Origin of the sequence: Sodalis sp. RH16, assembly GCF_047324245.1 — a bacterium.
Taxonomy (GTDB): domain Bacteria; phylum Pseudomonadota; class Gammaproteobacteria; order Enterobacterales; family Enterobacteriaceae; genus Acerihabitans; species Acerihabitans ligni.
The window spans coordinates 4,828,083-4,885,049 of the sequence record NZ_CP178737.1 but is presented as its reverse complement, the minus strand read 5'-3'; the positions used below and the strand labels follow the sequence as shown (position 1 = coordinate 4,885,049).

Sequence of the window (56,967 nt, the reverse complement as noted above, 5' to 3'; positions counted from 1 at the left end):
AGGCGGATTATAGGGCGGCCGCGGTGGCGGATAGCATCCGGGATTAGGCGGATTATAGGGCGGCCGCGGGGGCGGACAGCATCCGGGATTAGGCGGATTATAGGGCGGCCGCGGGGGCGGATAGCATCCGGGATTCGGCGGATTATAGGGCGGCCGCGGGGGCGAATAGCATCCGGGAGTCGGCGGATTATAGGGCGGCCGCGGAGGCGGGCAGTATCCGGGCTTCGGCGGGTTATAGGGCGGCCGCGGGGGCGGGCAGCATCCGGGATTCGGCGGGTTATAGGGCGGCCGCGGCTGTGGGCGGGGCCAGCAATAGGGTGGTTGAGAAGGGATAGGTAATGTTGCCACAACCTGAAGAGGGTCCGACAGGGGGCTAAATAGGCCATCGTAGCCAGTGGCCACAACATAGAAATAATAGGTCACATTCGGCAATAAACCCGATACATTGGCATAGGTTGCATTCTGATAGGCGGCTGTGACAATGCGAGGGTAACCGGCGCCTGCCGGAGCCGATACAAAAACTGAATAACTGTAAACGGGCGCGCCATACTGACCGGCTGTCCACTGTACCTGCACGAAATTTTGACCACGTTCAATAATACGAAAATTTTCTGGCTTAGCCGGCGGGTTTGCGAATGGCCGACCATTACAGGGGTAATCTTTATTTGTCATTATAAAATTCCTCTAAATTTAAAGCATAAGAGCTTGAAAAAATTTGTCTTCATGAGAAATTAAATCGAAAATGCCCCACTGATTCCGTTGATATCCAAAAAATATTTTTAGTATTTCATTCATCCAGAATCTATATCGTTTTTACGGTTAACATATTACACTGCTGGTATAGTATTAATTGGCCTAAATGGCATATTAGAAAGATATCATTTGCCCATGAGCCGTCAATTGCTTAAAATAGCAGATAAATCATCTTTTCTTGTCAAACACTTAGAATGCCATGTTGTTTTCCAATTATTGCCGATAGGATTGTTATATGCATAGGGGTAATATCGCATAAAAATTCCTCTCGTGAAGTCATCTACGTGAAAACGTGTTCGATTATAAAATATTCCGTTGGTGTGTATAATAAAAATAATCACTGCCATGAATTTTCGTGAACATTCATATCTACTTGCCATAATAGAATAATGAATATTCCTAGTATTATAATTTTCATCAGGATCATCAAGTGCATAATATAGCATGCACTGAGCCTATAATTGTCAATTGCATAATTTGATAAGCGATTTTTATCAGCCCTAGCGTACCCCGCCCGGCACCATACGGGTGACATGCTGGCGTGGATAATGCCGCAAAACGCCGCTTTGCGCCAATTCGGCTATTAGCCGGCCCGGGTCATGCCGCTGGGGATCCAGCAGCAGTCCCACCACCGTGCCGCTGTGGGCAACGTCCAGGCCGAACAGGTCATGACGCTCCACCGCGCGCAGCAGGTCATCAAACGCCGGTTTGGGCAGCAGCAGTTGGCTGGCAATGGCGCTCAGGGTAGCGGCTTCCCCTAGTTTTCGGCGGGACCCGCTGCGATAGGCGGTTTGGAAGAGTTGCCAGGCGCGATCCAATCGTTCGGCTTGTCTGCGCAGCTGTCCCGTGCCGATGTGATGATGGAAGGCGGCGGTGGTGAGGGTATCGGCACTCTCCAGAATCACTATGTCCAGCACGGGCAACCATGGGTGGGCAATATGGCAGCTGCCATGGCGATGATCGAATAGCGTCAGCGCCCGGAATACCGTACTGTCGGTGGGCTCCAGACGCAGGCAGAGATCCGCCAGTTGGCATTCATCCAGCGATCGGTGCAAAAAGCGGGCGGTGGCGATGGCGGTGGCGGCAATATCCGCCGTACTGCTGGCCAGCCCCTTGGCGATGGGGATGGTGGAGCGGCAGTCTATACGCAGTGGAGGAATATCGCCTGTTTGATAGCCGAAATAGTCGATGACCTGCTGCAGCATACGCCGGCTCAGGGGGCGTTCGTCCGCCGCCGGCTCTCCTTCGCTGACCTCCACTTCGCTGTACCAATCGATGGGGCAGGAAATCAGCTTCTCGCCGCCGGCGATCCAGCCCTGGATAAGCTCGCCGCATGAGGCCGGACAGCGGGCGTCAGCCATGGGGAATTCCCTCGCGGACGGGCGGATAAGGGGCGTAGCCATGAGAAATTTCCCCGCGGACGGGCGGGTAATGGTCATCAGCCATGGGAGAAAATCCGTGTCATGGCGTCCAGCAGGCGGCGGTTTTCCTCATGGCCGCGGACAGCCAGCCGATAATAGTCGGCGGTGAGTCCGGGATAATTGCCACAGCTGCGTATCAGCAGACGATAGTCCAGCAGGGCGGTCTGCAGATCAAACCCCTGGCGCAGACAGCGCAGGAAGATATAGTTTGCGGCCGGCCGCCAGATTCTTATCTCGGGCAGCGATTGCAGTCCCGCCTGCAGGTAGGACTGCTCTTCCCGCAGCCATTGCCGGGTGCGCTGCTGATACTCCCGGTCGTCCAGCACCATCTCTCCCGCCAGGGCGGCAAAAGCATTGATGGTCCACGGCGGGCGGCGGCTGCGTAATTGTTGCATCCCTTGGCTATTGCCGCTCACCAGATAACCGAGCCGCAGGCCGGGAATGGCGTAAAATTTGGTAAGGGAGCGCAATACGAAGATATTGGGCCAATGACCCAGTTCCGGGATCATGCCGACAGCGTCGGGAATAAAATCCATAAACGCTTCATCAATTACCAGCAAAATATTCTGTTCCTGACAGCGCCGGGCGATTGCCAGCAGCAGATCGGGTTCGATTAACTGGCCGGTGGGATTATTGGGCGTGCACAGGAACAGGGCGTGAATACCCGGCCGCAGGGCCGACAGTAAACGGTGATCGGGACGAAAATCGTCTTGCTCCGCCAGCGGATAGTCCACGATGCGGCACTCCATCCACTGCAGGGCGCGGCGGTATTCGGCAAAGCCCGGCGTCAGCAGCAGTACGGTTTTCTGTCGCAGCAGGCAAGCGAGATCAAAGATAAGCTCCGTGGCGCCGTTGCCCGCCAGTATCCAGGATTCGGGACAGCCATGATGCCGTGCGAGCCGCTGGTGCAAGCGGCGGTATAAAGGGTCTGGGTAGCGCTCCGCCAGCGCCAGCTGTGCCGCCAAGGCCTCGCGCAGGCGCGCCGGCATACCGAGGGGATTGATATTGGCGCTGAAATCGGTGAGAGAATTTGCATCGATGCCCAGTTTTAACGCCGTTTCCAGCACGTTTCCGCCGTGCTGACCGGGATCCGCCATAGTAGAACACTCCTTACATCATTTGCAGCAGCGCCAGCGAGGCCACCTCGCCGATAACGATCAGCGACGGCGCCCCCAATCCGGCCAGGCGGGATTGCTCCGGGAGCGTCGCCAGGGTGGCCAGCACCATGCGCTGTTCGGGATGGCTGGCGTTCATCACCACCGCCGCCGGGGTGTCGGCTGCCCGTCCGTGATCCATCAACTGCCGGCAAATATCCGCCAGTCGCGACATGCCCATCAAAATAACCAGCGTGCCCTCCAGCTGCGCCAGCAGCCGCCAGTTATGGGGATCTTTTCCATCGCGCAGATGGCCGGTTATCACATGGAAAGACGAGGCGAAATCACGGTGGGTAACCGGGATACCGGCCCGGGCCAGGCCGCCGATGGCCGAGGTAATGCCCGGCACCACGTCGCAGGCAATGCCGGCGCGGGCCAAGGCTTCGGCTTCTTCGCCGCCGCGCCCGAAGACAAAGGGGTCGCCGCCTTTCAGGCGCACCACCTTGCGACCCAGTCCGGCCTGTTCTATCAAAATGGCATTAATCTGTTCCTGGGGGATCGGGTGGTGATCGGCTCGCTTGCCCACGTCTATCAACACGCAGTGAGGGGCGGTCTCCTTAAGCAGCACGGGGTTCACCAGGCGATCGTATACCACCGCGTCCGCCTGGCGCAGACACTGCATCCCCATCACCGTCATCAGTCCCGGATCGCCCGGACCGGCGCCCACCAGCCAAACCTTACCCGACATGCCGCACCTCTTGATTTGCACCGTCTATTATTGCACTGATTATTCACAAAGACCGACCCGCAGAACGTCGCGGGCGATCATCAACTCTTCATGGGTGGGGATTACCGCTACGGTTACCGGCGCCCCGTCCTGCTGAATAAACGTCTCATGGCGCTGATTTTTATCCTCGTTCAACCGGATGCCGAAGAATCCGAGATTACGGCATACCCGCCGGCGAATCTCGGCGGAATTTTCGCCAATCCCGGCGGTGAAAATGACCGCGTCAAGTCCGCCCATGTGCGCGGCATACCCGCCGATAGCGCTGCGGACCCGATCGGTAAACATGGTTAGCGCCAGTTCGGCGCGGTGATGACCGGCCGTAACGGCGTTTACAATATCACGACAGTCATTTGAAATTCCCGATATCCCAAGCAATCCGGACTGGTTATTCATGATCTCAAGCAATTGTTGTGCAGATTTATTTTCCCGTTCGGCGATAAACGGCAAAATCGACGGATCGATATCGCCGCAGCGGGTGCCCATCATCAGCCCGGCCAGGGGCGTAAATCCCATGGTGGTGGCCACCGAAAGCCCGTTTTGAATAGCGCACAGACTGGCGCCGTTGCCCAGGTGGCAGGAAATCATCCGTAACTGCCGGCTGTCCCGGCCCATCAGGCGGGCGCAGGTTTCGCCGACGTATTTATGACTGGTGCCGTGAAAACCGTAGCGGCGGATACCGTAATCCGCATAATAGCGGTAGGGGAGCGGGTAGAGATAGCCGGCTTCGCCAAGGGTCTGATGAAACGAGGTGTCGAACACCCCCACCGTTACCGCCTGCGGCAGCCGCCGGGAAAATGCTCTGATGCCGCGGGCATTGATGGGATTATGGCTGGGGGCCAAATCACCGAGTTTTTCAATTTCCGCCAGCGACGACGGGTCGATCAGCGCTGAATCCTTGAAATATTCGCCGCCGTGGGCGACGCGGTGGCCGACGCCGCTGATGGTTGCCAGGGAGGTGACGATGCCGTGCTTCACCAGCGCATCCAGCAAATAATCCGCCGCCTGCTGATGATTGCTGATGGGCAGGGTGACCCGGTATTTATTGCCGTCGGCTTGCAGGGTAAATAACGCGCTGCCGGTGCCCAACCGTTCAAACAGCCCTTTAGCCAGGGTGATTTCATCCGGCATGGAAAATAATTCAAATTTAAGCGAGGAACTGCCGGAATTAACCGCCAAAATAAGGTGTGTCATCTGTTGCTCCGAAATATTATTTCAGATACGTCAGCAGCGGCGTTAAACCTTTCCGCCCCGTGGCCGATACGCAGAAAAGCGGATCTGCGCCGGCCTGCTTTAATTGATAAATAATAAATTCCCGCTGTTTTTCACTTACCGGAATATCCATCTTGGTGATGATGCCGATAACCGGTTTATTAAACAGGGTGGCAAACATGGGTGAGAAATAACCATTTTCACTGTCAAGGTTTTGCACCAGCCCCACCACGTCGGCTTCATAGGCGCTGGAGAGCAGCGCATTATAGAAATGGCGGTGCTCGATATATTCTCCGGGGCTGTCGATGGCGTCATCCAAATAGACCATTGACTGGGTTTTCCGGTACACCAGCGGCTCGCCGCGTAAACACTGCAATAAGGTGGTTTTCCCCGACCGGCTCGGTCCCAGCAGCAGCAAACGTTTCATTCCTCAGGTCCGGGTCAGTGGGCAGGGCGTGAATTTCATTACGTCCCCCAGGGTATATATCACCTGCTTAAGGGCATACTCCACTGACGAGACATCGCCGCAAATAATCACCGCGCCGGTAAACCTATCGATAAAGCCGATTTTTACCGCACCGGACTTGGTGGCGATATCGCTGGCAATAATCGACCCTTCGCTGGGTGTGATGGTAAGAATACCGATGGCATCGTCATCTTCATTCAGGCCGAGCTTTTTATAAATATCTTTATTGGGATTGGCGATTAAATGCGCCAGCGTGATTTGTTTGCCGGGGACATATTCCTGAATCACGCGTTCGGTTTTACCATCGGTATTCATGTTGGCCTGCTTTTGAGCTAAACAACGGCGTCTATTATCGCCTCGATATCCCCGTCCGCTACCGGACGCGGATTGGTGGCAAGGGTAGCGTCATGTAATGCCGCGCTTACCATCGCCGGCCTGGCGAGGCGTATTTTTTCACTCCCCAGGGATAAGGCGCTTAACGACGGGGCTATGCCGATTTCGCGTTTCATCTGGGCAATATGATTGAGTAACTGCTGCAAGGCGGCCCGGTCGTCGCTTTGCCAGGGCGCCAGCGCGCATAACCGGGACAGGCGGGCATATTTTTTCGCCGCCCGGATATCCCGGCTGTTAAAGCGGATCACCTCGGTTAACAGCAATGCATTGGCCAAGCCGTGCGCCACGTGCAGCTGGCCGCCGAACTGGTGGGCGATGGCATGGGTCATGCCCAGCCCGGCTTGGCTGAACGCCATGCCGGCCAACGTAGCGGCGTTGTGCATCCTTTCCCGTGATGGCAGGCAATCTCCCTTGCGGCAGGCGGCGGGCAAAAAGTGAAACACCAGTTGGGCGGCCTTTTCCGCCAGCGCATCGCTGAAATCGCTGGCGCCGGTGGAGACATAGGCTTCGATGGCGTGGGTCAGGACGTCCATGCCGGTATTGGCGGTCACTGACTGAGGCACCGATACCGTCAATTGGGGGTCTAGCAGGGCGATATCGGGATAAATCCCCTCGTCGAACAGCGGATATTTTACCCCCAGCGCCGGATCGCTTATCACGCTGGCGCTGCTGACGTCAGAGCCGGTGCCGCTGGTGGTGGGAATCGCGATAAAAGTTTCAATGGTGATGCCCAGCTTGCGGCCGAAAAAGACCATGGCTTTGGCGGCGTCAATGGCGGAGCCGCCGCCGAAGCCTATCACCACCTGCGGTTTGATGGCTTGCAGCAGGCTGATTCCCGCCACCACCGTGGTGATGGGGGGATCGGGCATGATATCGCTGAACAGGCTGACCCGATCGGCGTCCAGATGCGCCGTCAGGCGCGTTATGGCGTCGCTCCGGGCCAGGAACGCGTCGCACACCACCCAGACGTCCTTGCCGCGATACCGCTCCAGCTGGTCCAGGCTGTCGGTGCCGCTGTAGACCCGCGTCGGGATCCAAAAACGTTTCATGGCTTTACCTTTTTTGCTCAACGTATGGCCCTCAACGGATTGAAAACGCGTTGGTGAGGACGCAGCGGCGGTGGCGGGCGAAATTGCGCGCCGACGTGGTGCCTTCGCCGGTGGGCGTGGCGATGGTGAAGGTAGTGAAACCTTCGGCGCCGACGCCAATCCCGGCATAGGAGGGACCGTTTTTGACAAATATCGAGGTTTGCAGCAGCCGTGCCGCTTTATTCAGGCGCGAGACGTTTTGCGAATGCATGGTGGCGGTATGGTGCAGGCCGCCTTCAACCTTCAGCGCCAATTGCAGTCCGGCGTCGAAATCCCGTACCCGAACCACCGGCAGGATCGGCATCAGCTGCTCCACCATTACCAGCGGGTCATCGGCGGGCACTTCCGCCAGCAGCAGGCGCGGCGCTTTATCCGGCACCGGCAGCCCGGCCATTTTCAATAATGCCGCGGGGCTTTTTCCCACCGCCGCTTTATTGGCGTGATCGTCGATGATGGCCAGCCGGCGCAGCTTATCGATGTTTTCGCCGCCGGTTATCAGCATGGCGCCGCATTTTTGCATTTCCGCCAGCAGCGCATTGGCCACGCTTTCCACCACAAGCAGGCTTTTTTCAGCGGTGCAGGGCAGGTTGTAATCAAACGACGCGCCGCTGACGATATCCTGGGCGGCTTTATCGATAACCGCGGTTTCGTCCACCAGGCTCGGCGGATTGCCGGCGCCGGCGCCGATAGTCTTTTTGCCGCTGTGCAGCGCCATATTGACGATGCCGGGACCGCCGGTAACGGCCAGCAGGGCGATGTCGGGGTGTTTCATCATGTGCTGCGTCGACTCGAAGCCCGGTTCGCGCAGGCAGGTCACCAGGTTATGAATACCGCAGGCGGTGAACATAATGGCTTCAATTTGTTCAATGAGCCATAACGATACATTTTTGGCGCCGGGGTGCGGGCTGAAAAAAACGGTGTTGCCGGCCGCCAGCATGCTGATACAGTTATTGATGATGGTTTCGGTGGGGTTGGTGCTGGGGGCTACCGCGCCAATGACGCCGAACGGCGAATATTCGAACAGCACCATGCCTTCATCGCCGGTAAACGCGGTGGTCACCAGGTCCTCAACGCCGGGGGTGTTTTCCAGCGCTGCGCGGTTTTTCAGCAGTTTATCCTCCACCTTGCCCATGCCGGTCTCCTCGGCGCCGCGTTCCGCCAGCGCTTGCAGATGGGGCGCCAGTTCGCGGCGCAGGGCGGCTATCACCGCGCTGCGGGTTTTCAGCGGACATTGCTGATAGGTGAGAAAAGCGGCACGGGCGGCGCCTACCGCCTGATCCACATCATCGAACAGCGCCGAGGTAGTATTATCCCGCCGGGCGGGTTCGAGCTTTTCGCTCAGGATGGTCCGGATCAGCGTTTCCAGTTCATTGCTATTCATTACTCTTTCCCCACATGACATTGCGTGATGGCCCGTTGGGCGATTTGCCGGTCCTGGTCGACGGTTCCGCCGCTGATGCCCAGCCCGCCCACCAGCCGGCCGGCGCGATAGAGCGGATAGCCGCCGCCGAAGGTGACAATCTTGCCGCCCATCGAGGCTTCTAGTTGATAAAGCGCGGCCCCCGGCTGTACCGCCGGAGCGAGATTGTGGGTGGCGGTTTTCAGCGCCACGGCGCTAAAGGCCTTTTTCGGCGCCAGCTCCAGCGAGGCCAGCAGCGCATCGGGCATACGATAGGTCATAACCTGATTGCCGTGGGGATCGACGATGGATATCACCACCGGCACCGCCAGCTCCCGCGCCGCGTCCAGGACCGCCCGCATCAGGCCGTGCACCAGGGCGAAATCAGGACCATCCGATGTGCTCAGAGGAGCAGACGGCGGCAGCGGACTGCTTTGCTCAGTGAGATAGCGGCTTTTCGTGCCGGATTGCGATGTGTCGTGGGGCCGGGCATTCGGCCCGGCGATAACGTCGCTTTCCAGAAAGGTCCCCGGTTTGTCGAGACGCCATGGACTTTCTCCATCGGCAATGGTTTGTTCAACGCCGGCCGCCGCCAGATAGCGCCGCATCACTTCGCCGATGACCGCCTCGTTTTTCCCGTTTTGATCTTCGCTGCGCGCCAGGGCGTAGAGGCAATCCGACAGCCGGTTAAGGTAGCGCAGCACTTCAGGGCGGATTGTCGCCTCGTCCGCCAACCGCGCCACCAGCCGCTCCGCCCGCCGCGCCACGGTGCGGGCCAAATGAAGCTGGCTGCCCGCCGGCGTATCGCCGGGCAAGACAAAACCGCTCACCGGCGGCAGCGCCGTCATGCAGCGATCGATAGTGTGTTCCAGCCGCTCGATGTGCTCGGCGCCGATACGCTGCACCACGGCGTTCCGTTGCTCCGGCTGGGCGTCCGCCAGTTCGGCCCCCAGCCAGAACAGCTGATGCTGTATCTCCAGCACCCGTTGCCGGTTGAGCGGATCCTCCATCTGCCGGGCGGCCACGCTCAGGCAGGCGTTAAGCTCGTCCACCGTGCCGTAGGCCTCAACGCGCGGATGATATTTTTTCAGCCGCTGCCCGCCGATAAGGGATGTGGTGCCGTTATCGCCGGTTTTGGTATAAATGCTCATGCCAGCTCCTTATACCTCGTTAAGGAACAAAACTGTCGATGATGCCGACAATGGCCAAATCGATGGCCTGGTTCGGTTCGGCAAAAACCCACCGCGCCGAGGCGCCGCGCGCCACCAGCACGATCTCGCCTTCCCCGGCGCCGACGGAATCCACCGCCACTTCCTGTTGGTAGATGCCGGCGGGAGAGGAACCGTCTGCGTTGACCGGTTCGATCACCATCAATTTCTTGCCCAGCAGCGAAGGGGATTTCTGGGTCGAGACTACCGAGCCGATAACGCGTGCCAATTGCATGTTTACTCCTGCCTGTAAAGTTGTAGACCTCGTTTAGCTGCCTCGTCCCTGGCCAGCGCGGTAAGCAGCACGGCGCGGGCCAGCACCAGATAACCCGGCGACAGGGCTGCGATATCGGCGTAGCCGGCCACCCGGCGGGCCAGTAAATGCACCGCCATGCCGTCAGCGGTGCAATAACGCAGCGGCAGGCGCGCCAATCCGCTTACCGGCAGCCGGCCGAATTCTGCCGGATCGAGCTCCAGGGTTACGATTAAACCGCAACGCCAGGCCTGGCGCAGCACGTCCATGGCCGCGTCCTCTTCCGTGCCGGCGGCCAGCCGGCGCAAAAAAGCCGCTGTGGTGTGCGTGACGCGCAGACGGGCATGGCCCAGGGGGGCGTCATCCGACCACTCCCGCGCCAGCGACGCCAAGGTGAGCACCAGTTCGGCGTGCCGACGCAGCTGCAAACGGGCTATCACCCGCGCCACGCATTCCGCTATCCATTGCTCCCGCGCCGGCCCGGCATCCGTGCCCGGCGTAGCATCCTGCCGCTGCATCAGTTCGGCGGCCATGCTCAGCGCCCCACCAGCACCGCCGATGCGCCGGCGGCACCGGCATCCGCCGCGTTCGCCTCGTCGGTGTCGATATGCATTTCCAAGCGCATATGCTCGCCCACCCGAATCGCCACATCGTCGAATATCAGCCCGCGGCCGGTTCCACGCAGCGCAACCCGCACCTGATCACCTTGTTTGACGCCGAACAGCAGCGCATCCAGGGGCGACATATGGATATGCCGTTGCGCCACGATGACGCCATGGGGCAATGCCATTTCGCCGCTGGCGCTCACCAGCCGGATGCCGGGGGTATCCTGTAAGTCGCCGGACAACCGCAGCGGAGCATCAAGGCCCAGCAAACGGGCATCGGTGCGGGAAATTTCCACCTGCGACCTGCCGCGCAGCGGGCCGAGAATACGCACATTTTTTAGCTGGCCTTTGGGGCCCACCAGGTCAACCACCTGTTCGGAGGCGAACTGGCCCGGCTGATACAAATCCTTTTTAAAAATCAGGGGCCGGCCTGGAAATAAATGCTCGTAATCCTCAAGGGATAAATGCAAATGCCGGTTCGAGATGCCCAGCGGTATGGGCCGCCGTTGCATATCGAGCAGTACGTTTTCCACCAGAGACCGCAGTTCCAGGGTTTCCATCACAGGTCGCCTCTTTGCGCATGGTGAAGCGCATAGTGAAGACATGCCCCGCGGGGTTCGCCTTTACGCCGCGTACACGCCGGGTCATGACATAGATTACAGCCGGCCGCCGGCGCGGGAACGGCCGCCGACTCGCTGTGGGCCGGCGCCGGCCCTGGCGGCGACGGTTCGGTATCGACGGTCTCCTGTTCCGAAACCGCGGATGCGCCCTTGGGCGCTATCCAGCTCGCCAGCGCGGCGGCGGGGCGGGCAATCACCCGGTCCGCCACCCAGCCGTGCTCAAGGCGGGCCAGCGCCGCGCCGTCCGTAATGGCCGCCTTGACCGAGGCCACGTCGCCGGTCACGCTCACCAGCATCCAGCCGGAGCCGTTGGTTCTCTCGATGCCGGTTATCTTGACGTCGGCCGCTTTGACCATGCGGTCCGCCGCCTTGACCGCCAGCGCCAGGCCGGCGACTTCAAGTAAACCCAGGGAGGTTTTCATACCGCCGCCTCCGGCTTATTCACCCGATACCGGAGCGGATTTCGGCAGGAAACCCTCCACGTCCGAATGGGGCCGGGGAATAACGTGGGTGGAAATAACGTTGCCCACGCCCTCCGCCGCCGCCGCGCCCGCATCCACCGCCGCCTTGACCGCGCCGACATCGCCGCGCACCATGACCGTGACCAGGCCCGATCCGATCTTCTCATAGCCCACCAGTTGAACATTGGCCGATTTGACCATGGCATCCGCCGCCACAATGGCGCCCACCAGACCTTTGGTTTCGATTAGTCCCAACGCGTTATTCATCACTTCTCTCCTGTTTAGGGCGACGCAAAAAAGGCGTGTTGCCCGGTATTATTTGAACGGTAGACCTTTTACCAGCCGCGCCGCATTGCAGCCCAGCCGGCGGATTTCCTCCGCCGGGCGGCTTGGATACCGCGTCAGCACAAACAGCGGCTGGTGGGCGGGCAAATGGGGATCGTGCACCGCGATATCTTCCGTGCCCACTGCGATGCCCACCGACAGCGGTGAAACCGATGCGGCCAGATGGGCCCGATCCGCAATCGGCATAGCCTGCTGGTCCATGTCGTTGATGACGAAAGGAATACCTTCTTCCTCTATGCCCAGCAGTAGTTGCCGCCACCCCGGCCGTTTTGCCGCCGTATCGGCCAGCAGCAAAATGGCCGGCCGGGTCATTTCAGTCAGGCTCATGACGCGCCTTCCCGGTTCCAGGACAGTACCAAACCGGTGGCGACGGCATTGCGCGGTCCTTCCGTGCCGCGAACATTGCCGCGACCCGCCACCAGGGCGTAGCGGGCCAGGGCATCGGTTATCAGCTGCGGGATCTCGAAATCCAGCGACGACCCGCCCACCAGCACCACAAAGGGAATATCGCGGATATTACCGGTGGGGCTGACCTGGGCCAGCGCCCGCAGGGCATTGGTGACAAACACCCGCTCCTTGGCGGCGCGGCGCACCAGCCGGACCTTTTCCAGCGCCATATCGCCGGGCAGGGGCACCAACCCGTCCTCCTTGACCACCACCACCCGGGCGAACACCGCCGGGGGCAGGGCGGTATCGAAGAACTGCACGCTGCCGTCCTCATGGCGGATATGAAACAGGCTCTCCACTTTGGCCAGGGGGTATTTTTTGATGTCCTCCGCCAGTTGGCGCTGTTCCAGCCCCAGCTCCGAATCGATTAGCAGCGTTACCATGTCTCCGGCCCCCGCCAGATGGGTAGCGACGATGCGGCGGTCGCCATTGATAATCGAGGCATCGGTAGAGCCGGCGCCTAAATCAAGAATAGCCAGGGGCGGCCGGGTGCCCGGGGTGGTCAGCGCGCCGAGGATGGCCGCTTCCGCCTCCGCGCCGCCGAGGGCGACGCGTACTCCGGTTTGGCTTTGCAGCGCACGGGCGATATCTTCCATTTGCAGGCGATCCGATTTCACCATCGCGGCGATGCCCACCGCCTGTTCCATAAAAAACTCCCCCGCCAGACCGCCCTTGACGTTCACCGGCACAAAGGTATCCACCGCCAGCAGGTCCTGGATAGCTATCGCCGCCGGCTCTTTATTGGTCAGTTCCGCCATGGTCTGGCGCACCTGCTCCAGCATGCCGCCGATATGGGTGCCGGATTCGCCGCCGGCATTGTCGAGCCTGCCGAGGGCGGACACCGCGCTCATTATTTTTTCCGCCCCCTGGTGAACGTCGATGCGGATTATGCGGTTACCGGCATACAGCTCCAGGTGCCCGGCCGGAATGGTGCGCGCCTTGACATCGCCCTTGGGGGTTTTCACCACCACCGCCGAGCGGGTACCGATTAACGAGCGGGCCACCGGTACGATGGCGCGGGTTTCGTCGGCGGTGAGATTAAAGACGGTAGCGATGCCATAAGGATTGGAAAGCTGGGTAATCACCTTGCCCTGGGCCGCCACTTCCACCGCCGCCGGCATGCCCAGCGGGACCCTGTCGATATGCAGCACTTCGTCCACGATGGGCAGGGGTTTATCCAGCCGGTTGCTCACCAGTACGCCGTCATCCCGTTGCAGTATCGCCGCGGTAATCCGGAAACCGGCCTTTACCGCCGCGTTGATCATGGCGGCGATATCGGCGAAATCCAGCTCGGCCGGTGCGACAACGATATAGGGCTGGTCCGGGGTACGGGACAGCAGTTCGCCGAAGCCAATGGTAATGCCGGCGCCGAGGCCCAGCCCGCCGGGGGTTTTCGGGTTATGGCCGATCATGGTGGATTCGGTTATCACGGTTTCGGTGATGGTTTCCATCGCCACATCGCCGATTACCGGCGTCGCTTCGTTCAGCCTGATGGTGCTCACATCCCCCAGGGCTATGCCGGCCTGCGCCACCACGCTGTTCAGCGCTTGCAAAATGCCCGACAGGTTGCGTTTGGTGCCTTTGATCCCGGTGGTCTGGGTCAATGAACTGGCGATAAAGCGCGGCTCCCCGCCGGGGGAGACTTCAGCCAGCGCCGCCTCGGTGGACGAGTTGCCGATATCCACACCTACGATATAAACCATGAGTCGCTCCGCCCGCCGGTCATCCTGTCGTTAAAAATCTGTAGTTGGAGATCTGTAGTGGGTGATCTGTGGTTAATCGTCGCCTTTCAGCTTTTTGCGCTGGACATAAAGTTCGGCGGCTTCACGCACGAAACCGGCGCAGATGGCGGCGTTATAGCGGCTCTCCAGCTCATCGGCGATAGCCAGCAGTTCTTCTTTACTGGAACGGAAAGGGCGCAAAGCATTGTAGATTTCCAGCACCAGCTCATCCGGCACCGCGGTAAGCTCGGCGGCGCGTTCAAAGTTCATTGCCAGCAAACCACGGCCGGCGGCGCGGGCGATATCCGCCTGGATGCGGAGTATTTCCGGCGTAATGCGCACGTCCTGGGCCGTGACCTTCCCGCTCAGCACGCCTTCAAGGGTCAAATCGTCCAGGGTTTTGCCGCTGGCGGTTTTTACCCACTCCGGATGTTTATTCGCCAGCGGATAGTCCGCCACGCCGGCGCGAACGCGGCCCGCCGTGGTGGGGACCGCCGCCTCGGGCGCCGTATCCTGGCTGTTCATGCGCGCCAGCACGTCGCGCACCAGGGTTTCAATTGCTTGTGCATTCATCGTCGTTACCTTTATTCGCTCCCGCCGGGAGCGGTCCACGTTGAGACAGGTGACATGGCGGCGTTCAGAGCGCGACGCGCAGTTCCTGCGGCTGTTTACCCGTCACTACATATTTGGTTTCTTTGATATGCAGCACCGCCGACTTGGCCTGGTATTTGGGTCGGGCCATCTGATCGTTGAGGGTCGGCACCGGATCAGGCGATTCGCCTTTGGCATAGCGGGCGGCGTTTTTACCGATCAGGCGATAGGTTTCCAGCGTCAGCAGCGGCGCCTGGGGAAACAGCTCCAGATTCGACAGCGGCGGCAGGCCGCGCTGATGGATAACCGTGGTGCCTTTGGACTGAATGCCCACCGAGATACCGGAGCCGCTGAGCCGATTGCCTTCCACCGCCACAAAGGCCACGTCGGAGGATTTAAAACAGCGGATGATCCGGGCGCGGATCCCTTCTTCCTCAATGCCGGCAATCAGCTCCCGCAGAATCCGCTGGTGCGGCACGCCGGTGATATTGGTGGTTTGCGACAGGCCGAACGCCGGTCCGACGGCGATGACCACTTCATCCTTGCGGGCGCCGGGTTTGGCGTCGCCGATGACGGTTAAAAAGCCGTTGGGCTGTTTATCGCCGGGAATGTTGTCGCCGGGAATGCCGTTAGCGGAGATACCGTTGCCTGCGGCGCCTCTGGAGGCGCCGGCAGCAGGGCCGTTTCCGGCGGCGGGCGAGGGCGCAAAGGAGATAGGGTTGTCCCCGGTCTGCATCTGGTTTAATACGTCGCCGATGATCTGCCGCAACAGCGTTTCGTTAATTTCCATTATGGCCGCCTTTTAGCCCAATTCGTTGGGATCGAGCGCATTGGGAATGTTTTTGATCTCTTCCCACCGCGCGCCTTCCAAACGGTATCCGGTGGCCGGACCCGCATAATCGTTGATATCGTTCACCGCCGACCGCACCTGGCCCTTGCCGATGATGATGGCCGAAGTGTGTAAATAGTCGCCGGCGATCTTGGCCTTTTGCATATCCAGCACGCTTTGCGCCACATCGGGGAAACCGTTCTCCGCCAGGGCTTTCACCACTTCCAGGCTGGTGCGGTTCTTTTCGATGATTTCCTGGGCGAACTTGATGTCTTCCACCTTATTGCGCGGCGGCATATCTTTTGAGCCGTGGGCATAGGTGGCGGCGGTGACTTCCTCATCGGTAATGGGCGGCAGGCCCATACCGGCAAATACCGCCTGCAGCGCCCGCGCCGCTTTATTGCGGATGGCCACCGTCTCGTCTTCCCGCACCGGCCGCAGGCCGCCGTCCACCTTCAAGTCCCGCTGGAGGATGTTGTAGTCATCGAAATCCTCCGCGTCTTCATTGGAACCGGCGAACATATTGTCGTAGTTCGGCACGGCGGAATAACCGGAGGAGATAAAGTCGGTTCCCGGCAGGAACTGCATCAGCAGACGGGCGGTACGGCGCAGGTCGGAATGGGTAAAGGTCTGGTCGTTGCTGGACGCGCATTCCAAATCAAGAGAAGAACAAATCAGGTTCTCCGCCAACACCGCCCTTATGCCGGAGGGCACCGCGGACGGAATACCGATACAGCTGACCGAACCGTTTTGCAGCCCCTGCACGCCGGCGGCGCGGGTGATGAAAATACAGCGCGCCTCCAGATACAGCATGGATTTGCCCTCGGCGTAGCCCATTTGCACTTCCGAGCCGGAGCCGGAGGTAAAGCGCATTTTCAAACCGCGGGAGGCATAAGAAGAGGCCAGGAAGCCTTTTGACCACGGCGTATCGTCGCCGTCGGTGAATACCGGTTCGGTACCGTAGACGGAAATGGTTTCCGCATAACAGGTATGGCCCAGCATGCCCAGCTTCAGTTCGGTGGCTTCTTCCAGCGAGCATTGCGTCAATACGCCGGGACGGCCCACTTGCGAGCCTACCAGCAGCGCGATGGCGTTAAACGGCGCGTAGCGCGCCACCGCCACGGTGGTTTCCTGTTCATCGAAACCGCGGAACGCGCCTTCAGCGGCATCAGCGGCGATTTGCACCGGGTTATCCTGAATATTGGTCACGTGGGCTTGTTGCGACGGAGTACGGCGAGCGCGCATTTTCTGCATCGACATCATCATTTCCACCACGTTCATTTGCGACATCACTTCGACGATTTTTGCCGGCGTCATGGCGGTGGTGAGCGGAATGATATCCCCACGCGATATATTCGGGTCGCACAGCATCTTGGCCAGTTTCACCGAGTCCATCGCCATGACTTCTTCGGCGCGGGGCAGGTTGATGCCGTAGTTGGCGATAAAATGATCAATCAGATCAAACTGCTCGCGAGGCTTACCGTCCAGTTCGGTGATTTTGCCGTTGACTATCTTGATGGACGGCTTGGGATCGTTGGGGCTTTCCATGGCTATAAAGCCTTCTTCCACCCACTCTTTGACGAATCCGTCCTGGTTAACCGGCCGTTTCGCCAATGCTTCAAATCGCTTGGATTTCATGCCATCCCCCCTAAGGAATCAGATATAAGACGGGCGATCGTTTTGCGGCGCGGCGCCCAGCGTACCGAGCAGCGTTTTGCCGATTTCACGGGCGGAGATCACCGCCTGACGGACCGCGCCGGAATCGCCGGATACCACCAGAATGACTTCGTTGCTAAAACTGGTGCCCTTGGCGGGGGAACTGTAGGCCACCACATCCACATTGGCGGATTTCACCGCCGTATCGGCCATCACCACGCCGATGGCGGCGGGCGCGCCGACAATCACGCCGCAGGCTTTGCCCAGGGGCGCGCCGAAGGCCTTTTCCAGCGCATAGCTGGCGCGGGCGCTGTATTGCAGTTCGATATGGCCGGCGTCATTGGCGTAAACGTCGCCAAACGTCCGATCCAGCTCCTTAAGCGCCACTTCCACCGCCCGCTTGACATCGGAGACATCTTCACCGCCAAAGATAATCAAAGAGCCGTGGCCGGCGCCGCCTTTGGTATCGCGCGCCAGCTCAATGCTGACCACTTCGGTGTTGGTGGCTTTCACTGCCTCATCCGCCGCCATGATCTGCGGACCGGCGCCGGTACGTGCGCCAAGAATGCCGATGGAGCGGTAATGTTTTTCCTGCTTCATCGCCGACAGCACCTCGCTGTCGACATTGGCAATCACCAGGCCAATGGTATCGCCGATGGCCGTACCCACAAATTCAGTCAGGTTACAGGTTTTCTCCGACATATCCGGACCTTTATCCAAGGGTGTGTGAGAAGGAGACGCCGTGGCGCCTTCACCGATTTTTTCCATCACCTTAGCCAAAATCTCCTCAATGGCTTTATCGGTGTTCATTCACGTATTCCTTTCGGCAAAAACTTCTCCACATCCCCGTGGGGGCGCGGAATAACATGGGTCGCCACCACTTCGCCGACGTTGGCCGCGGCCATGGCGCCGGCGTCGGTGGCGGCTTTCACCGCCCCTACGTCGCCGCGTACAATCACCGTAACCAGACCGGAGCCGATTTTTTCATAACCGACCAACACGACATTGGCCGACTTCACCATCGTATCGGCCGCTTCGATGGCGGCGGTGAGACCTTTGGTTTCAACCATACCCAGGGCTTCTTGTTGCATTTTGTTACCTCGACCAATCGTTGATATGCGTTGGGTGTCCGGCTGGAAATATACCCAAACGCCGTGAAAATTAATGGCCGTCCTGCATTGTAAATAGCGAAAATGATTGGCGCGGCTATAGCAAAAATTAGGTTTGATTATTTAATAAAGCGAGCTGTGACCGGTCAGGGGGGAATGAACAGCCATAGCAAATATCCGTAATTGAAGTTTCAGTATTCAATTAACCGACTTGAAAAGTAAGAAAAGTTATGATCTGAGCTGATAATGCTCATTCCACAGAAAATGAATAATAACGAAAAAGTGTTATCTGATTTAAAACGACAAACCCAGCATTGACGGTATCTGTAGTCCGATGGGCGCTTAAAATTGATTATGGTTTTACTATTTATTACCTGCGGCGTTCTCCCGGCGCGGCGGGAAACGGCGTTTAGCCTTATGTGCTATCGAACCCCCGTTTTGATAATTGTGTACCGGAGCACATTATCAAATGGGTAAAAAATGATTGAATCTAAGGTAGCTTTGAAGAAGAAAGGGGGGAATATGAATTCCGGTAGTTTCATGGATTCAGATTTGATAAATAAAATCGCGCAGGATTTCGCTAATGCCACCAATCTGGCGGTTGTGGTGGTGAATATTCACGGCGAGGAAGTCTCGGATTTATATCACTTCACCCCTTTTTGTCAATTAATGCGCCAGGATCCGGAGATGAGCCGGCGCTGCCGTATGAGCGACAGGTGCGGCGGACTGGAAGCGTCAAAATCCAATCAGCCCTGCATTTACCGCTGCCACGCCGGCCTGACCGACTTCTCCATTCCGCTGCTTATCAGCGGACATTTGGTTGGGTTTGTCTTATGCGGACAGGTCCGGGTGCATGACACCGTAACCCTGCCTTCGGTGCAGGACTGTACCAGCAGGGCTTGGCAAAAAGATTATCAATTAACTGAAAGCTATGAAAAAATTCCGGTGGTGGATTTCGATCGCCTCATCTCATCCGCCGATTTGCTGAAAATGATTGTGGATAACTACCTGAAACAGCAGTTGGAAGTGGTGGTATTCAAGGAGCACGGCGACGGGCCGCTAGAACGCCGGACGGCGGTTCCCAGCCAGCACGAGAGCAAGATGAAAAAAGCGTTGCGCTGCATCGACAATCATTACTTCGAGGATCTGCGGCTGGAAGACGTGGCGGCGATGGTCTACCTCAGTCCCTATTATTTCAGCAAACTGTTCAAGAAATACCAGGGGGTCGGCTTCAACGCTTATGTTAATCAATTGCGTATGCAAAGCGCCCGGCAGATGCTTGAACAAAGCGATTGGCCCATCGCCACTATTGCCCGCAATCTCGGATTTTCTCAGGCAAGCTACTTTTGCAAGTTATTTCGCCAAACCTACCGTATTACTCCTCAGGCCTATCGTGAACAGCGCTTTTCGCCGCCGGAAAATAAAGATATCGTTGCTTTATTTAATTAATTTTATCCCTTTAAATTGACGTAACAAAAAAATGTTATCGCCATCCGATAAATTCCAAATAAATCCGCCGCCGCGAACATTTTTTTTGATCCGAAAGGGGGTATATTCACCTTTGAATACTTTACATTAGTCATCAACGGCCGATTGCCCGGCTTCACCAGGGCCGCCGGCCGCTGTGGAAAAGTACATTTTGCATTCAGGTGAAACGTGCCGCAAGGCCGTTAGGGAAGGAGGTGAAAATCCTCCGCAGCCCCCGCTGCTGTGATGCCGACGACTCCGTGATAACCACTGATCTCAGCCGATTGGGAAGGTTCGGAGAAGGATGACGCCAAGCCAGAAAACCTGCCTGATTGCCTATAGCCTTTATAGGCTCGGTAACAACTCCTTCGGCGGGAAGCGGGTTGTCCCAACAATGCCGTCGGGACAGTGAGTCTCCCGCAGCCTTTGTTTGCGACAATCCCCAGCGGCGCCTCTGGGGAGTAACGGGATGAAGATGAAAGCGATACTCATCGGCGGCGCGCAAAGCGGGACAGGCAAGACCTTGCTCACCCTGGGACTGCTGCGCGCCCTGGCGCGGCGAGGTTTGCGGGTGCAGCCCTTCAAATGCGGGCCGGATTATATCGATACCGGCTGGCATCAGGCGGTAAGCGGTATTCCCTCGCACAATCTCGATGCCTATATGCTTGAATCGTCAACGCTGAACGGTCTGTTCAACCGTCATATGTCCGGTGCCGATATCGGTATCATTGAAGGCGTCATGGGTCTTTACGACGGGCTGGGCAGCGATGGGGATCGGTGCAGCAGCGCATCCCTGGCCAAGCAGCTGCGGGTGCCGGTGATACTGGTTATCGACGGCAAAGCGGTTTCCACCTCGGCGGCGGCAGTCGTCTTGGGGTTCAAGCAGTTTGACCCGGCGGTGAATATCGCCGGCGTCATTATCAATCGCGTTTCCTCGGAAAATCATTTCAACCTCATCAAAACCGCCATCCTGCGCTACTGCAATGTGCCGGTATTGGGTTACCTGCCGCCATTGCCTGACTGGAATTTACCCTCCCGCCATCTGGGGCTGATTCCGGCGCGGGAGTCCGAACGCGGGCAAACCCAATGGGAGCAGTTGGCTGACGGCGTTGAGCAACATATCGATCTGGATAGATTGCTGGCATTGGCCGAGTGCCGCCCCGATGGAGGCCGGCTGCCCGCGCTGCCGGGCCATGAGCGTTATTCCAGGCTGACCCTGGCCCTGGCGGACGACGAGGCGTTTAATTTTTATTATCCCGACAACCTGCGGATGCTGCAGGATATCGGCGTACGAATTATCCGTTTCAGTCCGCTGCACGATCGGGTATTGCCTCCCTGCCAAATGATCTACCTCGGCGGCGGTTTCCCGGAAATGTTCCCGACCCAGCTGGCGGATAATCGGCCCATGCGCCAGGCGCTGCTGCGCGCCGGACAGAACGGCGCCGCCATCTATGCCGAATGCGGCGGCCTGATGTATCTGGGGGCGGCGCTGATAGTACAGGACGGCACCAGCTATCCCATGGTGGGACTGCTGCAGGGCTTTAGCCGCATGACCCAGGGGCTTAAACGCTTCGGTTATTGTGAAGGCCGGTCGTTAAGCGACAATCTGCTGGCGGGCCGGGGTGAAACCCTGCGCGGGCACGAGTTCCACCACTCCGAATACATCACCGATGAAACGCCGCTGTTTCGCATGAGCAAAACCGCCGCCAACGGGGACGTCCACCAGTGGGCGGGCGGGTACGGCGGCGGCAACATTTTCGCCAGCTATCTCCACGTGCACTTCTACCAGCGGCCCGCCATGGTGAAACGCTGGCTTGATCTGGGATGCGCGCAATTATGACGACTGCTGCGATATTGCCTGTTCAACAGGCGGTCATATCCATGAGCGATGCCGGTATGCTTTTGGTGCGGGGAGACGCGGCATGTTGACGCTCAGCGCCTATATTGTCGGTTATTTTCTCGATCTGTGGCTGGGGGACCCTCCCCATTGGCCCCATCCGGTACGCTGGATGGGCAACGCCATCAGCGGAATGCAGCGGCTGATCCGCCGCTGTTGCCCCGGCGAATCCATGCTCTATGCGGGCGGCGGCATACTGTGGCTGACGGTGGTGGGGGGAACCTGGCTGATAGCGGACCTGGTGTTGCGATTACTGTCGTTCAATCCCTGGCTGCAGTGGCTGGCGGAGGCCTGGTTAACCTATACCCTGCTGGCCACCCGCTGTCTGCGCGATGCCGCCATGGCGGTGTATCACGCCCTGCGGGCGGATACCCTGGAAGAGAGCCGCCGGCAGCTCTCCTATATCGTCGGGCGCGATACGCAGCATTTATCCCGGCCGCAAATCATGCGGGCGGTGGTGGAAACCGTGGCGGAAAACAGCGTCGACGGCGTTATCGCGCCGCTGTTTTGGCTGTTTATCGGCGGCGTGCCGCTGGCCATGGCCTATAAGGCGGTAAATACCCTGGATTCCATGGTGGGTTACCGCACGCCGAAATACCGGGCCATCGGTTATGTCTCGGCAAAACTGGACGACCTGGCCAACTGGCTGCCGGCGCGGCTGGGCTGGATAGTACTGGCGCTGTCGGCGGGGGCGCTGCGCCTGGACGGGCGCCGGGCCTGGCGCATCGGCTGGCGCGACCGCTATCAGCATAAAAGTCCCAACTGCGCCTGGTCGGAAGCCACGGTGGCGGGGGCGCTGGGGGTGCGTTTGGGCGGACCCAACCGCTATTTCAATGAGTGGGTGGAAAAACCCTGGATCGGCGAGGAAACCCGTGAAATCGATCTGGAAGATATCACCGCCGCCATTCGCCTGATGTACCTGGCTTCCGCCATAACGCTGGTCTTGCTGTGCCTGCTGCGTATTGTCGCGGCACATTATCTGCAACCGAATCTGTGACAACGCCCGGAGCGATGAAAAGAATGCCTTATATCAAGCAACCGCAGCAAATCGAACAGACCAGTTTCGATATTATCCGGGACATTATTGCCCGCGAGCGGCCTGAATTTCATTTCTCCGACCCATGGCAAGAGAAGATCATCCTGCGCGCCATTCATACCAGCGCGGATTTCGACTGGCTGGATATCCTGCATTTTTCCGCCGATGCACCCGCTGGCATCGCCAGCGCCCTGGCGGCCGGATGTACGCTGTATACCGATACCACCATGGCGCTGTCTGGCATCAATAAGCATGAACTGACCCGCCTGGGCTGCCGGTTCCACTGTTTTATCGGCGACGAGCTGGTGGCGGCACAGGCGCGCCGGCAGGGCATCACCCGTTCCATGGCGGCGGTGGACCGGGCCGTCGGCGAACCGGGTAAAAGCCTGTTTGTGTTCGGCAACGCGCCGACGGCGCTGTTTCGTTTGCTGGAGCACCAGGCCGCGGGCACCGGCGCCCGGCCGGAAGCGGTGATCGGCGTGCCGGTGGGTTTTGTCGGCGCCGCCGAGTCCAAACAGGCGCTGGCGGAAAGCGGCCTCACCTGTATCGCCGCCCTGGGACGCAAAGGCGGCAGCAATATCGCCGCCGCCATCGTCAACGCCATTTTGTATCAGCTGCGGGAGGCCTGATGGACGAGGTGATTTGGCATAACGGCAAGGCCTATCGCAAGGGCTATACCACCGGTTCGTGCGCCACCGCCGCGGCGAAGGTGGCCGCGCTGATGCTGCTGCGCCAGCAAATCATCGACAACGTCTCCATCGTCACTCCGTCCGGCGCCACGCTGCACCTGAACGTGGAGCGGCCGCTGATAAGCCCGGCACAGGCCACCGCGGCCATTCGCAAGGACGGCGGCGATGATGTGGACGCCACCGACGGCATGCTGATTTTCGCCCGGGTCAGCCTGCGCGGCGACCCGGCCATCGTCATTGACGGCGGCGCCGGCGTCGGCCGAGTCACCCGCAACGGTATCGGGCTGGACATCGGCCAGGCCGCCATCAATAAAACTCCCCGGCAAACCATCGAGGCGGCGGTGCGCGAGGTGATAGGTCCCGGGCGCGGCGCCGACGTGGAAATTTTCGCCCCCGAAGGGGAAGAGCGGGCGCGAAAAACCTACAACGGCCGGCTGGGCATCCTGGGAGGGATTTCCATTATCGGCACCACCGGCATCGTCACGCCGATGTCCGAGGAGAGCTGGAAAAGTTCGCTGTCGCTGGAGCTGGGCATGAAGCGGGCCGAAGGGCGCGAACGGGTGATCCTGGTGCCGGGCAATCACGGCGAGCGTTTTGTGCGCGAGCAATTGGGACTGGATCCAGGTGACGTTGTCACCATGAGCAATTTTGTCGGTTATATGCTCAAAGAGACCGAGCGGCTGGGCTTCCGGCAGGTATTGATGGTGGGGCATTTCGGTAAGCTTATAAAAGTGGCGGCGGGAATTTTCCATACGCACAGCCATATCGCCGACGGGCGGATGGAAACCCTGGTAGCCTGGCTGGCCCTGTGCGACGCTCCCCATGAACTGATGCACCGGGTGGCGGCCTGCCTTACCACCGAGGAGGCGATGGCGCTGATAAACGATGCCGGCTGGCAGCGGGTCTATCCGGCCATTGCCCGGCGGGTGGCGGAGCGTATGACCGAGCTGCTGCGTTTCTCCCCCCGGCCGCCGCGCTGCGATGCGCTGCTGTTCTCTTTCGATCAGCAGGTGCTGGGCAGCAGCCGGCCGGTGGCGGAATTAACGGAGGCGTTTCGATGAACGATGCCCGCCTGAGCGTGGTGGGACTGGGGCCTGGGGATGTGGGTTATCTTACGCCCCGGGCCAGAGGGCTGATTGAACGCTGCGACGTGCTTATCGGCAGCCCGCGCCAGTTGGCCTGCTTCCCGGAAGTACGCCAGGAGAAACGGTTGCTGGACGCCTCCCTCCCGGCCCTGGCCGCCTGGCTGGCCGCCCACCGGGAGCAGCGGGTGGTGGTGCTGGCGTCCGGCGACCCGATGTTATACGGCATCGGCGATTACCTGAGCCGCCATGCGGACGGGCCGCTGCTGGTGGTGCCCGGCATCAGCGCGGTGCAATACCTGTTCTCGCGCCTGGGGCTGTCCATGAACGATATTTATCTTACCAGCAGCCACGGCCGCGAACCGGACTTCGATTTTATACTGCGGCACGGCAAAGTGGCCATGATGACCGACCGGCATATCGGACCCTATGAAATCGCCCGCCAGATCCTGTCGCGCGGCCTGCGCCGTACCCTGGCGGTGGGAGAAAATCTCTCCTATGCCGACGAGCGTATCCATATTCTGTCTCCCCAACGCGTGGCGCGGGAATATGACATGAATGTGGTGGCGATCCTCGATGAACACTACCTTACCGCCGGCCATGGCGCGTTGCGAAGCGGAGCGGACAAATGGACAGGTTTCCCTGATGAAAGATGAAGACTTTATTCGCGGCGCCGTGCCGATGACCAAACGCGAAGTGCGTCAGATAGCGCTGGAGCGGCTGGATCTGGCGCAAGCGCAGGTGATGGTGGACGTGGGGGCCGGCACCGGCAGCGTGGCCGTTGAAGCCGCCTGCCGCTACCCGGCGCTGAAGGTCGCGGCCATAGAGCGCAACGCCGAGGCCCTGGACCTGATCCGCCGCAATTGCGACAAATTCCGTCTTGGCCGGGTGCAGGTCGTCGAGGGCGTGGCGCCGCTGCCGTTGCCGCTTCCTTTTGCCGGACAGACCGACGCCGTTTTTGTCGGCGGCAGCGGCGGCAATCTTCAACAGATTATCCTCTGGGCCGGCGATCTGCTGGCGCCGGGGGGACGGCTGGTGATTAACCTCATCCTGCTGGAAAACCTCAATGAGGCGCTGAAAAGTTTAACCCTACGGGGTTTTAGCCGGCCCGATTGTATCCAAATCCAGGTATCGTCTCTGGCCCGTCTGGGTAACGGTCACTATTTCAAGCCGAACAATCCCGCTTTTATTCTTTCCTGTCAGAAGGAGAAGGTATGACAGAGTCATTTGATCGACGGTTGGTGTGGTTTGTCGGCGCCGGACCGGGGGACCGGGAGCTTATCACCCTTAAAGGGTACCGGCTGCTGTGCCGGGCGGATGTGGTTATCTATGCCGGTTCCCTGATCAACCCCGCTCTGCTGGAATACTGCAAACCGGAGGCGAAGTGTTATGACAGCGCCGGCATGACCCTGGAAGACATTATCCGGCGGATGCATAAAGGGATAGCCGAAGGGCGGCTGGTGGCGCGGCTGCAAACCGGCGATTTGTCGCTGTACGGCTCTATCCGCGAGCAGATTGAAGAACTGGCCAAACTGGGAATCGGTTTTAGCACCGTGCCCGGCGTCAGCGCGTTTCTCGGCGCGGCGGCGCAAATGGGGGTGGAATATACCGTGCCCGAAGTGTCCCAAAGCCTGATTATTACGCGCATGGAAGGGCGCACGCCGACGCCGCCGCTGGAATCCCTGGAGTCTTTTGCCGCCCATCGCACCTCCATGGCGATTTTTCTGTCGGTGCAGGCCATCGAACGGGTAGCGCGGCGGCTGATGGACGGGGGCTATCCCGCCGACACGCCGGCGGCGGTGATTTTCAAGGCCACCTGGCCGGAAGAGAAAACCGTGCGCGGGACCTTAAGCGATATCGCCGGCCTGGCCCGGGCGGCGGATATCGGCAAAACCGCGTTGATATTGGTCGGTGCCTTTATGGGCGACGAATACCATTATTCCAAACTTTATCATGCCGGATTCTCTCATGAATATCGTCAAGCCTGAGTCGGTCGCCCTGTTTTGCCTGACGCCGGGGGGAATACGGCTGGCCAAAAGATTGTCCGCCCGGCTGCCCATGACCTGTTTTACCAGCCAAAACCTGCTGGAGCCCGGTTTCGAACCGTTTCGCGGCACCCTGTCGCAAACCGTCGCCGAGATCTTCCACCAGTATTCGGCATTGATCTTCATTTGCGCCACCGGGCTGACAGTGCGGGTCATCGCGCCGGTTATCAAAGATAAATTCAGCGATCCGGCGGTGGTGGTGCTTGACGACCAGGGACACCATGCCATCAGCCTGCTGTCCGGCCATATGGGGGGCGCCAACGCGCTGACCCGCTATATCGCCGGTCTTATCGGCGCTGCGCCCGTCATTACCACCGCCACCGATGTTAATCAGCTGGCGGCGGTGGATATGCTGGCGCAGCAGCTGAACGCCACCATGACGGATTTTCGCGAGAACAGCAAAAAGCTCAATCAGCTGCTGGTGAGCGGCGGCAAGGTCGGCCTGTTTTGGGATAGAACCTCCCTGGCCGCCGTCAAGATGCACTGGCCCGAAGAGTATTGCGATACCCGCGGCCTGATTCTGGTGACCGATCTGGACGACTTGCCGGAGCTGGACGCATTGCTGTACGTCAGCCTGCGGGATACGGTGCCGGCGCTGCCGGTGCCGATATATAAACTGATCCCCCGCTGCGTGGTGGCCGGTATCGGCTGCCGACGGGATACCCCGCCGTCTACGGTGTCGCGCCTGCTCAATCAGCAGTTGGCCAGCCAGCATATCGATCCCCTGGCGCTATCCGCCATCGGCAGCGTGTCCATTAAACAGGATGAGCCGGCGCTGCGCCATCTCGCCAACCAATGCTGCGTACCCTTTGAAATCTACTCCATCGAGGTGCTCAAACCGGTGGCGGCGCGTTTCCCGGTCTCCGAATTCGTTCGCCGCATTACCGGTATCGGCAGCGTGTCCCAGCCCGTGGCCTGGTTGATGAGCAACGGTCGCCTGGTGGGCGACACGCTGCGCACCCAAGGCGTCACCATCACTTTAGGAGTAGCCTGCTGATGCTTTATGTTATCGGTATCGGTCCGGGCAACCAGGGCGCCATGACCCTGGAGGCCCTTGACGCCATTGCGGACGCCGACATCATTGTCGGCTATAAAACCTACACCCACCTGGTAAAACACCTCACCGGCGATAAGCAGGTGATAAAAACCGGCATGTGCAAAGAGATCGAACGGTGCCAGGCGGCGCTGGATTTGGCCGCCGCGGGCAATAAAGTGGCGTTGATCAGCAGCGGCGACGCCGGTATTTACGGTATGGCCGGGCTGATTCTCGAATTGACCACCCAGCAGCGGCTGGACGTGCAGATAAAACTGATACCCGGCGTCACCTCCAGCACCGCCGCCGCCTCGCTGCTGGGGGCGCCGCTGATGCATGATTATTGCCATATCAGCCTCAGCGATCTGATGACGCCCTGGCCGGTGATTGAAAAACGCATCCTGTGCGCCGCGCAGGCGGATTTCGTCATCTGTTTTTATAACCCCCGCAGCAATGGCCGAAAGGATCATCTGGCCAATGCCTTTGCGGCGCTGCGCCGCTACAAGCCCGCCGAGACGCCGGTGGGCGTGGTGCGCGCCGCCGGACGAAAAAAACAGGAAAAATGGACAACCACCCTCGGCGACATGGACTTTGAGCCGGTGGACATGACCTGCCTGGTGATTGTCGGCAACCGCTCCACCTATTGCCGGGACGGCCTGATGATTACCCCCCGCGGCTATCAATTTGAGCCGGCGGACTAAATGGGGTCGAGGGAAGGAGAGTGAGTATCAATATCCATATTCTCGGCGGCACCTCGGACGCGCTGGCCCTATGCCGGATATTAACGCGCCGGGGCGTGCCCTACAGCCTGTCGGTGGCCACCGCCACCGGCGAGGCGCTGGCGGAGGACGTGGGGGGCGGGCGGCAGGTGGGACGGCTTGATATCGACGGTATGGCGGAGTGGCTGCGCTGCGCCCACCGGGTTATCGATGCCTCCCATCCCTATGCGGAACAGGCATCCCGCACCCTGGCCGAGGCCTGCCGGCAGCGGGGGGTGCCGCTGACCCGCTATGAAAGGCCCAGCGACATCGACGCCATTGTCCATCCCTGCCTGTTCCCGGTGGACAGCATCGAACAGGCCTGCGAACGGGCCGGGCAATTCGGGCCGCGGGTGCTGCTGACCACCGGCAGCAAGCAATTGGCGGACTACGTGCGGCTGCTGCCGGGCAAAACCCTTATCGCCCGCGTACTGCCTTTGTCCGGCATCCTCGCACAGTGCGAAGCGCTGGGACTGGGAGTCAATCAGATAGTCGCCATGACCGGCCCGTTCAGCGCCGAGCTGAACCTGGCCTTATACCGCCGCTACCGGCCGGACGTCATGATTACCAAAGAGTCGGGCCGGGAGGGAGGCTATATCGACAAGGTGCGGCCCTGCCTGGAAGAGAATATCCCCTGTGTGGTCCTCCGCCGGCCGGTCATGCACTGGCAGGATGTGATTTCCACGCCGGACGAATTTGAACGGCGCCTGGATCGGTGGCTTTGCGCCGCAGACGTCAGCCTGAAGGAATAAGCAATGAAAAAAGCGCTATTAACCGTGAGTTTCGGCACCACCTACCGCGACGCGCGCGTCCGGAATATCGACGCCTGCGAGCGGCGCCTCGCCGGGGCCTTTCCCGACCGGACCCCTTTTCGCGCCTTTACCTCCGGTATGGTGCTGCGCAAACTCGCGCAGCGTGACGGGCTTATCATCGATACGCCGGCCCAGGCGCTGGAGAGACTCTGGCAGCAGGGCTACAAGGATGTGGCGATACAATCCCTGCATATTATTCACGGCGATGAATATGAAAAGCTGGTGCGCCATGCCTCAGGCTGGGACGGCCGCTTCGAGGCCCTGTTTATCGGCGCGCCACTGCTCAATCATCAGCGGGATTATGGCCGGCTGATAGGGGCGCTGCGGGCCCAGATGCCGTCCCTGGCCGATGATGAACGGGTGGTATTCATGGGGCATGGCACCGGGCATCCGGCTTTCTCCGCTTATGCCTGCCTGGATCATATGCTGGACGCCGAGGGGATCCCGGCGCTGGTGGGGGCGGTGGAGAGTTATCCCGACCTGGATTTGGTCATTGCCCGCCTGAAAAGACAGCGGGTGCGCACTGTGCATCTGATGCCCCTGATGCTGGTGGCCGGCGATCACGCGGTCAAGGACATGGCTTCCGATGACCCTGGCTCGTGGAAAAGTCGGCTGGAACAGGCCGGCTATCACTGCCGCTGCCACCTGCAGGGGCTGGGGGAAAATCCCCTGATCCAGCAGATGTTCGTCGATCACCTGTTGGATCGTATCCCCGAGGAGACAGCCTTATGAGCGGCACTCTTTACGCCATCGGCACCGGACCGGGCGCCGCTGATCTCATCACCGTGCGCGGCGCGCGCACCCTTGGCATCCTGGATATTCTCTATGCGCCGGCGGGGCGTAAGGGCGGCGACAGCCTGTCTCTGAGTATTGTGAGCGAATATCTTTCCCACCGGGTGGAGATTAAATCCCGTCATTTTCCCATGAGCCTGAATGAGGCGGAAAAAAACGCGGCGTGGGATACGGTGGCGGAGGAGATGGCCGCCGACGCGGCGAGCGGGAAACGGGTAGGGTTTATCACCCTCGGCGACGCCATGCTTTATAGCACCTGGGTCTTCCTGCTGGCGCGCCTGCAGCACCGCGTCGCCATCGAGATTATTCCCGGCGTCACCTCTTTTGCCTGTATTGCCGCACGCGCTCAGGTGCCCCTGGCGATGGAAAACCAGTCATTGGCGGTCATGGCCTGCACAGATAACGACGAGGCGCTGGAGCAGGCGCTGCTCACCCATGATTGCGTGGTGCTGATGAAGGTCTACGGCCGCTTTGCCCGTATCCAGGCATTGCTGCGGCGGCTGGATTTGCTGGATCACGCCCTGCTGATGGCGGATGCCTCGCTGCCGCAGGAGCAGTGTTTCCGCGCCCTCGGCGACATGGCGGCGGATCGGGTGCTACCCTATTTCTCCACCGTGCTGGTGAACAAGCGCTGGCCGGCGCAAAGCGCATGAGACGTCTTGCCAAGGCGCGCAGTCGCCGGACGGTTCGGCATTTTCCCAAGGATTCATTATGACACTCTCAATCATGTTGCAAGGGACCGCGTCCGATGTGGGTAAAAGCGTGCTGGCGGCGGGATTGTGCCGGATTTTTGCCCAGGACGGCCATCGCACAGCGCCGTTCAAGGCGCAGAATATGGCGCTCAATTCCTGGATCACCCGCGACGGGGCCGAAATGGGCCGGGCGCAGGTATTCCAGGCCGAAGCGGCGGGTATCGAACCGGACGTGCGGATGAATCCGGTGCTGCTTAAACCCACCAGCGACCGGAAATCCCAGGTAATCGTCATGGGGGAGGCGCTTTGCCATATGGATGCCATGGATTACCACCAATACAAACCGCAGCTGCGTCAGCGGGTAGGGGAAGTTTACCGCAGCCTGGCGGCGGAAAACGATATTATCGTATTGGAAGGCGCGGGCAGTCCGGCGGAAATCAATCTGCGGGATCGCGATATCGTCAATATGGGCATGGCGGAACAGGCCGGCGCACCGGTGCTTCTGGTGGCGGATATTGACAAAGGCGGCGTATTCGCCGCAATCTACGGCACGCTGTCGTTGCTGCGTCCGGAAGAAAAAGCGCGGGTAAAAGGCGTGATCATCAATAAGTTCCGCGGCGACCCGGCGCTGCTGCAGCCGGGCATCACCCAGATAGAAGCCCTTACCGGCGTGCCGGTGGTGGGGGTGATGCCCTGGTTTGACGAACCGCTGGAAGACGAGGACGGCGTCGCCCTGCAGGGGGATAAATACCGCCGGGACCTGGGGCGTGATTTGGATATCGCCGTGCTGCAACTGCCCCACATCGCCAACTTTTCCGATTTTAACGCCCTGGCGGCGCAGCCCGATGTGCGGCTGCGCTATGTTAAGCGCGGTACCCCTCTTGGCGTGCCGGACCTGCTGATTATTCCCGGCAGTAAAAATACCCTCGGGGATTTGCGCTATTTGCGGGCCAACGGCATCGATGAAGAGATCCGCGGCGCCCACGACCGGTGCGTGCCGATCCTGGGCATCTGCGGCGGCTTCCAGATGCTGGGCCGGCGGGTCACCGACGGTATCGAATCCGGTTTGGAAGAAACGGAAGGGCTCGGGCTGCTGAACTGCGAAACCCATTTCGAACCGCGCAAGGTGACCACCCAGGTGGAGGCCGAGGTGCTGGCGTTGCCCGACGGGGTGTTCGCCGCCGGCGGCGGGCTTACCCTCGGCGGTTATGAAATCCACATGGGCCGGACCATTCTGGGGGCCGGGGTGCGTCCTTTCGCCTGCCTGACCCGGCAAAACGGCCGGGCGTTACGCCAGGACGACGGCGCCATCAACCAACGGGGCGATGTGGCCGGCAGCTACATCCACGGCCTGTTCGATACGCCGCAGTTCACCCGTGCACTGCTGGACGCCCTGCGGGAGCGGCGGGGGCTCAGTCCGCTGAATATGCCGGTAATGGGCTGGCAGGAGCGCAAGCAGCGCTCGTTCGACGCCCTGGCGGCGCAGATGCGCGCCCATATCGATATACCCCGTATTTATCGCATTATGGCGGACATATGATTCTTATTACCGGCGGCGCCCGCAGCGGCAAAAGCGGTCTGGCGGAAACCCTGGCGCAAAGGCAAAACGGGCCGGTGCTGTATATCGCCACCTCCCGGGTCACCGATGGGGAAATGGCGGCGCGGGTAGAGCAGCACCGGCGCCATAGGCCCGCCCACTGGCTGACCTGGGAAGGGCACCGTGATCTCCATCAGGTTATCCGCGACCATGACCCGCAGGTCACCGCGGTGCTGCTGGAGTGCGTCACTACCCTTATCACCAATCTGTTATTTGATGAGGCGGGGGAAACCCCGCCGGAAGCCATGGATTTCGACGCCATCGAACGGCATATCGCCGGCGAGATCGACCAGTTGCTGGCCGCCTGCGCCGAGGCGACATGCCGGGTTATCCTGGTCACCAACGAACTGGGCATGGGTATCGTACCGGAAAATCTGCTGGCCCGCCGGTTCCGGGATATCGCCGGACGGGTCAACCAGCGGCTGGCCGCCGCCGCCGAGGACGTCTGGCTGGTGATTTCCGGCATTCCGGTCCATATCAAGGGCGCCGGCATTCAGGGAGCGGTGTAATGAAACGATTATGCAAAAACATAGACATACCGGGGGCGGTGCAATGAAACAGCTTTTTGCCGCCATGCAGTTTCTGACGCGCCTGCCGGTGCCGGCGCGCTGGACGGCGGACCTGCCGCTCAGTTCCTATGCCCGCGGCGTCATGTGGCTACCGGTGGTGGGGCTGATGGTGGGGACCCTGTGCGCACTGGTCTTCATCCTGGCCCAGCGCCTGTTCGGCGCGCCGGCGGCGGCGTTCCTGACGGTTATGGCCAACGCCATGGTGACCGGCGCCTTTCATCTCGACGGACTGGCGGATACCTGCGACGGCATTTTCTCGGCGCGCAAACGCGAGCAGATGCTGGAGATCATGCGCGACAGCCGCATCGGCACCAACGGCGCCCTGGCGCTGATTTTTTCCGTCGGACTGCGCACCGTGGCCCTGGCCTCTCTGGCCGGGCATCCCCTCGGCGCTCTGCCCTTTATTATCGCCGCCCCGGTTATCAGCCGGGCCTTGATCACCGTACTGATGTATCGCCAGCGTTATGCCCGCGAGAACGGCCTCGGCAATGTCTATATCGGTAAAATCAGCGGTGAATCCTTCGCCCTGACCCTGCTCATCGGCATGCTGCTGACCCTGCTTATCGCCGGTCTCACCGGCGCCCTGGCGGCGCTTATCGCGGCGGCGCTGTCTTTTATCTATCGCGCCAAAATCAACCGTACCCTGGGGGGCCAGACCGGCGACACCCTTGGCTGCGGCGTCGAGCTGTTTGAATGGCTGTTTTTACTGGCCGCGCTGGGGGTCATGGCATGAACGGGGGAAGAGCGGCATGAATCTCTATCTGGTACGGCACGGCGAGACCCAGGCCAATTACGATGGGGTCTACTGCGGCCTAAGCGATCTTCCCCTGACGCAGAACGGGCGCTGGCAAGCGCAGCATGTGGCCTGGCAGCTCGCCGAGGTGCCGTTCGAGAAGATAGCCGCCAGCGCCCTGAGGCGCACCAGGGAAACGGCGAACATCCTGCGCCCGCATCTGGAGCCGCAATGTTCCCCGGAGTGGAATGAAATGGCCTTTGGCGAGTGGGAATTGCGCCACCACCACGATTTGCGCCGGGAAGACCCGGAGCGTTATCGCGCCTGGTGCGATGACTGGCGGCATACCGTTCCCCCCGGCGGGGAAGGTTTTCAGGCGTTCTCCCGCCGGGTTGTTGACGCCACCGCGCGTCTCACCGGCGAACAGGCCGGCAATATTCTGCTGGTGGCGCACCAGGGCGTGTTGAGTATTCTGCTGGCCACCTTGCTGGGACTCCCCCCCGACGCCATGTGGCACTTTCGCTTTCGTCAGAACGCCTTTAGCCAGGTCACCCTGACGGACGGATTTTGCGTATTGACATGCTTAAACGACAGCGGCCGGAAAACCGCCCCTTAACCGTTTTTTCAGGAGATATCATGAACACACTGCAACAGGTTATCGATGCCATCAGGCCGCTGGATGCCGGCGCAATGGCGGCGGCGCAGCAACGGCTGGACGGTTTGCTGAAACCTCCCGGCAGCCTTGGCCGCCTGGAGCAGCTGGCCGTGCAGCTGGCGGGCATCATGGGCCACCGTCCGCTGCAGTTTGACCGCAAACAGATCATGGTGATGATTGCCGATCACGGCGTCTATGAAGAGGGCGTCGCCATTTCGCCGCGTATCGTCACCGCTATCCAGGCGGTGAATATGGTGAAAGGCATTACCGGAGTGTGTGTGCTGGCGGCCAATGCCGGCGCGCAGGTCACGGCGGTGGATTTAGGTATTGACAGCGATCTTCCGCTGCCCGGTTTGATTGACCGGCGCATGGGCCGAGGCAGCGGCAATATCGCCGCCGGCCCGGCCATGAGCCGCGATGAAGCGGAAAAGGTCCTGGAGATCGGGGCGGCGCTGGTGTCAGAGCATGCGTCTCGGGGCGTAAGCCTGTTCGGCGTCGGCGAGCTGGGCATGGCCAATACCACGCCGGCCGCGGCGCTGGTCAGCGTTCTGGCCGGCGTCCCGGCGGGTGATGTGGTGGGGCGCGGCGCCAATCTGCCCGTAGCGCTGCTGCAACACAAAATCGACGTGGTGGAACGGGCCATCGCCGTCAATCGTCCCGACCCCCGGGACGGCGTCGACACACTGGCGAAGGTAGGCGGATATGATCTCGGCGGCATGGCCGGCGTTATGCTGGGGGCCGCCGCCGAAGGGCTACCGGTTATCCTGGACGGATTCTTGTCCTATGCCGCCGCGCTGGTGGCCTGCCGCATCGCGCCTCTGGCGCGCGCCTATCTGATTCCTTCCCACCTGTCCGCCGAAAAGGGGGCGAAAATCGCCCTGGCGCAGCTGGATCTCCGCCCCTATCTTGATCTTGAGATGCGCCTGGGTGAAGGCAGCGGCGCAGCCCTGGCCATGAACCTGGTGGATGCCGCCTGCGCCATGTACCACAACATGGGCACCCTATCGGCCAGCGAGATCGAATTGCCGGCCAAATAACGCCCATGGCGGCCCAGGCCCGCGAGCATCGCTCGTGCAATGAGCCTGTTAAAGGGAGACCGTGGCAATGGGGTCGAAGCCGCCGTCCAGCGGCGGCCGGAGTACCCCATGCCAGGGTAGGCCCGCTATCTTCCATCGTGCAACGAGCCTGTTAAAGGGAGACCGTGCCCTCACAAACCTCATTTCACCCCCCATCCCCGATAAATTTCTCGCCAATTTAAATATGACTTGCTAAATATGACTTGCATCTTGATAGTAACTTCGCCTACATTACTATCAACTTGATAGTGACTAACGACCGGAGCCGCGGCTCATGAACAAAACCGATTTCAGCGATATGCCTTGCCCCGTCGCCAAAAGTTTGGCCAGAGTCGGGGAGTGGTGGAGCATCTTAATCCTGCGTGATGCTTTCTACGGCCTTACGCGCTTTTCCGAATTCGAAACCAGCCTGAACATCGCCCCCAACATGCTGACCCGCCGGCTCAATGATCTGGTGGAAAACGGCCTGTTGGAGCGCAAACCCTGCAGCGAGACGCCGACCCGCTTCGAGTACCACCTGACGGACGCCGGCAAAGATTTCCGGCCGGTTATCTGGGCGCTGGTGGCCTGGGGCAACGCGCATTTTTCACCGGAAGGAGCGGCGTCGGTACTGGTTAACCGCCATACCGGCGTGCCGGCGCAGCCGGTTCTTATCGATGCGAATACCGGCGAAAAAATCACCTCCGAAAACTATCGGGTAGGGCCGGGGCCGGCAGCCAGCGAACAAATGCGCTACCGCATGGATTTCCTGCGTTTAAAGCAGGAAGCCGGCAATGAAAACCTGCGTTTCAACCCGCCCGCTAAAGCCGATGCTTAAGGATTATTCATGACCACTCCCCAAAACCAACCGGACGAACAGGAACGCCGTCCCAAAAAGCGCCACAGGCTGACCGTGGGATTGACGGTGGCCGGCGCGGTAATTCTTTTGGGTTATGGCTATTATTGGTGGACCCAGAGCCGCTTCGTGGAAAGCACCGACGACGCTTATGTCGGCGGCGATATCACCACCATCAGCGCCAAGGTGGCGGGGTATGTTGCCAATATTGCCGTCACCGATAATCAGGCGGTGCGGGCCGGCGAACTGCTGCTCCAACTGGACGATCGCGACTACCGGGCGGAACTGGCCAAGGCGGAAGGGGAAATAGCCGCCCAGCAGGCGGCCCTGGTGAATCTTGCCTCTACCCGCAGCCTGAAGGAAGCGCTGGTTGAGCAGGCACGGGCCACCATCGCCGGCGACGACGCGCAGATCCAGCGTACCCGCGACGATCTGGCGCGGTATAAAACATTGCAAAAGGGCGAGGCCGTCTCGGTACAAAGCCTGCAAAAAGCCGAAGCCGATTTTCGGCAAGCGGTAGCGGACGGGCAGCAGGCACAGGCGGTTTTACTGGCGGCCCAGCGCCAGCTGTCGGTTATTGACAGCCAGAAAGGACAGATACTGGCCGCCTTGGATCAAGCCACGGCCGGCCGCGATCTGGCCAGGCTGAATCTGGAATACACCCAGATCCGTTCCCCCATTAACGGCGTGGTGGGTAACCGCCGGGCCAGACTGGGGGCTTGGGCCGGGGCCGGCAGCCAATTGCTGGAAATCATCCCGGCGCGGGGGCTGTGGGTAGACGCCAATTTCAAAGAAGATCAGCTCGGGGAGATGCGGCCGGGGCAGCGCGCCACCGTGCGGGCCGATATCCAGCCGGGGCGGCTGTTTCACGGTACGGTAGCCAGCCTGGCGCCGGCCACGGGCGCTCAGTTCAGCGTCCTGCCGACGGAAAACGCCACCGGCAATTTCACCAAAATCGTCCAGCGGGTGCCGGTACGCATCACGCTGGATAAAGACGACGGCACGCTGGGACTCTTGCGGCCCGGCCTGTCGGTGACCGCCGCTATCGACAGCCGCGGCACGGAGCGTCCATGAGCGACGCCGCCCTGTCGTCCGCCGTCGCGGCGCTGCCGGCAGGCATGACGCTGCCGGGCAGGATATTCGCCTTCTCCACCATGTGCGTCGGTATGTTTATCGCCCTGCTGGATATTCAAATCGTCTCCGCCTCCCTGAAGGATATCGGCGGCGGATTATCCGCCGGCACTGATGAAACCGTCTGGGTGCAGACCGCCTACCTGATTGCCGAGATTATCGTGATCCCCCTTTCCGGCTGGCTGGCGCACGTCATGACCACCCGCTGGCTGTTCAGCGTCTCCGCCATCGGATTTACCCTCTCCAGCCTGCTGTGCGGCTGGGCCTGGAATATCCAGAGCATGATCCTGTTCCGCGCCATGCAAGGATTTCTCGGCGGCTCGATGATTCCGCTGGTCTTCACCACCGCCTTTATCTTTTTCTCCGGCAAGCAGCGGGTTTTCGCCGCCGCCACCGTCGGCGGCATTGCGTCGCTGGCCCCGACCCTGGGGCCTACGGTAGGGGGCTGGATAACCGACAACTATTCCTGGCACTGGCTGTTTTTTATCAATCTGCTGCCGGGAGCCTTTGTCGCGGTGGCGGTTCCGCTGATGGTCAGAATCGACCGGCCCAATCTCTCCCTGCTGCGGGGCGCCGATTATCCGGGCATGGTATTGATGGCCGTCAGCCTGGGCTGTTTGGAATACACTATGGAAGAGGGGCCGCGCTGGGATTGGTTCAGCGACGGCACCATTACCGCCACCGCCTGGATTTCCGCCGTAGCGGGGATACTGTTTATCTGGCGTTCACTGGCCTTTGCCCGGCCGATTGTGGATTTACGGGCGCTGAAAGAACGAAATTTCGCCCTCGGCTGCTTTTTTTCCTTTATCGCCGGCCTGGGCATCTTCGCCACCATCTACCTGACGCCGCTCTTTCTCAGCCAGGTCAGGGGATACAGCGCCCTGCAAATCGGCCTGGCGATATTTTCCACCGGCATTTTCCAGATCCTGTCCATTCCGGTGTACTCCTTTTTCGCCAACCGCGTGGATCTGCGCTGGCTGCTGATGTTCGGTCTGGCCTGTTTCGCCTTTTCCATGTGGAATTTCATGCCCATCACCCATGACTGGGGGGCGAGGGAACTGTTGATTCCTCAGGCGTTTCGCGGCATGGCGCAGCAGTTTTCCGTTGCCCCGGTGGTGACGCTCACACTCGGCAGCCTGGCTCCGGAGCGGCTGAAAATGGCCTCGGGATTATTCAACCTGATGCGCAACCTGGGGGGAGCCATCGGTATCGCCTGGTGCGCCACCTTATTGAACGATCGCACCAACCTGCATTTTTTCCGGCTGGCTGAATACCTTACCAAACCCAATGAGGGGATGAACGCGCTGCTGGACACCCTGTCCGCACGGTTTATCGGACTCGGCTATGATACGTCATCCGCCGCCACCGCCGCGCTGCAGCAGCTCTGGTCACTGACCTACCGCGAAGCGCGCACCTTGACCTTCGGCGACACGTTTATGGCCATCATGATCTGCTTTATGATTGCCACCGCCATGGTGCCGCTGATGCATAAAATCGGCAAACCCGCCGCGCCGTCCTCCGCTGCGCACTGATAACGTCTATGGCGGCCGCGGGTACCGGATAAAGCTGCCGTGGCGTTATCGTCGGCGTCCCTGCCACATAAGACCGGCCGGTTGTGACCGAATGGGCTGTCTACCCGGCCGGATGTGGCAGAACGGGCTGCCTGCTCTTGCTTAATCCGGCCGGCCGTACTTATAATCGGGCCGTATTTGTTTGCAAGAGACGTTAACCCATGGCAAAACCAAGCGTACGCGACAAGATTGTCGACGCCGCACTGGACCGGTTCCACACCCTCGGCTTCAGCGCATGCAGCGTGCAGGATATCGTGGATACCGCCGGGGTGCCGAAAGGTTCGTTTTATAATTATTTTAAAGCCAAAGAGTTGCTGGCCCTTGAGGTTCTCAGCATCTACGGCAAGGATTGCAATCGACAGATACTTTCCGACACCGCTTTGCCCCCCATCGATCGATTACGCGGCCATTTCGAATTTATGGCCGCCCATTACGCCGAGTTCGGCTATGAAAAAGGGTGCTTAATCGCCAATCTCGCCGCCGAAATGTCCGATAATACCCCGCTATTACGCCAGGCCATCGGCCAGTCATTGGAAAAATGGACCGCGCAAGTGGCCGCTACCCTGCATGAAGGGCAACTGGACGGCAGTATCGTTCCTACTCTCGACGCGGAAAAAATGGCCCGGTTTCTCATCAACAGCTGGGAAGGGGCGGTGGTGCGCATGAAAATCGTCCGCTGCCGGCAGCCGCTGGAAGATTTCTTCGCCGTGGCCTTTCCGCTGCTGCTGACCCGGCCGGCGGCATCCTGATACCACGCGTTATAGCGTTGGGACCGCTGCCGGCTTCTTAAAGCGCAAGCCGAGCACGAGGGGCACAATGACAGCGTAAACGACGACGACCGATAGCCAGATCGCGCCGGGCCATTGTTCCCTGACGGTAAAATAGATGCTTGCGAACGCCAGTGGGCACAGGATCGAGGCCAGGCTCACGGCCGATGCCAGCACGCCCTGAAACTGGCCTTGCCGGCTCTCATCAACCTGTCGGGTCGCCAGGGATTGCAGGGCCGGCGCGCCAATGCCGCCGAGGGCGAATAGCGGCATGATAGCGAAAATTATCCAGCTCTCGGTGGCGAAGGCCATGACTATCAGGGCGATGCACGTGCTGGCGACGCCGGTCAAAATGGCCGCGCGTTCCCCCAGCAGCTTCACCGTAGGGCCGGGTAGGAACGCCTGGGCAAGCGTCTGGCAGACACCGAAGGCGCCGAGTGAAAGGCCGATCCAACGTCCGTTCCACTGAAAGGTGTCGCTCCCCCATAGAGCCCAGCAGGTACCGTAGACTTCGCCGGTGGCGCTGAACATGAAAAAGATGATGGCGACGGGCAACAGGCTTTTTTCCGAGAACACCCAACGCAGCGGCCGCAGAGGGTTCAGCGCCGCCAGATTGATTTTCTCCCTGGTAGGCGTGCGCGATTCCGGCAGCATGAATATTGCCAGCAGGAGATTACAGGCGTTCACCGCCGCCGCCGCAATAAAGGGCAGCCGCAGCCAATAGTCGCCGAGGACGCCGCCGAGGACCGGACCGATGATGAAGCCTATGCCGAACATAGCGTTGAAAAGGCCAAAGCGGCGCGCGCGCTTATCCTCGGAGGAAATATCGGTGATGTAAGCGGTCGCCACAGAGATGTTGGCACTCGTCAGGCCGGCAATGGCGCGGCCAAGCAGCAGCATCCAGAGATGGGGCGCAAAGGCCAGTACCAGATAGTTGACGGCCGCGCCGGCCAGCGAGATCAGGAGCACCGGGCGCCGGCCGAGCCGGTCGCTGAGCGAACCGAGCACCGGTGCGAAAATGAACTGCATCACCGCATAAAGGGCCGTCATAATGCCAATGTAGAGCGCCACGTTTTCAGCGTGAGTCACGCTCTGCAGCAGCGAAGGCAAAATCGGAAAGATAAGGCCGATGCCGACGGCATCCAAGACAATGGTCGTGAAAATAACGATAAGCGGTTTGTTCATAGCGATCCTGGATCGATGGGAGAATGCGGCGCCGCTGGTGAGCCCCCTGACAGAAATATCAACTTGTTCTCCTATAGGTATTTTAATATACTTGATACCAATTTATACTGAGTATAAAAATATGCCATCAGGAGCACCATGTCAATGCCATCCGACCGTCGATCCCGCAAGCGCCTCGCCACACGACAGGGTATCTCCATTGTCGCCACGCGTCTTTTCCTTGAGCGGGGCTTTGATCATGTGACGGTAGACGAAATCGCGGCAGCCGCCGACGTCGGAAGAATGACGGTATTCAATCACTTTCCCCGCAAGGAAGACATGTTCTTTGATCGCGACGAAGAGGGCCGCGAAATCCTGCGCGACGCGTTGCGCCAGCGCGATCGTAGCGTCACTCCCATCGAGACGTTACGACTGCTCGCGCATCGGCTGGTCGCGGAACAGAGCCCTTTGGTCAGGTTTACCGCCGCAGGTCAAGGTTTCATCGAAACCATCGAGGGCAGCGAAATCCTTAAGGGCCGGGCCAGGGCGATACGTGACGAGCTCGCGCAAGAGGTTACGGCTGCGCTATCCGAATGCGCAGGGCGGGAATCTACCGACTCCGACGCCCGGTTGGCGGCCGGCCTGCTCTTGGCGACGTGGACCGTGGCCTTTATCCAGGCTCATCGGACCTTTCGACGGGAGCGGGATACAGCGCAAGCTACAGCCGTCTTTCTCGCCATTATTGATCAGGGCACCGCCGGCGTGAAAGCGGCAATGTCAGGCACGCCCTACGCCTGAGCAGGCAACTTAGGAGTTTTTCATGAAAGCAGTCCAATTTAGTGAATATGGCGGTCCCGAGGTTCTGCGGGTGGTGGACGCGGTTGAGCCCCATGCAGGTCCAGGACAGGTGCGGATTGCCGTCCGGGCTGCCGGGGTCAATCCTTCGGACGGGTTGAAGATTCGGGTCGGCCGCTGGCGGGACAGGCCGATTCCGCTTCCTTCCGGTGTCGGGGTTGAGGGGGCAGGCATAGTGGATGAAGTGGGCGCGGGCGTCATAGACGTTGCCATTGGCGACGCCGTCTTCGGCTACGGTATCAACACGATGGCGCAATACGCGGTGCTGACACACTGGGCCCGCAAGCCCGACTGCCTGCCGTTCGACGCGGCGGCGGGGTTCCCGGTGATCGTCGAAACGGCGACGCGCATTCTCGCCCAGGTCGGAATAAAGCCCGGCGAGACGCTTTTGGTGAACGGCGCGGCCGGCGGCGTTGGCTCCGCAACGATCCAGCTCGCGCGTTACCACGGCATTACCGTGATAGGGACTGCGAGCGCCCCTAAGCATGATTACCTGCGCGGGCTCGGCGCCATCCCGACCACCTATGGGCCGGGTCTCGTTGAACGGGTGGGGAAACTTGCGCCCACCGGCGTCAATGCCGCCCTTGATCTCGCGGGATCGGGCGTTATACCGACGCTTATCGCCCTGGTGGGAGACCCTTCCCGCGTCCTCTCCATCGCCGATTTTACCGCGCCGCAATACGGCGCACAGGGATCTTTCGCGGCCCAGAAAAATCCTGAGCGGGTCTTGGCCGAGGCAGGGCGGCTTTATTCGGCAGGGGCTTTCCGCGTGGCCCTGGAAAAAACGTTCCCGCTCACACAGGCCGCAGAGGCGTACACACTTAGCGCCGCGGGGCATGTCACGGGCAAAATCGTGATAACCCTACCTTAAATACCCTCGCTATTCCCGATCATGAAAAATAATACGGTCGGTCATATTTTTATTGACGATAATAATACGCACATCCATACTGATTATCCTTATTCACATATTTTTAACCCTGCCGGATATCTTGGCATGACGGGAAGGATAATGATGCTTGGACAACGGGCCAGTTTTTGGGTCGCGGCGGCGGTTGTGGCGCATACCATATGGACCAGTGCGGCCCCGGCGATGACATACCCGCTGTATGCCGTCGAGTGGGGGCTGAATACCACCCAGACCGCCGCCATTTTCGCCATTTATCCCATCGTCGTGGTGGGCATGCTCATCTGTTTCGGCGATATATCCGATTATATCGGGCGCCGTACCACCATGCTGCTCGGCTTGGCCGCATCATTCCTGGGGGTCATGCTGTTTGCCGTCGCCCCGGATTTGTTATGGATTTACATTGGCCGTGGGTTTATGGGCATCGGCGTCGGCCTCTCGGCCGGACCGGCCACGGCGGCCATGATTGAATTTAGCGCGGCCGGCCAGGCCAAAAAGGCCAGCGCCATCACCACGGTAGCGCAGTCCGCCGGACTGGCCCTGGCCACCCTTATCGGCGGGGCGCTTATCGAATACGCTCCGTTGCCCACCCGGCTGAATTTCTGGCTGTTACTGGTGATTATCGCCCTGATTTTCGGCGCCGCCTGGTTTTTACCCCGGCACACCAGCGCTGAGGCGAAGGGACGTTGGCGGCCGAAAACCCCCGCCATCCCCCGCGAACTGCTGCCGGTGTTTATCTCATCGGCGGCGGCGGTGTCCAGCGCTTATGCCATCGGCGCCCTGGGCTTGTCCCTGGGGGCGCAGATTGCCCGCGACCTGATAGGCTCCGGCAATGTCCTGTTGAACGGCGCCACCCTCGCTGTATTCGCCTTCTCTTCCGGCGCAACCGGGCTGGTGGCCAAAGGCCTGGCGTCCCGCCCGGCCATTACTCTGGGCGTGGTGGCTTCCGCCAGCGGTATGGGCCTGCTGGCCTGGTCCGTGGCGGAACACTCCCTGGCGATATTTATGGCTTTCCTGATGATGGCGGGTATGGCGTACTGTCTTATGTTCATGGGCGGGCTGGGTCTTATCAATATGTACGCGCCCACCCATCATCGCGGCGGAACGCTTTCGGCCCTTTATCTGGTGGCGTATTTGGTGCAGGGCGGTTTCGCGCTGACGCTGGGTTCGGTGGCCGCCCATTGGAGCCTGGCCACGGCCATTGACGTGGGCGCCGTCGTTATTTTGCTGGTCAGTCTGTTCGGCGTTTTTTCCGTGCTGCTCGGCGCCCGGACGCGGGCGCTGGCCTGACGGTTCGGACAGACGGTCAGCTAACCCCAGGGTTTATCGCTGGCAATTGTTAACTAAGGCCCGTGAACAGAGGTGATGTTATGGATTCATCCCGTCAATTACATCTGGGCGCCTTCATGCGCCCGGTGAGTATTCATACCGGCGCGTGGCGTTATCCCGGCGCGTATCCCGACGCCAATTTCAATTTCCGCCACCTGCGGGACTTCGCCCTGCGATTGGAAGCGGCCAAATTCGACGCCTTTTTCATGGCCGATCATCTCGCGGTGCTGAACATGCCGCCGGACGCCTTGAAACGCAGCCATACCGTCACCTCGTTTGAACCTTTTACCCTGCTGTCCGCACTGGCTGGAGCCACGGAAAAAATCGGCCTGGTGGCCACGGCCTCCACCACCTTTGACGAGCCTTTCCATATCGCGCGCCGTTTCGCTTCCCTGGATCATCTCAGCGGTGGCCGGGCGGGCTGGAATATCGTCACCACCGCCAATCCCGACGCCGCGTTGAACTTCGGCTATGAAAGCCAGATGGATCACGACGCGCGCTATGAGCGCGCCCGGGAATTTTATGATGTGGTAACCGGGTTATGGGACAGTTTCGCCGACGATGCCTTTTTATGGGACGTGGAGCAGGGTATTGTTTTTGATCCCCGGCGCATGCACGTGTTAAATCACAAAGGCGAGTCTTTTTCGGTGCGCGGCCCGCTGAATATCGCCCGGCCGGTACAGGGCTGGCCGGTTATCGTCCAGGCCGGCGCGTCCGAAGCCGGGCGCCGGCTGGCGGCCCAAACCGCTGAGGTGATATTCGGCGCCGAAGCGTCATTAACCGGCGGCAAGGCATTCTATGCCGATATCCATCACCGGATGGCGGCGCTCGGCCGCGATCCCCGCTCGCTAAAAATCCTCCCGGCCGCCTTTGTGGTGGTGGGGGATACGGTGGCCGATGCCCAGGCAAAACGCGCCCATTTGGACAGCCTGGTGCATTACGACAGCGGTATCGGCTCGCTGAACGGTATGCTGGATTATGATGTCTCCGGCTATGATCCGGACGGCCCGCTGCCGGATATTCCTGCCACCAATACCAGCAAGAGCCAGCAGCAGCGCATCCTCGATCTCGCCCGCGCAGAGCACCTGACTATTCGCCAACTGGCGCAAAAAGCCGGCAGCTATGCCGGGCTGGCATTTGTCGGCACCCCGCAGACCATTGCCGATGAGATGGAGCAATGGCTGACGGAGGAGGGGTCAGACGGCTTTAACGTTATGTTCCCCTACTTGCCGGGAGGGTTGGAGGACATGGTGGAGCAAGTGGTGCCGGAACTGCAGCGGCGCGGTATTTTCCGCCGGGATTATACCGGCACGACCCTGCGGGATCACCTCGGATTAGCGCGTCCGGAAAACGCGTTTTTTCAGCAGAAGTGAAAATATTATCGTTCGTTAATAAAAAGAAGTTGACTATCAATACGACCGGTCATATTGTTACTACATCATTATCTTTTGCGGAGAAAATCGCGATGAATCAGGACGTCATAATTCGAGACTTACAGGACTGGCTGGAAAATAATCTGGATAAGTCCTTATCGTTGGATGAAGTCGCCGCAAGATCGGGTTATTCAAAATGGCATTTGCAGCGGATGTTCCGCAGCGTTACCGGCAATGCTTTGGGCTCCTATATCCGCACCCGACGCCTTTCACGGGCGGCGACCGAGCTTGGCCGGCAGGATCAGAGCATCCTGGATATCGCATTGCAAAGCGGCTTTGATTCCCAGCAGTCCTTCAGCCGGGCCTTTAAGCGGCAGTTCAGCCAGACCCCCGGCGCCTACCGGTCGCAGATGGCTTACCCTAGCTATCCCTATGGTGAATATGCCGACGGCAGATATGCGGACAAGAAGGCCAAGAACAAGATTGGCAGTCGGGAACCGCAGCCGGTGTGGTAACCATAGGCGCTTAGATAATCTGGAAATTACAAATTTTCTGATACACATTTTTTAACCCGAAAAACATGGCATGACAGGGACAGCAATGATACTTGGACAACGGAGCAAGGGGTGCCGGAACTGCAGCGGCGCGGTATTTTCCGCCGGCCTTATACCGGCACGACCCTGCGGCATCACCTCGGATTTGCGCGTCCGGGAAACGCGTTTTCTCAGCAGATGTGAAAATATTATCGTTCGTTAATAAAAAGAAGTTGACTATCAATACGACCGGTCATATTGTTACTACATCATTATCTTTTGCGGAGAAATCGCGATGAATCAGGACGTCATAATTCGAGACTTACAGGACTGGCTGGAAAATAATCTGGATAAGTCCTTATCGTTGGATGAAGTCGCCGCAAGATCGGGTTACTCAAAATGGCATTTGCAGCGGATGTTCCGCAGCGTTACCGGCAATGCTTTGGGCTCCTATATCCGCACCCGACGCCTTTCACGGGCGGCGACCGAGCTTGGCCGGCAGGATCAGAGCATCCTGGATATCGCATTGCAAAGCGGCTTTGATTCCCAGCAGTCCTTCAGCCGGGCCTTTAAGCGGCAGTTCAGCCAGACCCCCGGCGCCTACCGGTCGCAGATGGCTTACCCTAGCTATCCCTATGGTGAATATGCCGACGGCAGATATGCGGACAAGAAGGCCAAGAACAAGATTGGCAGTCGGGAACCGCAGCCGGTGTGGTAACAGCCGGCCTATTGATAACCTGCAAACCATAGATTCATTTATATTATAGAAGGACGGCGCGGGTGCGCCGCCCTTGTCTGTGGTAGTCCGGCGTCCTGCGGGCTAACCGGCCATGCCGTCCAGTATTCTAGCCAGTTGGGTCCGCTGTTCATCGGTTAATTCGGCGCCGCTGGAAAATCCCGCGTTTTGGATAATCATTTCCTTTAATCCCACCAGCCAGTCGTAAATATAAAAAGCGGTGATATTGGCAGGGGTGGGGGCCAGTTTGGTCAGACGACGGGAGGCATCCCAGCTTACCGCCTGTTTTTCCGGCCGGGCGAAAATCTTGTGGCCGCGGTTAACGCGGCTTTCGGGGCGCAGCGCTTCGTCAGTTTGCGGGAACCCCAGCCAGGCGACAAAATCTCCCAGCACGGTGAGCGCTTTGGTCACCTGGCGGTCGGCCCGGCTTTCCGGCGGCAGGTCCGCCGAATCGGCTTCGTTCAAGCGGGCATATAGCAGTCCGGGAATATCCAGCCGGACGCTGGCGATAATGAATTCCTCCGCCAGTCGTTCCAGCGTGACTTTATCGACGCCCAGCAGGGACGTCAATCTATTGTTTTCCGACAGGCCCCGCAGGTGGTTGACCCAATAACGGTACAGGCCGCGGGCGTATTCCCGTTCATCACTCGCGGCGGCGGCCGGATAGCCGGTCAACGCGTCGCCGGCAACAGATGCTCCCGCGTCCGCCACCGGACCCTCGCTGAACAGATCGATTTCAAAACCGATGCCGTAAGGCGCGGCGCTGTCCGCTGAGGCGTTTATTTCGCCGTGGGCCGCCAGAGTGACGTTGTCACGCTGGCGCGACTGCTGTGAATAAAATCGGTACAACGCCTGCCGTGGGGGCAGTAGCTGTTTTAGCAATTCACCGTGCATGCCGGCGCGGGTTTGCAGCGTTTTCAGCAGCATATCGGCCACCCGCTCCTTGTCCGCCGGGTGCTCGGCCCCTTCGGGACGATACCAGCCGGCCAGCAGATTATGCCGCAGATCCCGCTGCAGTTCCCGCAAGCCTTCGGCAATGCGTTCTTGTCTGATATCCCTGTTCAGCTCCGCCGCCAGGTGGGCCGCCATTCGCTTTATGCCCCGTTCGTCCATCGCCAGCACCGTGCCCCAGCTGTCGCCGGGGTTGCCCACATAGCGCTGTACCGCCTCGTCGCAGTTTTGCCCCTGGGTCACCCGCTGGTCGAATTCGCTTAATGCCCAGACAAGCCCCGGCTTATGGCGGCCGCGCAGACGCGCATTTTCCCCCTGGGTCTGCTTGACCCAGTACTCCAGCGTCCGGCCGACAATCTTGGCATCTCGCCGGTCGCCCGCCGCGGTACAAACCAGCAGCAGATGGTTTTGCTGGCGATCGGCATAGCGTTCAAGCAGACAAAGGCTTTTGGCGCGGACAATGGCATCGGCAAACGGCGCCAGCAGCGTTCCCGGCGGCAGCAGGCGATCCCGCGCCGCGCCGGCGTCCAGGCTGCCGCCATAGCCGGGGAAATCCACCATATCTACCTCATCGAACACGCCTTCACGGGGGGATGCTTGCAGCGGTATCAGCAGCTCGGCGGTTAAGAAGCTCAATTCCGCCAACGACAATTCCACCGGCTTGGCTGCGCCGGACCCGGAAACCGGGCGGACCGGAATCGCCGCATCCTCCGGCGTGCCCAGGCCGGTAAACGCCATGGCGTCAAGGAGAGCATCCGCCGGCAGGCGGGTATCGTCCACCAGCACCGAACGCGGCGCCAGGACCCTAACGGCGCCGGCCAGGGGGGCCAGTGCATGGGCCAGGCGGCGGTAGGCCTCGGTCAGTTCGGGAATGTCGTCCCATAGTACCGAAAACAGCCGGGCGCGATCGTCAACCGCCAGATAAGGACACAATTCTACCGCCGCCGGCCAGAAGCGGGACGCTAATCGCTGTTGGCGGCGACGGTCGTGGCGGGATAGAAAATCCCACAGCGCGATGACCCCGTCGCCGCTAATGCCCGCCGCCGGCTCAGCCTGGCGATGCAATGAGAGAACCTGCAAACGATCGGCTATCTCCCCATCCTCCGGCACGGGCCGGGAGAGACCGGGGCGTGAGTCAAGCAGGAAGGCCAGGGTCAAGATTTTGAGAATATCTGCTTCATCAAGCAGCTGAAGCTGTACTGGAAATGCCTCATCCCGCGGCGCCGGTTGCCGGCTGAAACGAATAGCCGGCCCGGCGGACTGATGATCCGGATTGATGTGGGCGGCGAAATCCAGGGTTTCCCCCGCCAGGGCCGTTTCCAGCCGATGGTTTCCGCCGGCGGCCAGCGCCGAGATGAGCAGCGTTTTTCCCGCCTGGGAACGGCCGAAAAAGCCGATGGCGGGTCGGTGGGAATAGCCGTCCCGCCAGCCCTCGGCCTGGTTGTGGGCGCGACGCAGTTGAATCAGTAGACGATCCGCCTCCATATCCAGCCTGGGCGCGTTCCGGCGGGCCTGCTGCAGCCAATCGCACAGCCCGTCGATGCTTTGCAGCGTGGTATCAATGGGGTCCGGCAGAACGTGGAGAAGGGATGGATTCATAGCTTAAATACGCTCCCGCTGTCGATCCAATAAGAAGTGGTGCCTGAACCATTGCCGGCCAGGGTATTGAGGGTAAGGCGCAAATGATGGGCGGGAACACGATGTCCGTCGTCCAGTATCGCTTCCCCGATGGCGAAACGCTCCGGGCCGGACGGCGTTCCGCCCCCGGTAACCTTCAGCCTGACGTGCAGCGCATTGCCGCCGGCTACCCGCCGCGCCAGATCGGGGTCGGCAATGGACAGTGTATACAGGGGCGAAGCCGGCCAGCGGTCGTTGTCAAGCTGACGGAAACCCAGGCACACAGCGCCCCGCAGGGTAAATCCGCCTTTGGGATCCAGTGCAAAGTCAGGGGCATCAAGATCGATATCGCGGTAATGCACGTTTTCGTCCGCCAGGGCACGATTGCCGTCCAGCGTACCCAGATAACGCAGCGTGGAATAGGGCTGGAAATCCCCGGCGTTAAAATAAAAACCCGGCAGGCGCAGATTGAGCGCCAGCAGACAAAGCATCGCGCCTACCGCGGCAGTGGATTTCGGATTGTCGATATGACCGTCGGTGTTAAACGGATACCAATCGCTGGTGTGATAACCGTCCAGTGGGAGGATGCGGTTGATGGGCAGTGGCTGCAGATGCCTGAACAGGGCCTGGATGCCGGGAAAACGGGACGGACGTCCGGTAAGCAGCAATATATCGCAGGAATACAGCGACACCACTTCCGTCAGTGAACGCAGATGCCGGGTTATGGACAGCCGGTTGGATAAAAAGTCCCCGTGCAGCTTTTGCAGACTGACCACCAGAGGGGCGCGCAATATATCGAATGAGCCGTTCCCGGCGCGCAGCTCTCCCCTGATTTCGTTATGAATGTAATCCAGAACACCGGACGTGGGCCGCTGTGCCAGCTGTTCGCCGAAGGTTGTCTCGATTTCGGCGCTGCCGTCCAGCGGGTCGAAACCCTCATAGGCTGCCAGGATAGAACGCCCCACCGGCATGAAAATTTGCAATGTCGCCTGCTGGCGCAGCGCGGAGTGGCCGTCGTTTCGCCCCTGGTCGCCGAACAACCGGGCCATAAGAGACTCCGGATCGGCCGCGCCGGCCTGCTTCAGGGCGCTTTGCAGCGCCGGCAGCACATAAAGCCGCAGTACATCCAGCAGGATATCGTCGCCGGCCACCTTAAACCCTTCCCTAAACAACAACTGCGGACTGATTTTGGCATTGCCGCGGCCTTTCTCCAGCAACCGGTAATCGGTGATGGCCAAATCAGTGGTGCCGCCGCCGATGTCTATTGACGCGATACGCAGGGTTTTACCCGCCGGCACGCCTTCGGACGGCGCTTTATCCGGCCTCGCCATGCTGGAGAAAAACGCCTCGGTGCGGCCGGCGAAGTTCACCCGGGCCTCGTTATAGAGATATACCATCTGCCCGCAGGTGGCCTCATCCCACTCCATCTGGACCTCAGGCACCGGCATCCGGCTTTGCTGTCGCTGGCCGGGGGTGGAAAAATCATCGTCCGCCGGATGCCAGCCCATGGCTTTCCATACCAAACCGATAGCCTCATTCATCCGGCGACGGAAAATTTCCCGCTCCGGTTTCGGCAGCGCCGAGGGCAGGGTTAAAATAATGGTTCGCAGCCGGCGCGGCGCGGCGGAATGCGGCATTTTGAGCCGCTGCGCCGCGCTGTTGATTTGCATCAGCGCCTGAGCCAGCAGTTCGGTGAGCATAAAGGTCATTAACGAACTGCGGCTATAATGGGGGGAGAAAACCGGCAGACGTTCATCGGGGGGCAGGCCGTACAGCGGCTGACCCTCATCATTCACCAGCACCGTCAGCGGCATGGCGACGGCGGGCGGCTCAAGGGGGGCGTTAGGCAGCCCGCCGCCAAAGCGCCATCCCGGAGCATAGCTCTCCTCATCCCATAAGTAGCGGCGGGGGCTGGATAGTCCGGTGGCGCCGTCGGTGCCCCGGCGCATGATGGCCATACGGGCGGCTTCCCGGCCCACCCGTGTGATGGACGGCCAGACAAATGCGTCGTGCCGCCCGCTCTCCACGGAATAATTTTGCTTGCCGAAGACAGCCTGGGCGAACTCCACCCGGCTTTCGAACAGTTCATTATAGAGACAATGCGGCCGGCTTAAATCGCGTAGGTGCAGTTCATAGACGTTTTTTAAGCCGTCCACTTCCTCGGGATGATCCTCCACCAGGATGCCGCAGGTATGGGAGTTGCCCACATCCAGGATCAGATCTACGCTGACGGCCGGTTCCTGCAGCGTTTCGGCGCTGAGCTTTATTTCCGGCACGGTTAATTGACTGCCCAGCATATGCAGTATGTTCAGGTAATGCGCCTGGTACTCGAAGGTCCGCAGGGCCAGGCCTATCTCACCGCTGCTGCGCTGTTCCAGCGACCCCGCCCGCTGGCTGAAAACCTCCCGCAGCCAGCCGTCCACCCAGGTTTGATCGAGAAATTCGCCCAATTCATTATTGCGGTAGGCCAGGGCGAAACCGAGTCCGGTCTTGCCATCGCTTTCATTAGGGGCCAGCCCTTCGTTGCCCTGGTCCTCGGCATAGACTTTGGTATCGAAGGCCATACTGACCCGGTGGGTATTGCCGTGTTGATCCGGTGCGTCCAACGCGATGATTTGCACCCGCGCCCAGTTATCCGGTCCCCCCAGAAAAGTGCGCGGCGGGTTGAAGCGGAAAAAGGGCAGCGGCAGCCAAAGTTTATCCAACAGCGTTAATGACTGTTGCAGCGAAAAGCTGAATTCGGGTTTTACCACCTCCGGCGCCGTGCCCGCCGGTCCGGGCAGCAGGTATTTGCCGGTCTGTTCGTTATAGGTTAGACGCAGCAACGGACCGTTGACGCTTTGCCGTACGAACTTGGCCGGACTGTCGCCGTCAACGGCCGGTTTCAGGGCAAAATCCAGAAACTGGATACCGCTGTTCTGAATAAGCGCAATTTTCTGTTTATAGTCTGTGATGGAAGCCAGCATATTATTTCACATTCTCACGCTTTATCTGGGTGGGAAAGGCCTGGCCGTTGTCATAACGACTCTGGCAGTCCGCTATCCCGGTCAGGCTTTGTTTACAGACAATTTGCGGCATGCGGTAGGTGGAACCGTCGCTGCAGCGGGCATTTTGCCGGCTTTTGATCACCAGATTGCCCGATTTCATCAGGCCGGCGTGCACATCCGCCCGGCAGATGGTGCCGTCTCCATACCGTATCTTCGCCACGCCGCCGCCGTTTTTAACCTGATACTCGAAACTCACCGCCTTGCCGCCGGTCACCGGATTCTTGCTGTCGACGCTGACCTGCCAGCGGCCATTGAAAAACGTGGTAGAGCCCGCCCTCACCGCCTCGGCAGGCAGCCGCAGGGCGTTTTTCATCTGCGAGGGGGATAAGGGCGCACCCATTTGTGACGCCGTAACTTGCTCTGTCGGCACAATGGCGGAATGTGTTGCGCCCGCGGCACTTTCATCATTCGCCGGTCCGGCATTCATCTTACCCTCAGCGGCATTACCGGCGGCCTGGGCCGTCCCTGATAAAACATCGTTGCTGGCGGCGGCGGATCCCCCCACCGGGACACCGCTGCCGTCGGCAGCCGGGGCCGGACTAATGGCCGTGGTGGGCCGGTTCCTGCCGGTAGCCGCAGGGACGGAGTCCGTCTGATGGTTGGTTTGACCGGCGGGCGTGGCGCTCATGGGCGTAGTGGGCGCCACGACTTGCGGCACCATCACCGGGGCCGATACCGGAGGCCATTCCGGACTGTTCGCCAGATAGCCGTACAGCTGAAAGACCAGAATCGCCGCCAGCGCCAGGGCCGGCAAAATCCACCACAGGCGGCGCCTGAGCCGCCGGCCCTTGGTTTTTGGCAACGCCGTGGTAGTTTCCGGTTGCGCCCGTTGGACGGTTTCGTCCATGCCGGACTCCATGTTCGACACGCTGGCGGGTTCGGTAATATCAGGTTGCCCGATGAGCCGGGGGGACGATTGCCGGGCAACGGTCGGGGGAATGTCAATAGGATCGTGCCGGACCGGGATCATTACCGGTTCGGGAGCCGGCGGGGGCGGGCGCAGGCAGTCGAGGGGATCGGCGCGGGATTTTTCATCGAGTTTAACGAAGCCCCAGAAGGTGAGCACCGCTTTTTCGCCCACCAGGTAAACATGATTCTGATCGGGAAACTGAATAGCTTTAGCCAACAGCATACCGAACAGTTTTTGCGCGGCTTTTTCCGCCCTTTGCGCCCGGCGGCTGATATCGGCTACCGTGGCCTGGCACTGCTCCAGCTGACGCAGGGCCGAAGCGCGCTGGCTATCGTCGGCGGCGGCCCATGTCGTGACCTTTCCTTCAATGGGTGCATACCAGTCAAGCCTTTCACCCTGCTCATGGGGCTGGGGAATGGCCAGGCAATCAAGAAGCTGCTGCTGCCCCCGCAGGCGCAAGGTTTCCCGCAGCTGTACCGCCGATGCATAAACCGGCAGCCCGTCTTCCCCCAGCGCGAGGAGACCGTCCAAACTTCCACTGCGTAAGAAAGCACTGCGTAAGAATGCACTGCTTAAAAATGATTTCGCCACGCAAAAGAGACCCATTGTGAGAAATGTCTAAAGCAGAAAATAATGCGCTATCTGCAACAATGGATACTCTAGTGCGATTACGGGTAAATCAAACGGCCGAATAAGCGGCAAAACGTCTGAATATTTGAGCCATCGCCTTTTTTCAGGACAGGGTCGGGTAATCGGTATAGCCGATGCCGCCTTCGGCGTAAATCGTTCCTTTGTTAAGGGGATTAAGCGGCGCGTCCTGTTTAAACCGCTGCACCAAATCGGGATTGGCGATATAGAGATTGCCGAATGCCGCCGCGTCGGCCGCCCCCTGGCTTATCAACGCCTCGGCGGAAGCTTTGGTTAATCCTTCGTTGGCAATCCAGGCGCCGGAGAAGGTTTTTCTCACCTGCGGCCCGATACGATCGGGAAAATCCAGCGATTCGCGGGCAAAGATAAAGGCCAGCCGGCGCTTATTCAGTTCTTCCACCACGTAGCCGAACATGGCGCGGGGATTGGAGTCATGCATGGAATAGGAGCTGGACATCAGGTTCAGATGCACGCCGAACCGGTCCGCCGGCCAGACGGTTAACAGCGCATCAACGGTTTCCAGCAGGAAACGCGCCCGGTTGGCGATGGAGCCGCCATAACGATCGGTGCGTTTGTTCGAGCCGTCATGGAGGAATTGATCGAACAGATAGCCGTTGGCCGCGTGGATTTCAATACCGTCAAAACCGGCGCGTTTGGCATTTTCGGCCCCGCGGCGAAAATCCTCCACGATACCGGGAATTTCTTCCGTTTCCAGCGCACGGGGCACTTCATAGGGTTTCTGCGGCCGCAGCGTGCTGACATGGCCTGCCGGCGCGATGGCGCTGGGAGCCACCGGCAATTCGCCGTTTAAATACGCCGGATCGGAAATCCGTCCGACATGCCATAGCTGAATGACTATTTTGCCGCCGGCCTGGTGCACGGCCTCGGTAACCTCGCGCCAGGCGGCAACCTGCTGTTCCGACCAGATCCCCGGCGTATTGGGATAACCCACTCCCTGCGGCGATACCGACGTGGCCTCGGTGAGGATGAGGCCGGCGCCGGCACGCTGAACGTAATATTCTTTGGTCACCGGTCCCGGACTGCGTTCATTGACGGCCCGCATGCGGGTCAATGGGGCCATGACGATGCGATTGCTCAGTTCAAGGGCGCCGATTTTAACGGGCTCATATAAAGAAGGCATATATGTTCTCCATGGAAAAACAGGCTGGGTTAGCCGTCGATTAATCTTACCGGTAAGGAAAAGCCGTTATATTTCTGATGCAAGATTCATTTAAGCTTTTTTTGTCACGGCCGGTGTTACTGCGTGTGCGATACGGCGCGGTATAACAGGCCGGGCAAACGCAGGTTGATGCCTTTATCATTGCGGGTCGCCGTAACTGACATCCAGGATACGGCCGTCAGACAGTCGGGCTCGCAGGCTGTGGGCAGCCACATCGCCAAAAGGCCGGTCGCCAAAATTGGCTGTCAGCTGCGATCCGTCGCTGAATGATGTCTGTTGCACCCAGCCGGCCTGGTCCAGCCAGCAAAAACCGGTCAGCGCCTTATCCCACAGCGCCTGGTGCAGCGGCCGGAAGGCCGCATCCGCTTTTTTGATTTCAGGCAGCCGGTCCCGCAGGGTGCCGCGGCTGAGGTTGAACAACGGCGGAGTGTTATAGAGCTGGCTGAGCAATGCACGGACGGTTTTGACATCGCTGAATTTGAGGTTGTCATAGTTCCAGTGGTGGCTGCTTATCACCGCATCATGATAAACCGCCTGATACAGCGGCAGACGGTAGCGCGGGTCAAACTGGACGGTGAGATAAGGCTGCTTCACCTTTGCCGGGCGAAAGAAGAGATCCGGCTGCGCGTTGGGCCACCAGCCGCCGAGATAAAAAGGAGATTGTTTATTCTGATGCATATCCTTATCCCCCCAGCCGAAACCCCAGGTTTCCATGCCGTGGGCAAACATGAGATGGCGCGCGTTCACCGCATTGCCGTCTTCGGAGCCCAACGGCAATTTAACGGTATTGCTGAACCAGGCAAGCCGCGCGTTGCGTGCCTGCGCCATATCCGCCGCTCCCGTGGGGTGTTCCGGATGATAATCGTCAGACACCATGCCCGTACCGTCGACATCCAGAAACAGGCTGTTGAGTTCGGCCAGTTTTACCAGCTCGGCCATGCGTTGCCGTGAAAAGGACAGCATGCAGTGGGGATTGAGATAGTACCCCTCGCCGCCGAAACCGGGTTTTTTGCTGCCGTCGGACTCCACGATGGCGCATTTTTCCCGCAGCGCCGAAGGTACTTGCGCGGTAAGCCACCTATCGTTAACGCCGCGAGGAATCGCGGTATCATAGGAGTCGTAGCTGGCTATCAGGTAGCCTGATGTTTTAGCGGCGGCTACCGCCTGCGGGTGCAGAAATTCAGCGGTCCAGTTGTCTGTGCCTAACCATAGCCTGGGCAATCCGGCCTGATGCAATGATTCGAGAAGCGGCGTGGACAATCCCTGGCCCCAGCTTTCGGCGGGCGAGAGATAGGCCCCCAGCTGGCGTAGCGCCAGATGGCGTACTCCGACGGCGTGCCGCTGCTGCGCCGGCAGTGAAAAATCTCGATCCTGCGGCACCAGCGCCAGCAATGCCTGATTGAGGGCTTCTACCAGGGCCGGTTGCTGCCAGGAAGCGGGGGCGCGGCCTTTGAGCCGTTTTATGGCGTCCCGTGCTTCCGTTTCCATCTTTTCCCACAGCCCGGCGCCGGCCGGAGATTGCAGGTAATCCATCAGTTCCGGCCATTTTTTTACATCTGCCTGGTCCAGCAGCATGCCGCCCCATAGATAGAGATGGGTGGCGCCAATGAGCTTTTCGCCATCCGGCGCAATCTTGATTTTATCCCACAGCGAGCTGAATTGTCCGCTTTGCCGGAGGTATTCACGATAGCGTATCGCGCCTGAAAGCGGCGTGTCGCCGACATGCAGCAAGACCTCGAAGGCGTGCTGTCGGTTAAAGCGATTGAATCGGTGAAGGCTATGCATCTGCAGGCGGGCGTCGGCAACACTGAAAGTGATCTCATTGCTAAACGGGGTGAGCAGCAGCCAGCTATAGAATTTTCCCTCCTGTTCCTGGCTCCATAAGGGGAGCTTCAGGTTCCAGTTGGTGTCCATCGGCGACTGTTCACTGACCATATATTCCTGCCAGAGAGGATTATCCAGCGGTATCCGGCTGCCTTCTCCCATGGGCAGCAGCAGCGCGGAGGCCTGTGACGGCAGGGTGAA

54 protein-coding genes, 2 pseudogenes and 1 riboswitch (2 of these 57 running past the window's edge) are annotated in these 56,967 nt (G+C 59.9%); of the genes and pseudogenes, 28 read left to right on the top strand and 28 right to left on the bottom strand.

All coding sequences use genetic code 11. The features are described from left to right. The 22 genes from ACL2XJ_RS22265 to pduA (ACL2XJ_RS22160) all read right to left on the bottom strand — a co-directional run. A protein-coding gene (locus ACL2XJ_RS22265; RefSeq protein WP_413724524.1) for a fibronectin type III domain-containing protein crosses the window boundary here: on the bottom strand, positions 1 to 672 show its 5' portion. Its footprint begins 264 nt before the window's first position; the window shows 672 of its 936 coding nt (coding positions 1-672); its start codon is at positions 670 to 672; its stop codon lies off the left edge, out of view. A 581-nt stretch (positions 673 to 1,253) separates the two neighbouring features. Next, positions 1,254 to 2,114: a GHMP kinase gene (locus ACL2XJ_RS22260; RefSeq protein ID WP_413726941.1), complete on the bottom strand. Its 861-nt coding sequence runs from the start codon at positions 2,112 to 2,114 to the stop codon at positions 1,254 to 1,256. A gap of 77 nt (positions 2,115 to 2,191) precedes the next feature. Continuing rightward, entirely contained in the window at positions 2,192 to 3,271 is a 1,080-nt protein-coding gene (gene cobD, locus ACL2XJ_RS22255; RefSeq protein ID WP_413724523.1) for a threonine-phosphate decarboxylase CobD, read from the bottom strand. Between the two features lie 13 nt (positions 3,272 to 3,284). Further along, entirely contained in the window at positions 3,285 to 4,016 is a 732-nt protein-coding gene (gene cobA, locus ACL2XJ_RS22250; protein WP_132921486.1) for a uroporphyrinogen-III C-methyltransferase, read from the bottom strand. Between the two features lie 39 nt (positions 4,017 to 4,055). Beyond that, a complete protein-coding gene (locus ACL2XJ_RS22245) occupies positions 4,056 to 5,246 on the bottom strand; it encodes an acetate/propionate family kinase (RefSeq protein ID WP_413724522.1) in 1,191 nt (396 codons plus the stop codon). Positions 5,247 to 5,262: 16 nt separating this feature from the next. Then, entirely contained in the window at positions 5,263 to 5,691 is a 429-nt protein-coding gene (locus ACL2XJ_RS22240; protein WP_132921488.1) for a EutP/PduV family microcompartment system protein, read from the bottom strand. 3 nt (positions 5,692 to 5,694) lie between these two features. Further along, positions 5,695 to 6,045 carry an ethanolamine utilization microcompartment protein EutS gene (eutS, locus tag ACL2XJ_RS22235; protein WP_132921489.1) on the bottom strand — a complete coding sequence of 117 codons (351 nt, stop codon included), beginning with the start codon at positions 6,043 to 6,045 and terminating at the stop codon, positions 5,695 to 5,697. Between the two features lie 17 nt (positions 6,046 to 6,062). After that, the gene (locus tag ACL2XJ_RS22230) at positions 6,063 to 7,172 is read right to left on the bottom strand and encodes a 1-propanol dehydrogenase PduQ (protein ID WP_413724521.1); all 1,110 of its coding nucleotides are present in this window, start codon (positions 7,170 to 7,172) and stop codon (positions 6,063 to 6,065) included. A gap of 31 nt (positions 7,173 to 7,203) precedes the next feature. Continuing rightward, on the bottom strand, positions 7,204 to 8,592 hold the full coding sequence (locus ACL2XJ_RS22225; RefSeq protein WP_413724520.1) for an aldehyde dehydrogenase family protein: 1,389 nt from the start codon (positions 8,590 to 8,592) through the stop codon (positions 7,204 to 7,206). Continuing rightward, positions 8,592 to 9,761, bottom strand: coding sequence for a cob(I)yrinic acid a,c-diamide adenosyltransferase (locus ACL2XJ_RS22220; RefSeq protein ID WP_413724519.1), 1,170 nt, complete (start codon positions 9,759 to 9,761; stop codon positions 8,592 to 8,594). Before ACL2XJ_RS22220 ends, ACL2XJ_RS22225 begins: the two co-directional genes overlap by 1 nt. A gap of 19 nt (positions 9,762 to 9,780) precedes the next feature. Continuing rightward, the gene (locus ACL2XJ_RS22215) at positions 9,781 to 10,053 is read right to left on the bottom strand and encodes a EutN/CcmL family microcompartment protein (RefSeq protein ID WP_132921493.1); all 273 of its coding nucleotides are present in this window, start codon (positions 10,051 to 10,053) and stop codon (positions 9,781 to 9,783) included. Positions 10,054 to 10,055: 2 nt separating this feature from the next. Then, positions 10,056 to 10,604, bottom strand: coding sequence for a PduM family microcompartment protein (pduM, locus tag ACL2XJ_RS22210; RefSeq protein WP_132921494.1), 549 nt, complete (start codon positions 10,602 to 10,604; stop codon positions 10,056 to 10,058). Between the two features lie 2 nt (positions 10,605 to 10,606). Continuing rightward, positions 10,607 to 11,236, bottom strand: a complete 630-nt coding sequence (locus ACL2XJ_RS22205; RefSeq protein WP_413724518.1) for a phosphate propanoyltransferase — start codon at positions 11,234 to 11,236, stop codon at positions 10,607 to 10,609. After that, a complete protein-coding gene (locus tag ACL2XJ_RS22200; protein WP_413724517.1) occupies positions 11,236 to 11,718 on the bottom strand; it encodes a BMC domain-containing protein in 483 nt (160 codons plus the stop codon). The genes ACL2XJ_RS22205 and ACL2XJ_RS22200 overlap by 1 nt, the downstream gene beginning before the upstream one ends. Positions 11,719 to 11,733: 15 nt before the next feature. Further along, positions 11,734 to 12,024, bottom strand: a complete 291-nt coding sequence (gene pduA / locus ACL2XJ_RS22195; RefSeq protein WP_132921497.1) for a propanediol utilization microcompartment protein PduA — start codon at positions 12,022 to 12,024, stop codon at positions 11,734 to 11,736. Between the two features lie 48 nt (positions 12,025 to 12,072). Then, a complete protein-coding gene (locus ACL2XJ_RS22190; RefSeq protein ID WP_413724516.1) occupies positions 12,073 to 12,429 on the bottom strand; it encodes a glycerol dehydratase reactivase beta/small subunit family protein in 357 nt (118 codons plus the stop codon). Further along, positions 12,426 to 14,252: a diol dehydratase reactivase subunit alpha gene (locus tag ACL2XJ_RS22185; RefSeq protein WP_413724515.1), complete on the bottom strand. Its 1,827-nt coding sequence runs from the start codon at positions 14,250 to 14,252 to the stop codon at positions 12,426 to 12,428. Before ACL2XJ_RS22185 ends, ACL2XJ_RS22190 begins: the two co-directional genes overlap by 4 nt. Before the next feature lie 72 nt (positions 14,253 to 14,324). Beyond that, complete coding sequence (pduE, locus tag ACL2XJ_RS22180; RefSeq protein WP_132921500.1) at positions 14,325 to 14,843, bottom strand: propanediol dehydratase small subunit PduE; 519 nt, start codon at positions 14,841 to 14,843, stop codon at positions 14,325 to 14,327. Between the two features lie 64 nt (positions 14,844 to 14,907). Further along, complete coding sequence (locus tag ACL2XJ_RS22175; RefSeq protein WP_132921501.1) at positions 14,908 to 15,651, bottom strand: propanediol/glycerol family dehydratase medium subunit; 744 nt, start codon at positions 15,649 to 15,651, stop codon at positions 14,908 to 14,910. 12 nt (positions 15,652 to 15,663) lie between these two features. Then, positions 15,664 to 17,328, bottom strand: a complete 1,665-nt coding sequence (gene pduC / locus ACL2XJ_RS22170) for a propanediol dehydratase large subunit PduC (RefSeq protein WP_413724514.1) — start codon at positions 17,326 to 17,328, stop codon at positions 15,664 to 15,666. 18 nt (positions 17,329 to 17,346) lie between these two features. Next, the gene (pduB, locus tag ACL2XJ_RS22165) at positions 17,347 to 18,156 is read right to left on the bottom strand and encodes a propanediol utilization microcompartment protein PduB (RefSeq protein ID WP_132921503.1); all 810 of its coding nucleotides are present in this window, start codon (positions 18,154 to 18,156) and stop codon (positions 17,347 to 17,349) included. Continuing rightward, positions 18,153 to 18,437, bottom strand: a complete 285-nt coding sequence (gene pduA / locus ACL2XJ_RS22160; RefSeq protein ID WP_132921504.1) for a propanediol utilization microcompartment protein PduA — start codon at positions 18,435 to 18,437, stop codon at positions 18,153 to 18,155. The genes pduB and pduA (ACL2XJ_RS22160) overlap by 4 nt, the downstream gene beginning before the upstream one ends. 540 nt (positions 18,438 to 18,977) lie before the next feature. Here pduA (ACL2XJ_RS22160) and pocR point away from each other — a divergent pair. The 22 genes from pocR (at position 18,978) to ACL2XJ_RS22050 (ending at position 39,674) form a co-directional block, all read left to right on the top strand. Then, positions 18,978 to 19,904 carry a transcriptional regulator PocR gene (pocR, locus tag ACL2XJ_RS22155; RefSeq protein ID WP_413724513.1) on the top strand — a complete coding sequence of 309 codons (927 nt, stop codon included), beginning with the start codon at positions 18,978 to 18,980 and terminating at the stop codon, positions 19,902 to 19,904. Positions 19,905 to 20,085: 181 nt separating this feature from the next. Then, a riboswitch (cobalamin riboswitch) is annotated at positions 20,086 to 20,269 on the top strand. A 128-nt stretch (positions 20,270 to 20,397) separates the two neighbouring features. Beyond that, entirely contained in the window at positions 20,398 to 21,762 is a 1,365-nt protein-coding gene (locus ACL2XJ_RS22150; RefSeq protein WP_413726940.1) for a cobyrinate a,c-diamide synthase, read from the top strand. 85 nt (positions 21,763 to 21,847) lie between these two features. Continuing rightward, positions 21,848 to 22,816 carry an adenosylcobinamide-phosphate synthase CbiB gene (gene cbiB, locus ACL2XJ_RS22145; RefSeq protein WP_413726939.1) on the top strand — a complete coding sequence of 323 codons (969 nt, stop codon included), beginning with the start codon at positions 21,848 to 21,850 and terminating at the stop codon, positions 22,814 to 22,816. A 23-nt stretch (positions 22,817 to 22,839) separates the two neighbouring features. Continuing rightward, complete coding sequence (locus ACL2XJ_RS22140; protein WP_413724512.1) at positions 22,840 to 23,484, top strand: cobalt-precorrin-8 methylmutase; 645 nt, start codon at positions 22,840 to 22,842, stop codon at positions 23,482 to 23,484. Beyond that, on the top strand, positions 23,484 to 24,605 hold the full coding sequence (gene cbiD / locus ACL2XJ_RS22135; protein WP_132921508.1) for a cobalt-precorrin-5B (C(1))-methyltransferase CbiD: 1,122 nt from the start codon (positions 23,484 to 23,486) through the stop codon (positions 24,603 to 24,605). The genes ACL2XJ_RS22140 and cbiD overlap by 1 nt, the downstream gene beginning before the upstream one ends. Then, complete coding sequence (locus tag ACL2XJ_RS22130) at positions 24,602 to 25,282, top strand: cobalt-precorrin-7 (C(5))-methyltransferase (protein ID WP_413724511.1); 681 nt, start codon at positions 24,602 to 24,604, stop codon at positions 25,280 to 25,282. The genes cbiD and ACL2XJ_RS22130 overlap by 4 nt, the downstream gene beginning before the upstream one ends. Beyond that, entirely contained in the window at positions 25,272 to 25,844 is a 573-nt protein-coding gene (locus ACL2XJ_RS22125; protein WP_413724510.1) for a decarboxylating cobalt-precorrin-6B (C(15))-methyltransferase, read from the top strand. Before ACL2XJ_RS22130 ends, ACL2XJ_RS22125 begins: the two co-directional genes overlap by 11 nt. Then, a complete protein-coding gene (locus ACL2XJ_RS22120) occupies positions 25,841 to 26,614 on the top strand; it encodes a cobalt-precorrin-4 methyltransferase (protein WP_413724509.1) in 774 nt (257 codons plus the stop codon). Before ACL2XJ_RS22125 ends, ACL2XJ_RS22120 begins: the two co-directional genes overlap by 4 nt. Then, the gene (gene cbiG / locus ACL2XJ_RS22115) at positions 26,595 to 27,668 is read left to right on the top strand and encodes a cobalt-precorrin 5A hydrolase (protein ID WP_413724508.1); all 1,074 of its coding nucleotides are present in this window, start codon (positions 26,595 to 26,597) and stop codon (positions 27,666 to 27,668) included. The genes ACL2XJ_RS22120 and cbiG overlap by 20 nt, the downstream gene beginning before the upstream one ends. Beyond that, on the top strand, positions 27,668 to 28,405 hold the full coding sequence (locus tag ACL2XJ_RS22110; protein WP_132921513.1) for a precorrin-3B C(17)-methyltransferase: 738 nt from the start codon (positions 27,668 to 27,670) through the stop codon (positions 28,403 to 28,405). The genes cbiG and ACL2XJ_RS22110 overlap by 1 nt, the downstream gene beginning before the upstream one ends. A 20-nt stretch (positions 28,406 to 28,425) precedes the next feature. Beyond that, complete coding sequence (cobK, locus tag ACL2XJ_RS22105) at positions 28,426 to 29,214, top strand: precorrin-6A reductase (protein ID WP_413724507.1); 789 nt, start codon at positions 28,426 to 28,428, stop codon at positions 29,212 to 29,214. A 3-nt stretch (positions 29,215 to 29,217) separates the two neighbouring features. Then, the gene (gene cbiK / locus ACL2XJ_RS22100; RefSeq protein ID WP_413724506.1) at positions 29,218 to 30,006 is read left to right on the top strand and encodes a sirohydrochlorin cobaltochelatase; all 789 of its coding nucleotides are present in this window, start codon (positions 29,218 to 29,220) and stop codon (positions 30,004 to 30,006) included. Continuing rightward, a complete protein-coding gene (locus tag ACL2XJ_RS22095; RefSeq protein WP_203521361.1) occupies positions 30,003 to 30,719 on the top strand; it encodes a cobalt-factor II C(20)-methyltransferase in 717 nt (238 codons plus the stop codon). Before cbiK ends, ACL2XJ_RS22095 begins: the two co-directional genes overlap by 4 nt. Positions 30,720 to 30,777: 58 nt before the next feature. After that, positions 30,778 to 32,298, top strand: coding sequence for a cobyric acid synthase (locus ACL2XJ_RS22090; protein ID WP_413724505.1), 1,521 nt, complete (start codon positions 30,778 to 30,780; stop codon positions 32,296 to 32,298). Continuing rightward, on the top strand, positions 32,295 to 32,864 hold the full coding sequence (gene cobU, locus ACL2XJ_RS22085; protein WP_413724504.1) for a bifunctional adenosylcobinamide kinase/adenosylcobinamide-phosphate guanylyltransferase: 570 nt from the start codon (positions 32,295 to 32,297) through the stop codon (positions 32,862 to 32,864). The genes ACL2XJ_RS22090 and cobU overlap by 4 nt, the downstream gene beginning before the upstream one ends. Positions 32,865 to 32,907: 43 nt before the next feature. Continuing rightward, positions 32,908 to 33,657: an adenosylcobinamide-GDP ribazoletransferase gene (gene cobS, locus ACL2XJ_RS22080; protein WP_413726938.1), complete on the top strand. Its 750-nt coding sequence runs from the start codon at positions 32,908 to 32,910 to the stop codon at positions 33,655 to 33,657. 16 nt (positions 33,658 to 33,673) lie between these two features. Beyond that, positions 33,674 to 34,273 carry an adenosylcobalamin/alpha-ribazole phosphatase gene (locus ACL2XJ_RS22075; protein ID WP_413724503.1) on the top strand — a complete coding sequence of 200 codons (600 nt, stop codon included), beginning with the start codon at positions 33,674 to 33,676 and terminating at the stop codon, positions 34,271 to 34,273. Between the two features lie 20 nt (positions 34,274 to 34,293). Continuing rightward, entirely contained in the window at positions 34,294 to 35,349 is a 1,056-nt protein-coding gene (cobT, locus tag ACL2XJ_RS22070; RefSeq protein WP_413724502.1) for a nicotinate-nucleotide--dimethylbenzimidazole phosphoribosyltransferase, read from the top strand. A 313-nt stretch (positions 35,350 to 35,662) separates the two neighbouring features. Then, on the top strand, positions 35,663 to 36,205 hold the full coding sequence (locus ACL2XJ_RS22065; protein ID WP_132921521.1) for a winged helix-turn-helix transcriptional regulator: 543 nt from the start codon (positions 35,663 to 35,665) through the stop codon (positions 36,203 to 36,205). Between the two features lie 9 nt (positions 36,206 to 36,214). Further along, complete coding sequence (locus ACL2XJ_RS22060) at positions 36,215 to 37,297, top strand: HlyD family secretion protein (protein ID WP_413724501.1); 1,083 nt, start codon at positions 36,215 to 36,217, stop codon at positions 37,295 to 37,297. Between the two features lie 44 nt (positions 37,298 to 37,341). Continuing rightward, a complete protein-coding gene (locus ACL2XJ_RS22055; protein WP_413726937.1) occupies positions 37,342 to 38,886 on the top strand; it encodes a DHA2 family efflux MFS transporter permease subunit in 1,545 nt (514 codons plus the stop codon). Between the two features lie 200 nt (positions 38,887 to 39,086). Next, positions 39,087 to 39,674, top strand: a complete 588-nt coding sequence (locus ACL2XJ_RS22050; RefSeq protein WP_132921524.1) for a TetR/AcrR family transcriptional regulator — start codon at positions 39,087 to 39,089, stop codon at positions 39,672 to 39,674. 9 nt (positions 39,675 to 39,683) lie between these two features. On the opposite strand, the gene ACL2XJ_RS22045 is transcribed toward ACL2XJ_RS22050, so the two are convergent. Next, positions 39,684 to 40,877: a TCR/Tet family MFS transporter gene (locus ACL2XJ_RS22045; protein WP_413724500.1), complete on the bottom strand. Its 1,194-nt coding sequence runs from the start codon at positions 40,875 to 40,877 to the stop codon at positions 39,684 to 39,686. Positions 40,878 to 41,015: 138 nt separating this feature from the next. Between ACL2XJ_RS22045 and ACL2XJ_RS22040 the strand changes: the two genes are divergently transcribed. The 6 genes and pseudogenes from ACL2XJ_RS22040 to ACL2XJ_RS22015 all read left to right on the top strand — a co-directional run. Then, complete coding sequence (locus tag ACL2XJ_RS22040) at positions 41,016 to 41,654, top strand: TetR/AcrR family transcriptional regulator (protein WP_413724499.1); 639 nt, start codon at positions 41,016 to 41,018, stop codon at positions 41,652 to 41,654. Positions 41,655 to 41,676: 22 nt separating this feature from the next. Then, entirely contained in the window at positions 41,677 to 42,582 is a 906-nt protein-coding gene (locus ACL2XJ_RS22035; protein ID WP_413724498.1) for an NADP-dependent oxidoreductase, read from the top strand. 141 nt (positions 42,583 to 42,723) lie between these two features. After that, positions 42,724 to 43,908: an MFS transporter gene (locus ACL2XJ_RS22030; protein ID WP_413724497.1), complete on the top strand. Its 1,185-nt coding sequence runs from the start codon at positions 42,724 to 42,726 to the stop codon at positions 43,906 to 43,908. 80 nt (positions 43,909 to 43,988) lie between these two features. Beyond that, positions 43,989 to 45,320, top strand: a complete 1,332-nt coding sequence (locus tag ACL2XJ_RS22025; protein WP_413724496.1) for an LLM class flavin-dependent oxidoreductase — start codon at positions 43,989 to 43,991, stop codon at positions 45,318 to 45,320. 92 nt (positions 45,321 to 45,412) lie between these two features. Next, a pseudogene (locus tag ACL2XJ_RS22020) lies at positions 45,413 to 45,724 on the top strand (helix-turn-helix domain-containing protein); the annotation flags it as partial. Between the two features lie 424 nt (positions 45,725 to 46,148). Next, a pseudogene (locus tag ACL2XJ_RS22015) lies at positions 46,149 to 46,460 on the top strand (helix-turn-helix domain-containing protein); the annotation flags it as partial. Between the two features lie 213 nt (positions 46,461 to 46,673). Here the strand turns inward: ACL2XJ_RS22015 and ACL2XJ_RS22010 are convergent. From ACL2XJ_RS22010 to ACL2XJ_RS21990, 5 genes are all read right to left on the bottom strand, one after another. Next, on the bottom strand, positions 46,674 to 49,139 hold the full coding sequence (locus ACL2XJ_RS22010) for a virulence factor SrfC family protein (RefSeq protein WP_413724495.1): 2,466 nt from the start codon (positions 49,137 to 49,139) through the stop codon (positions 46,674 to 46,676). After that, entirely contained in the window at positions 49,136 to 52,123 is a 2,988-nt protein-coding gene (locus ACL2XJ_RS22005) for a virulence factor SrfB (RefSeq protein WP_413724494.1), read from the bottom strand. The genes ACL2XJ_RS22010 and ACL2XJ_RS22005 overlap by 4 nt, the downstream gene beginning before the upstream one ends. 1 nt (position 52,124) lies before the next feature. Further along, positions 52,125 to 53,720: an SrfA family protein gene (locus tag ACL2XJ_RS22000; RefSeq protein ID WP_413724493.1), complete on the bottom strand. Its 1,596-nt coding sequence runs from the start codon at positions 53,718 to 53,720 to the stop codon at positions 52,125 to 52,127. Positions 53,721 to 53,847: 127 nt separating this feature from the next. After that, positions 53,848 to 54,903, bottom strand: coding sequence for an alkene reductase (locus ACL2XJ_RS21995; protein ID WP_132921537.1), 1,056 nt, complete (start codon positions 54,901 to 54,903; stop codon positions 53,848 to 53,850). A 177-nt stretch (positions 54,904 to 55,080) separates the two neighbouring features. Beyond that, positions 55,081 to 56,967 carry the 3' portion of a glycoside hydrolase gene (locus ACL2XJ_RS21990; protein ID WP_413724492.1) on the bottom strand. The gene runs 315 nt beyond the window's last position, so only the last 1,887 of its 2,202 coding nucleotides appear in the window; the start codon falls outside the window, past its right edge — the gene reads right to left on this strand; it ends in the stop codon at positions 55,081 to 55,083.

Coding starts and splice junctions, on each gene's coding strand:
- ACL2XJ_RS22260 (WP_413726941.1), bottom strand. CDS start 2,114: ATGGCTGACGCCCGCTGTCCGGCCTCATGCGGCGAGCTTATCCAGGGC.
- cobD (WP_413724523.1), bottom strand. CDS start 3,271: ATGGCGGATCCCGGTCAGCACGGCGGAAACGTGCTGGAAACGGCGTTA.
- cobA (WP_132921486.1), bottom strand. CDS start 4,016: ATGTCGGGTAAGGTTTGGCTGGTGGGCGCCGGTCCGGGCGATCCGGGA.
- ACL2XJ_RS22245 (WP_413724522.1), bottom strand. CDS start 5,246: ATGACACACCTTATTTTGGCGGTTAATTCCGGCAGTTCCTCGCTTAAA.
- ACL2XJ_RS22240 (WP_132921488.1), bottom strand. CDS start 5,691: ATGAAACGTTTGCTGCTGCTGGGACCGAGCCGGTCGGGGAAAACCACC.
- eutS (WP_132921489.1), bottom strand. CDS start 6,045: ATGAATACCGATGGTAAAACCGAACGCGTGATTCAGGAATATGTCCCC.
- ACL2XJ_RS22230 (WP_413724521.1), bottom strand. CDS start 7,172: ATGAAACGTTTTTGGATCCCGACGCGGGTCTACAGCGGCACCGACAGC.
- ACL2XJ_RS22225 (WP_413724520.1), bottom strand. CDS start 8,592: ATGAATAGCAATGAACTGGAAACGCTGATCCGGACCATCCTGAGCGAA.
- ACL2XJ_RS22220 (WP_413724519.1), bottom strand. CDS start 9,761: ATGAGCATTTATACCAAAACCGGCGATAACGGCACCACATCCCTTATC.
- ACL2XJ_RS22215 (WP_132921493.1), bottom strand. CDS start 10,053: ATGCAATTGGCACGCGTTATCGGCTCGGTAGTCTCGACCCAGAAATCC.
- pduM (WP_132921494.1), bottom strand. CDS start 10,604: ATGGCCGCCGAACTGATGCAGCGGCAGGATGCTACGCCGGGCACGGAT.
- ACL2XJ_RS22205 (WP_413724518.1), bottom strand. CDS start 11,236: ATGGAAACCCTGGAACTGCGGTCTCTGGTGGAAAACGTACTGCTCGAT.
- ACL2XJ_RS22200 (WP_413724517.1), bottom strand. CDS start 11,718: ATGAAAACCTCCCTGGGTTTACTTGAAGTCGCCGGCCTGGCGCTGGCG.
- pduA (WP_132921497.1), bottom strand. CDS start 12,024: ATGAATAACGCGTTGGGACTAATCGAAACCAAAGGTCTGGTGGGCGCC.
- ACL2XJ_RS22190 (WP_413724516.1), bottom strand. CDS start 12,429: ATGAGCCTGACTGAAATGACCCGGCCGGCCATTTTGCTGCTGGCCGAT.
- ACL2XJ_RS22185 (WP_413724515.1), bottom strand. CDS start 14,252: ATGGTTTATATCGTAGGTGTGGATATCGGCAACTCGTCCACCGAGGCG.
- pduE (WP_132921500.1), bottom strand. CDS start 14,843: ATGAATGCACAAGCAATTGAAACCCTGGTGCGCGACGTGCTGGCGCGC.
- ACL2XJ_RS22175 (WP_132921501.1), bottom strand. CDS start 15,651: ATGGAAATTAACGAAACGCTGTTGCGGCAGATCATCGGCGACGTATTA.
- pduC (WP_413724514.1), bottom strand. CDS start 17,328: ATGAAATCCAAGCGATTTGAAGCATTGGCGAAACGGCCGGTTAACCAG.
- pduB (WP_132921503.1), bottom strand. CDS start 18,156: ATGAACACCGATAAAGCCATTGAGGAGATTTTGGCTAAGGTGATGGAA.
- pduA (WP_132921504.1), bottom strand. CDS start 18,437: ATGCAACAAGAAGCCCTGGGTATGGTTGAAACCAAAGGTCTCACCGCC.
- pocR (WP_413724513.1), top strand. CDS start 18,978: ATGAATTCCGGTAGTTTCATGGATTCAGATTTGATAAATAAAATCGCG.
- ACL2XJ_RS22150 (WP_413726940.1), top strand. CDS start 20,398: ATGAAAGCGATACTCATCGGCGGCGCGCAAAGCGGGACAGGCAAGACC.
- ACL2XJ_RS22140 (WP_413724512.1), top strand. CDS start 22,840: ATGCCTTATATCAAGCAACCGCAGCAAATCGAACAGACCAGTTTCGAT.
- cbiD (WP_132921508.1), top strand. CDS start 23,484: ATGGACGAGGTGATTTGGCATAACGGCAAGGCCTATCGCAAGGGCTAT.
- ACL2XJ_RS22130 (WP_413724511.1), top strand. CDS start 24,602: ATGAACGATGCCCGCCTGAGCGTGGTGGGACTGGGGCCTGGGGATGTG.
- ACL2XJ_RS22125 (WP_413724510.1), top strand. CDS start 25,272: ATGAAAGATGAAGACTTTATTCGCGGCGCCGTGCCGATGACCAAACGC.
- ACL2XJ_RS22120 (WP_413724509.1), top strand. CDS start 25,841: ATGACAGAGTCATTTGATCGACGGTTGGTGTGGTTTGTCGGCGCCGGA.
- cbiG (WP_413724508.1), top strand. CDS start 26,595: ATGAATATCGTCAAGCCTGAGTCGGTCGCCCTGTTTTGCCTGACGCCG.
- ACL2XJ_RS22110 (WP_132921513.1), top strand. CDS start 27,668: ATGCTTTATGTTATCGGTATCGGTCCGGGCAACCAGGGCGCCATGACC.
- cbiK (WP_413724506.1), top strand. CDS start 29,218: ATGAAAAAAGCGCTATTAACCGTGAGTTTCGGCACCACCTACCGCGAC.
- ACL2XJ_RS22095 (WP_203521361.1), top strand. CDS start 30,003: ATGAGCGGCACTCTTTACGCCATCGGCACCGGACCGGGCGCCGCTGAT.
- ACL2XJ_RS22090 (WP_413724505.1), top strand. CDS start 30,778: ATGACACTCTCAATCATGTTGCAAGGGACCGCGTCCGATGTGGGTAAA.
- cobU (WP_413724504.1), top strand. CDS start 32,295: ATGATTCTTATTACCGGCGGCGCCCGCAGCGGCAAAAGCGGTCTGGCG.
- cobS (WP_413726938.1), top strand. CDS start 32,908: ATGAAACAGCTTTTTGCCGCCATGCAGTTTCTGACGCGCCTGCCGGTG.
- ACL2XJ_RS22075 (WP_413724503.1), top strand. CDS start 33,674: ATGAATCTCTATCTGGTACGGCACGGCGAGACCCAGGCCAATTACGAT.
- cobT (WP_413724502.1), top strand. CDS start 34,294: ATGAACACACTGCAACAGGTTATCGATGCCATCAGGCCGCTGGATGCC.
- ACL2XJ_RS22065 (WP_132921521.1), top strand. CDS start 35,663: ATGAACAAAACCGATTTCAGCGATATGCCTTGCCCCGTCGCCAAAAGT.
- ACL2XJ_RS22060 (WP_413724501.1), top strand. CDS start 36,215: ATGACCACTCCCCAAAACCAACCGGACGAACAGGAACGCCGTCCCAAA.
- ACL2XJ_RS22055 (WP_413726937.1), top strand. CDS start 37,342: ATGACGCTGCCGGGCAGGATATTCGCCTTCTCCACCATGTGCGTCGGT.
- ACL2XJ_RS22050 (WP_132921524.1), top strand. CDS start 39,087: ATGGCAAAACCAAGCGTACGCGACAAGATTGTCGACGCCGCACTGGAC.
- ACL2XJ_RS22045 (WP_413724500.1), bottom strand. CDS start 40,877: ATGAACAAACCGCTTATCGTTATTTTCACGACCATTGTCTTGGATGCC.
- ACL2XJ_RS22040 (WP_413724499.1), top strand. CDS start 41,016: ATGTCAATGCCATCCGACCGTCGATCCCGCAAGCGCCTCGCCACACGA.
- ACL2XJ_RS22035 (WP_413724498.1), top strand. CDS start 41,677: ATGAAAGCAGTCCAATTTAGTGAATATGGCGGTCCCGAGGTTCTGCGG.
- ACL2XJ_RS22030 (WP_413724497.1), top strand. CDS start 42,724: ATGATGCTTGGACAACGGGCCAGTTTTTGGGTCGCGGCGGCGGTTGTG.
- ACL2XJ_RS22025 (WP_413724496.1), top strand. CDS start 43,989: ATGGATTCATCCCGTCAATTACATCTGGGCGCCTTCATGCGCCCGGTG.
- ACL2XJ_RS22010 (WP_413724495.1), bottom strand. CDS start 49,139: ATGAATCCATCCCTTCTCCACGTTCTGCCGGACCCCATTGATACCACG.
- ACL2XJ_RS22005 (WP_413724494.1), bottom strand. CDS start 52,123: ATGCTGGCTTCCATCACAGACTATAAACAGAAAATTGCGCTTATTCAG.
- ACL2XJ_RS22000 (WP_413724493.1), bottom strand. CDS start 53,720: ATGGGTCTCTTTTGCGTGGCGAAATCATTTTTAAGCAGTGCATTCTTA.
- ACL2XJ_RS21995 (WP_132921537.1), bottom strand. CDS start 54,903: ATGCCTTCTTTATATGAGCCCGTTAAAATCGGCGCCCTTGAACTGAGC.